The organism is Streptomyces sp. CA-146814 (genome assembly GCF_050942385.1).
Lineage (GTDB): Bacteria > Actinomycetota > Actinomycetes > Streptomycetales > Streptomycetaceae > Streptomyces.
In genome coordinates this window covers 2,503,415-2,558,320 of record NZ_CP192068.1, presented here as the reverse complement: position 1 = coordinate 2,558,320, position 54,906 = coordinate 2,503,415, and the positions used below count along the sequence as shown (strand labels likewise).

Here is a 54,906-nt window from a genome sequence, read left to right as displayed (position 1 = left end):
TACGTGCAGGGCGCCTACGTGGGCATGGACGGTCCGTTCACCGTGTACTCGTATCCGGATCCGATGGAGCTGGACGTGGTCGGCCTCGACAACCTCGATGGTGGCCTGTACCTCGAAGAGACTGGTGCTGTAGAGAACTACCGCAGCGCCTTTGACCAGCTGCGTGCAGCCGCTCTATCTTCGCGACAGTCCATGGATGTGATCTCACGCGTTGCGCGGGATCTTGAGAATGAGTAAGAGGCTCACGATGATGCGGCACGATCTCCCGACCGAAGCATGGATCAAGTCGTCCTACAGTGGCGACACCCAGGGCCAGTGCGTCGAGTTCCAGGCGGTATCGGACGGAGGTGTCGCAGTTGGTGACTCCAAGGACCGCAACCGTGGAGCCTTCGTTTTCCCGCCTGCTGCGTGGGGGGCGTTTGTGGCCGGAGTGAAGAGCGACAGCGGCATCTAACGCCGTTTCCCTGGCGGTCGCCGCGAGTGTTCGGATACGACCTCCCACCGGACACTCTCGGCCCCGCTGATTCCGACTGCTCTCTCCACCTTCGCGAGAGTGGCTCCGCTTGTGTCGGCGGAGCTGCTGCTTCTTGCCGCTTCCATCCCACACATCCCCGCGCATGGCCGCTTTTGATCGCAGTCTGTGCAGGGGCGGCTGCGTGCCGTGCCCAGCCCCGGTACCGTTGGGCGAGCTCTACAGCGGACACCGGAAGGGCTGACATGAACCCCTCGCGACGCGGAGTTCTCGTAGCAGGCCTGCACTCGGCGGCCTTGGCCGCTCCGCTCTTCGCAAGCGAGGCCTACGCCGAGGAACGGGAGCGCTCGGTCCGGCCGACCGGTCACATCGGAGCGGCCGAGGTCGCGACCGTTCGTACGATGACGGACCGCATCGCGGACATTCTCGACGAGCTCGGTGCCGGACATGCCCGTCCGATGGCAGCCGCGTTCCTGGTCAACACGGTCGCACCGTACTTGCGCGCCTCCGCCGCAGGGCCGGTCCGGCGCGACATGCTCTCCGCCGCTTCGGGCCTGACGTACCTCACGGGCTGGATGGCGATGTACGAGCGTGCTCATGGCCTCGGGCAGCAGTACTACGTGAAGGCCTTGCGCCTCGCCCAGGAGGCGGCCGACCACGTCACGTACTGCCGCACGCTACGCGGCATGAGCCTCCAGGCGTCCAACCTTCGCTACGGCCAAAAGGCCCTGGAACTGGCGGACTCGGCAGCCGAGGCCGCACCGGACGCCGGCCCGCGCCTGGTGGCCTTCCTCCGTGGGCAGCAGGCCCACGCCTCCTCCATGGTCGGCGACCGCCGCCAGGCGTTCGGGAGGCCGCGCGAGGCGGAGGCGGCGCTCTCGAAGGCCGATTCGCGGCGGGAGTCGATCGGCGGGTACGACCAGTCCGCCTACCAGTTCCACGTCGCCCACGTCCTGTACGAGACACGCGACCTTCCGGGCTCCATCGCGGCATTGAAGACATCGCTCCGCGCTCAGCCGAGGCAGGAGCGGCAGGGCCGTCTTCACGCCAACGCGGTCATGGCCCAGAGGCAGTTCGAGTTCGGCCATATCGAGGAGGCCTGCACCACCTGGGGAACGTTCCTCGACGACTACGTAGGGCTCTCCTCGGCACGCGGCGACGAGCACTTCGAGACGATGCACAAGCGCATCGCGCCGTACGACAAGCTCCGGGCGGCGCGTGAGCTCCAGGAGCGGTCGCGGCAGGTGGCGGGGATGAAGGGGTAGCCGCTGGGGCCTGCCCACCGCGCACCAGGTCGTTGGTTCACGGTTGGATGACCGGGACGATGATCACGGGCGGTATCGGCGAACATCCTCGCGAGGGAAGCGATCGTCTCTCGAGGCCATCGCGGGGTGGCGGACCACGTTGGAGCGCTGAAGGAACCTACTTCAGGGAGAGGCCGCGAGCGATGGCACGTCAATTCGGTTCAACGCTTCGGACCGCGGGGGTACGGAATCTCCCTCCGTCCATGCGGACAGAGGGAGATTGGAGAGGCCATCGTCCACGGAATGCAGGGTGCTGTCATCGGCGACATGGCCCAGCTGCAACACCTGTCCGAGGGGGGCATCGACCTGGACGAGTTCGAGGACCTGTTCCGTACATTCGAGCATTCGGCCTGGAGACTGGAAACCCGACAGCGCTTCGCCAGTGAGGAAGCCACTGACACCTACCGGCAGTTCGTCGAGACCGGCACCGTCGACTGGGACACGGATGATCCGTACTGCGAGCTGATTCGGTCCCAGACCGCGCAGGGCAAACGCGTCGAACGGGTGAGGATCGTCGACCGGCCGCCGACCACGGGCCAGCTGTACCTCCTGAACAACGTCAAGCGGAACAGCGCTCTGGGAGAAGGCATCCGGAACCTCTGGCGGGCAGATGCCCAGAGGCTCCGGCTTCCCTCCGAGGACTTCTGGTTGTTCGACAGCCGGCTTGCCGCGAAACTGCGCTTCGATGACGAGGACAATCTCGTGGACGTCGAGTTGATCACCGAGCCGGTCGAAATCGTCCGATACTCCGTCATCCGTGACGCGGCATGGCATCACGCCGTGCCGTACGAGGAGTTCGCGGTGAGGCTGAGCGACATCGAGTAGGAGCAGAAGGAACAGACGACTGCCTCCTGGCATCTCAATGACGTGGCGATGGCATCCTCCGCGGGTGTTCCCGGCGCCGAGGTCCGGGGCATTTCCCGTGGCCCCCCGGGCCCGTTCCGCACGACTTCACAGCCGCTTGAGCCCGACGTACTGGAGAGCGGCGAAGCCGCCGACGGTCAGGCTCTGCAGCACGATCCAGACCGTGCCGACGCCGGTCGGAGACAGCACGCCGGAGATCAGCACCACCAGGCTGAGCCCCACCCATAGCACGTTCGCCACGATGACCGCCGTCAGGCCCGTGTGGTTGATCTCCTTCCGCGTCCCGATGGCGAGCACTCCCAGCGCGTAGAGGAGCAGGAACGCCCCGACCGGGTACTGGACTGCCGTTGCGACGCCGAAGAAGGAGTCGAGGACCGTGGCGAGTGCCAGGTACGCGATGCCGTTGAGGCCGGTGGCCACCGCGTCCAGCTTGAGCGCCATCCTCGCGAAATCGTCGGATCCCGTCGCTCTCGCGTCTGAGGTAACCCGGTCGTACTGTGTCGAAGCCATGGTCGTCTTCCTCTCGTGCACCAGGGAGTTGCCTGAATACGAAGGCGGCCCCTCCGCCGGGCCGCCGAACAGTGCTGAAGGTAGGCGGCTCCCACTGAGGGCATCAATTACCTCCGAGGTAATCAGCCCATCGCATCCAGCGGCCTGCGCGCACAGTTGACGATTCCCGCCCTGTCGCTGCCCTCCGTAGGCGGGGGTCCCTCGCAGCTCGATAGGGAATGACGCTCTCCCGCACGGGAATCCATAGCGTTCTCGGATCCTTGGTGTGCAAGAGCTCGTTACGCGTGATCCTCCACCGATGCAACAAAACCGGCCCAGGCGGCACGGCCGACGGATATGTGCGGGCCGTGCGGCCTTGTCGAGTCGCGTACTCCCACAGTCGCGGCCAGGTCGGCGACTTCCACGCACTCCGTGCCGCTGCCCCCGCTGTACGAGGACTTGAACCAGTGACCGATCCCGTGATCCATCAAAGCTCCCTGCTCACTTGTCTCAGGAGCGCGGCAGACCGCTCGATGTCCAGGGCCTGCGCACGCAGGTACTCGAACGCCAACTTATAACGTGCCAGTTCTGCGGGCTTCTCCATGAAAAGTCCGCCACCGATGATGTCCACGTAGACCACGTCGAGTTCGGGGGCCGGGCCGCCGAGGATGACGAAGCTCCCGACCGCGGCCGCGTGGGCGCCCGCTGCGAACGGGAGCACCTGCACGGTGACGTGCGGCCGATCCGCCTGTTCGAGGAGGTGGCTCAGCTGGTCACGCATGACGTGACGGCCACCGACGGCCCGCCGCACGACCGCCTCGTCGATCACGGCCCAGAGGTGGGGTGGCTGCGCCCGCTCCAGGAGTTCTTGGCGCTTCATACGGATGTCCACCATGTGCCCGATCTCCTGCTCCGAGCACCGCATCTCCGAGGCGCGATGTACGGCTTCGGCGTAGGCGCGGGTCTGCAACAGGCCCGGCACGTACATGCAGGCGTAGTGATCCTCGCTGACCGCCTCGTCCTCCAGCGTCAGCATGAGGTTCATCGACTCGGGGACGGAGTCTGCGAGGTAGCGCCACCAGCCCTGGATCCGGGCGCCCTTGGCCAGGGCGACGAGTGCGCTGCGTTCCGCGTCCGTTGCCCCGTACTCGCGGCAGAGCGCGTCCACCGCAGGCCACTTGACCCCGCCCTCCTTCCGCTCGTAGCGACTCAAGGTCGCCTTCGAGATGCCGACCAAGGCGCCTGCCTCCTCCAACGTGAGGCCCGTGCGCTCACGGAGGCGGCGTAGATCGGCGCCGAGTTGGCGCCTACGGGTGGTGGGTCCGACTGCCATGACGGTGATTCCTCACGTTGATCCTTCAGAGGGTGCACGGCGATGTCTTGTCCGAGCAAGGCGGCGTACGCCGGGGGCGCGTGGTGTCCGGGCGTGCTCCCGAAGCTTGATGGTGAGAGTTCCAAAATGAGAGTTCCAGTGTCAGTCTTCTCCGTAGAGTGGTTGCGATAGGTGACTGCGCGTGTGGCGAGAGTGGTGATCGGCGTGGGTGGCTGCCGCTTCGGTGTGGTGCGCCGAGCCTGGGACATCTCGTTCCCGGCGGAGCCCAAGGAGCTCGCCGGTCTCAGACGAGTGATCAGGTCGCACCTTGCCCTGTGGGGCCTGGCGGACACCGTGCGGGACGCCCAGCTCTGCGCGACGGAGCTCGTGACGAACGTGATGGAGCACGTCGGCGTGGGGACGCCGACTCGTCTGGCCGTCTCGATGAGCGGCAGCCGGCTTCGCCTAGAAGTCTGCGACCCGGAGATCCGGGCGCTGCCTACTCCCGGCCCGGTGGCGGAGGGGCACGAGCGAGGACGGGGCCTGATGCTCGTCGACGGTGTTGCCGAGCGGTGGGGCATTGTCCTCCGACGCGATTCCAAGGTCACCTGGTGCGAGCTTGCCACCGGGCTGCGATCGTCGATCGACCACGCCGAAGGACCACAAGTCGCCAAGGCCGAGGCGTTGCTGGGCCTGGTGGGGCTCGCTTCCCGGACCGAAGGGGCCCCGCAGGGGCCGCTGAGTCTCGCCCAGGCGGAGGAGGCCGCCATCGACGTGATCGCGGACCTCCTCCACTGGCTCCGGGCCCACGGGTGCGATCCGGACAGTGCCCTGGACCGTGCGCAGATGAGCTTCGAGCAGGGGAGGCGCGAGAAGTTATGACCTGGTCATCAACCCAGCGGGCTGCCCTGACTGCTTCTCTGGCCCTACGCGGGTGGCACTTCCCAGCCGCACGCTGGTCACGGGGAAGGTTTGACCATTTCCGCCCGCAAGGCCCTGGGAGTGCGCCACGATTCTCCGGCGCGGCTCTTGTGGCACATTCGGTGGCAGTTGGCGCACAGGAAGGCCAGGTCGTCGAGCTCGGTCTCGCGGACCCCGGACACGTGGAGGGGCAGGCGATGGTGCACCTCGATGTATCCCGTGCCGAGATCCCCGTAGAAGCTGCCGAAATCGAAATCGCACACCTCGCACTGCAGGGGCTGCCCCAGCTTCGCGGCTTGTGCAATCTTGCGAGCCCGGAGCCTTCTGTCACGTTCGCGATACAGTGCCCAGCGAGCGAGAAGGCGCCCCTCGACCGCCGAATTTCCCTCTTCATCCAGCTCATCTGGGTCCTGAGGAATGGCGTAAAGCTCTCCTGTGCCGATGCCCCGCCGCAGTGCGGCTGCGGCGAGGAGCATCTCAGTCGGCCGGGTGATGAAGGCGCTGATCATCTCCCTGTCCAGCCGGCCGCCCTTGGTCGGCGTGCCGACGTAGGCAGGATGGTTAGAGGCCAGGTCGGAGGTCTTGCGGCTGACGCTTCCGATGGACCGGAACTTGGGGATGCTGCGTGCAGCGCCCTCGTGGATGGGCAGGGACCGGAGCAGGTCGGACAGCTCCAGCACGCGTGGGTCGCCCTCGCGGAGTTCGTTCCAGCAGTTCTCGACCACGAGAGCGCAGGCAAGCATCAACTCGTCATGGGTCCATGCAGGGCTTCTCGGCATGGGCCATATCGTATGAGTGTTCGCTGTCACGTGTGGGGCGGTCGGAGTGTTGTGGTGCGTGACGCACACTGGAAGGCGATCGCGTTGTCAGTGGGGTCTGTCACCCTCTGTGATGGCTGGCGGGAACCGGTGCCAGTCGGGCACGTTAGGAAGGAGGGTGCATGACCAGCACTGAGAGGGCGTTCACCTCAGTTGAGATCTGCGCTGGGGCGGGTGGACAGGCGCTAGGGCTCCACGAAGCGCTGTTCAGGCACTTGGCGCTCATCGAGATCGATCCCCATGCAGTGGAAACGCTTCGGGCGAACGTGGAAGGAAATGAGGCCTGGGAAGGCTGCATGGTCAAGCAGGCTGACCTGACGAAGCTTGACCCGAAGGGCCTTCGCCTGGAGCTGGGTCTGGAGCCGGGGGAGCTTGATCTCCTGGCAGGTGGCGTGCCCTGCCCGCCGTTCTCGGTCGCCGGCAAGCAACTGGGCCGAGACGATGAGCGTGACCTGTTTCCGATCATGCTCAACCTTGTGGAAGAACTTGAGCCCAAGGCTGTGATGATCGAAAATGTCCGCGGGCTTCTGGAGCCGAGGGAGAAGTTCCAAGACTACCGTGAGGAGCTTCTGGAGCGCCTTGAGTCCATGGGGTACGGAAAGTGCTACTGGGAAGTGCTGGAAGCCAAGAACTACGGCGTTCCTCAACTTCGGCCGCGGGCCATCCTGGTTGCGCTGAAAACGGCGTACTTGCCCTTCTTCGCTCAGGCTAAGCCGAAGAAGCTTCCCGTGCGTACGGTGGGGGCGGCCCTCGAGGTGACGATGGCCAAGCGATTCGCGGAGGTAGATGATCCGCGTGCAGAGGACACGCTAAAGAAATGGCGTGATAAGGCATTCAAGGGCGTAGCTCCCACGCTCGTTGGTGGTTCCAAGAAGCACGGAGGGGCTGACCTCGGCCCGACCCGGGCTAAAAAGGCCTGGGCAGCCCTCGGCGTCTGCGGTCTTGGGGTCGCAAATGACTCCGAAGAAATGAAGAAGCAGGAAAGCTACGACCGTGATCTATTCGCTGCAGCAGGGCCGAAGCTAACGGTCGAGCAGGCGGCGATTATCCAGGGTTTCCCGCCGACCTGGAAGTTCAAGGGTAGGAAGACCGCTGCCTACCGGCAGGTGGGAAACGCGTTCCCGCCGCCGGTCGCTCAGGCGGTAGGTGAACAGATCATCGCAGCGTTGAAGGCGGGCAAGGAGGCCGGTGTCGTTGCTGCGGTACGTCAGGCGTGTTCCGAGACGGGCGACCAGGACAGCGAGCTTCTGTTCAGGCTGACCGAGCTCTCAGTCCCGGCTGTCCCGAAGACGGATAACCGTAGAAGCGATCGCGAGCGCGCAATCGTCGGCTGACTCGTGCTCCCAAAACCTCAGCACTGTCCAGCCAGCAGCCTGGAGATGAAGGTCTGTATCCCTGTCACGGCTCACGTTTCGAAGTACCTTCTCCGACCAGTAGCCGGAGTTGGTCTTCGGCGGAACGTAATGTGTCGGACAGCCGTGCCAATAACAGCCGTCAATAAAGACAGCCAACTTCGCCGGACGGAAGACAATGTCCGCCGTCCGGCGGAGGCCGGGCAGTGGCTTGGCCGCAACTCGGTACCGCAGCCCTTGAGCGTGCAGGAGCCTGCGCACTAGCAGTTCCGGCCTGGTGTCACGGCTCCGGATCGCCTGCATGTTCCGGCGTCGAGCGGCAGATGAAGCCCACGAGCCGACGGGAGGTTCCCAGGCGTCGTCGCTCATCATTTCTCGGGGATTCCAGCGTTCCTGAGGATGAGCTGCTTCTGTTCTTTGGTCATGGACTTGTTCTTCCGTGCATTGTTTCTGATAATGGCAGGAATCATTTCGAAGTCAATGTCGAGCGAGCGAAGCTCATAGACACTGATCTCCTCGATATCATACCAATGTACGTCAAGTCCGAGTTCCCGCAGTTCGCGAGCTCTGCGTTCGGTATGCACATTGTCTGCGGTCACGATACGTAGCATGGCTGCTTGAACGGGTTGAGCCAGGTTCTTCTGAAGCAGAGAGAACAGGTACTCGTGGGTCTTTCCGCTGTATGGGATTCTGAGGAGATTTGGCGGAATCATGTCCTTGTATTGTGAGTCCATTTCCTGCTTAATTTCTGCGCGAAGCAGTTTGAACTGATTGTTCTCGGGAGGGAGATCGCCGAGCATCCGCGACTGCATAGCCCGCGCAGCGATGTCCTTGGCGTAGGTGTATGCCTCGAAAAGTGACTGGGGAGTTGCGTGGTCCGGGATCTCGGAAAGCAGCATTCGCAATGCATGCTCGGCATCCGGTTTTAGTCTCTTCCACTCGCCCTCTGGGGAACGTCGATTCTTCATAGGGTGGATCCCTCCTTAGGTGTAAGCATAGGCAAAGGTGACATCAGTCGGGCTGTCTGTCCCTCGGGCTGAATGCCAACTGCTGCGCGGCGAGACCCTGCAGAATTTTTCTGTCGCGGACAGACGATGCGTTGATGATTTCGGCGAACCATGGGGCGATCCATGAAGAGCTGCGATAGGGCCATTCGCCGAGATGTAGACGGACGCCTGGAACCCAGTTGGGATCGGGCTGCGCCGTCGCCCGAGTTGCAGGCATGAACAGAACGTCTGGCTCTTCATCGACGACGGGTCGGCGCTCAAGCTGTGCGGTAGCGCCGATCACCCACCAGAGGAACAGCAAGCGGTGTGCGGTGTCAGGGATGGTGTACACCAGCACCTCCTCCAGGCCGGCCGCGTCGAGCGCGGCAGTCACAAGTTCTGGCGGAGGCGGGGTCCGGATTGCGGCAGCCTCGGTGATAGAGGCTGGTGTGGCGCCTACGGCAGCCCGGTCGATCTCCGCATAGGTCGTCTCTGCGATCTCTGCATGAAGGAAGCGGTTGATGCCGCGGTAGAAGGTCCCCGGAGTCTCCATTCGGAGCTCAGCTCCCGCTCGCATCCTCATCTCGCTCTTCAAGTAAGGCCAGGGGCGGGGCTCATTGCGGCCTTCACCTGCCGACTGGTACCAGTCCTCCTTGGTGTCGTTCGAAACGAAAAGCAGGTGGCAGCGGTTCTCTGAAGCGGCCATGTGTGAAATGGTCTCCTCCCAGAGGAGGAAATCTCCGGAAGACGCCAGGGCTGTTCCCTTTCCTGCATCCTTAAATCCGGGCGGAATAAGATTGGGGAATCTGTACAGCGACGCATCCTCAACGCGCCGCCGCGTAATCTCCGGATCGGGCGGACTGGCGATCTGGTCCCTGAACAATGTGGCAATCTGTGACAGTACCGTGTCGCTATAACCGGTTGGTGACACAGAGATGTCGTATTCCCGTAGCCTGGATGCCTGACCCTCAAGTGTGCTGCTCAGATCGCTCAGCAGGTCGCTGATCACCTTATCGGAAATCTGTTTCTCAAGTCTGCTGCTTGCCTCAGTGTCCTGTGCGTACCTGATCAGCATTTTCTGAGTATGTGATCGGGCCTCCTTGAGAGCCTTCTTGGCGTCACTGATTTTATTGCGGAGAGCTCGCTGGGACTCTTCAAGTGCCTTCTTCCTCCCTGTGATTACCCGATGGCGGTTCTGGAAGAACTCCAGACCTACCTGATGCGGTAGCCAGAGGAGTGGCTGCACGTTCAGAAGGGCGTCGAGGACCTGCTGCCGGGCGACGGGCGTGTATTCGTACAAACTGAGCAGGATGTTCGTATCGAGCACAATTGTGCCGTCAGTAAAAAATCGAGATCTTTCCGGGTCGCTCTCGGACGGACTCTTCTGAATCCAATCCCGGAACTGACTGATCATTGGAAGTTCGCCCTCAGGCCCAGTCACTGCCCAACTCCTCTTGTTGTGATGTGGCCAGGATGACGCCGTGGCCTCCCGGAGTGAGGCGGCGCCGCTGAGCTGCTTTTGTGCTGCCCTCCTGGGCTTCGGGCAACTGCGGGGCAGCCTCCACGTCATCGCCTGTCTGCGCGACGACCCAGAGCTCTCCGTCGATTTCGGCCTGCGGGCGGCCGCTATGTTCCGGACGTGCGCGCACGACACGATGCGCGACGAATTCTCCTTCTGCTGGGACCGGACCGCCCAGGTCCCTCGCTACGGCCTGGTGGGACTGGTAATCGCCCAGGATGATGATCCCCTCAGGGCGTAGTGCGGGGCGTGCGCGGCCCTTGCTTCCCTCGCGCACGCGCGCCATGTAATCGAGCTGCTGAGCGGCAGTTCGCACCACACCTCGGCCGATAGGCTTGCCGTGTACCGAACGGAAAAGTTCGCGTACACGAGCCTGCCCCTTATTCTTTCCGGGAATCAGAATGCGTGCTCGTGTTGCAGGGGGAAGGTGAAGCAACACGTTTTCTGGCAGCTCGGAGTCTTTCCAGAGCCATGTGATCTTGTTGCGATGTTCCGCTTTGACTGTGAATTTCATATCCCGATTGGTTCCGCCGTTGAGCCATTCGCGCTTGATGCGCAGCAAGCCCGCACTCCACCGGCTTTGGTAGTCATCTGCCCAGACGAGCAGGCATAGGTGATCCTCGGCTTCCGGGGGAATCATCCACGATCCGAAGTTCTGTGAGTACTTGCAGTCGACGTCGATTCCCTCTATGCGGTAGTCCATGTCGACGCCATCAGCGAACTCAAATTCGCGCTGCAGATTGATTTCAACAAGTGTTCCGGCGTGGGTCTTTTCTGTCTTGAGGAGGGTGGCCCAGTCGTATCGTCCAGTGGCCTCGCCGTTGAGAAGCTGGTCGATCGTGTCCCGTAGCACTCTGGCGAATCGGGTTCCGTGAGGGTCGAGCCTCATCAAATGATGGTGCACCACCATCAGTTCCGGGTCATCACAGACGCCTGATACAGGGCCGGGGGGTTCAAAAAGAGTCACGCTGGCACGCTTTCGTGAAAGAGATCGCCTGAGGGTGCGCACCTGATCAGACTCCTGACACCCGTGTGCAGTTCCCAGGGGGCGAGTGTGATCGCTCCTGCAGTCTGGTTGTGATGGTCGCCCGGATCCTGGAAGCGGCGGCCTGTCGGCGGCGCGTACCGTGCGAACGGAGGGATCACCTTGCAGGCCGCGGCAGCTGCGGAGGCCGTCTGACCACTGCGCGGCGCACCTGCCGATGCGGAGGCCCGGTGAGCGATGGCGAAGTGAGCCAGGGGTAGGCGCGGCCTGGGGCGAGAGCGGTCGGTCTCCCCCCAGGCTCGGGCTGAGGCGTCACCCGCCGCCGTGGCACCCCCCATAAGCCTCCCCCGACCCGCACCAGCAAGCCGCCGTCCGCGAAGGCGGCCAAGGGGTGGCGCGGCCTCGGGCGGCGAGGGTGGTTGCGTATTGGGGGAGGAGGGACGGGGTGGCGGGGGAGGTGGCTTCGGAGGCGGCGAAGGCCTCGTACGAGGGGACCGTGGCTGTGACGATGCCCAGGTTCGGGGTGCCCGCCGCGTGGAGGTCGCGCAGGGACTCCTCCAGGCGGGACAGGTGGGTCGCGTGGTCCACGTACTCCTCGGTCAACTCCGGGTACGTGGTGAGGAGTTCCCGGAGTTCCCCGTCGGGCCAGTGCAGCACCGCCACCGGGAACGGGCGGGACAGGGCCGTGCGGTACGAGCCCAGCTCCGCGCGCAGGCGGGTGATCTCGGCTTTCAGCTCCGCCGGGTCCGAGGAGCCCAGCGACCACAGGCGCTTCGGGTCGTGGAGTTCGTCCAGCGGGACCGGGGCCGTGTGCAGTGCGCCGGCCAGCTCGTCCCAGGCGTCATGGGGGAGAGCCAGCAGTCGGCGCACCCGGTGGCGGCCCGTGAGCAGGGACTGCACGGCGTACGGGACCTCCTCGCCCGGGGCCAGCAGCAGCGTCAGCGCCGTCGAGAAGAAGTCGTGCGCCGACTCCAGCTCGTCGTGCGCCTCCAGCGTCTCCGCGGCGACCTGCCAGGGCGCCGCGTCCAGCGGGCCCGCCGCGCGGATGCCCTCGATGATCGCGCGGGCCTCGGCCTCGTGTCCGTACTCCCAGAGGTTGGACGCCTTCAGGGCCTTGATCAGGTGCGGGTTCTCGACGGTGGACTCGGGGGCGGCCAGCAGGTCGTCGTAGAGCGTGCTCGCGCGGGCGCGGTCACCGGCGAGTTCCAGATGGGCCGCGGCCTGGAGGACCAGCGGCTCCTGGTCCTCGGGGTACTGCGCCGCGGTGCGGAGCAGGCGCTCGGCTTCGGTGGTGTGGTCAGCAGGCGTATCGGGGCGCATGGATCACACGGTACTGCCGGACCGCGGCCGTCGGGAGGAGAGGTCGGAAGCCGGGCCGGGAGCGGGGTCGGCGGTGCGGCGGTCGGAGGGGGTGGTCGGTGAGGGCGGTCGATGGGGGCGGTCGGTGGGGGCGGTCGGTGGGGGCGCAAAATCTGCCGACGGGTATGGAGAGTTCCGCGGGTTGCTTCTATCGTGCCCGCCGTGTGGGGACACGAGCGTGATCGAGGACGGGAGCCCTCGCATGGCGTGGTGGCGAAGAGGCTGGGCTCGCGGGGGCGGTCGCGGTCGCCGGGGGCGACATCTTCTTGTGCGCGGGCTCTGGGGTTCCGCCGAACTCTTCGTCACCCTCGGTGTCGTTCTGCTTCTCCTTGTCGTCCATCAGCTGTGGTGGACCAATCGGGAGGCGCGTGAGGAGGCCGGGCGTACCGTTCAGGCCCTTAAGCGGGAGTGGAGCCTGCCCCCTGCTGACCCGTTCCCGCCGGCCGTCCAGAGCGACGATCCCGTTGCGCCTGAGCCCGCGCCGCCCTCCATCGAGCCCGCGCCTCCCGCCGACAAGCCCGCCCCCGCCCCCCGCCGTGACCAGGACCAGGACCAGGCCTACGCCGTCCTCCGCATCCCCCGTATCGGCCTCACCGCCCCCGTAGCCGAAGGCACCAGCAAAGGCGGGGTCCTCGACCGCGGGTACGTCGGGCACTACACCCGTACCGCGCAGGCCGGGCGGGCCGGGAACTTCGCGCTCGCCGGGCACCGCAACACCCACGGCGAGCCCTTCCGGCGCATCGACCGGCTCCGGCCCGGTGACCGGATCACCGTCGAGACCCGGGACGCCGTGTACACGTACACCATCGACCAGACCCTCGCCCGGACCGCGCCCTCCGACAGCGGGGTCATCGCGCCCGTGCCCCGGAGCAACGTCACCACCTCCGCCGGGTACAGCGAGCCCGGCTACTACCTGACCCTCACCACCTGCACCCCCGAGTTCAGCTCCCGCTACCGGCTCGTCGTCTGGGGGAAGCTCACCGCCATGCGGCCCCGGTGACCGGGAGGCCGGCGAAGCAACCGGACACGGTCCGATCATCGTGTATAACGAAAGGAACGGATGCCGTACGGAGAGGAGACGCCCATGCCCGGCACCAACCGGCTGCGCGGCGCCTTCGCCCGGTTCCTCCGGCCCGTCGGTCTCCTCGTCCTCCTCCTCGCCGAGGTCGTCCTCGCCGAGGGCGGCGGCCTCTCCGCCGCCGTCGCGCTCGCCGCCACCGCCGCGGCCGGCTCCGCGCTCCTCGCCTGCTCCGTCATCAGCGCCCGCTGCGCGCCCCCGGTGCCCCGCACCCGGGTCCGTACGGCGATCAGGGACCGGGAGAAGCGCACCGCCTTCCTGCCGCAACGCGACCCCGACGCCCGTGGCCGGACCAGGCCCCGAGCGCCCGGGCACGCCCTCCTGACGGCCGCCGCCGCCGCGTAGAGCAGCAGGGCGCTCCCGCACGTTCCGCATGTTCCGCACGTCGAACCCGTAGCGCCCCGCCCCGCGTCGGCCGTCGTCATGCCGCGTACCGAACACCACGTTCGTACGTCCTTCTCCCGGCACGACGAGACCCCCGGAGGGCTCACCATGTCCGCCTTCATGTCCGCTTTCGCGAGCCTGGTCGGCTCGCTCGCCGATCTGCTCCAGCCGCTGTTCCACGGCGCGTCCACCGCCGCCGCGATCGTCCTGTTCACCGCGCTCGTCCGCCTCGCCGTCCACCCGCTCTCGCGGGCCGCCGCGCGGGGACAGAAGGCCCGTACGCGGCTCCAGCCGCAGATCGCCGAGCTCCGCAAGAAGCACGGGAAGAACCCCGAGCGGATGCAGAAGGCGATCATGGAGCTGCACGCCGCCGAGAAGGTGTCGCCGCTCTCCGGCTGCCTGCCGAGCCTGCTCCAGATGCCCGCGTTCTTCCTCCTCTACCACCTGTTCTCCAGCGGTTCCATCGGCGGCGAGCCCAACGCGCTGCTCGGCCACGACCTCCTCGGTGCCCCGCTCGGCGGGCGCTGGCACGACGCCCTCGCGGCCGGCGGCGTCTTCGGACCGCACGGGCTCGTCTACCTCGGGCTCTTCGCGCTCGTCCTCGCCGTGGCCACCTTCAGCTACCGGCTGACCAAGCGGCAGATGGCCGCCAACCCGATGGCGCCCGCCACCGGACCCGACGGGCAGCCCGTGCCCGGCATGGGGGCGATGGTGAAGATGATGCCGCTGCTCTCGTTCGCCACCCTGATCACCGTCGCCGTCGTCCCGCTCGCCGCCGCTCTGTACGTCGTCACCACGACCGCCTGGAGTGCCCTGGAACGGGCCTGGCTCTACCGGGACGTCTACGCGTCCGGCGGCGCCATGGCCAAAGCGGCGTAAGGCGCCATGGCCGAAGTGGAGTGATCGGGGCAGCCGACCACTCCGGTCCAGTGTGTGAACGAGGTCTTGCGGAGTGTTCACGACTCTTGGAGGATCAGCCAAGTCCTTCGTCGGCCGCAACCCGCCGGAGGGCCCCACCTCGAACAAGAGGAGTTGGACCGTTGAAGCTGCTTCGAGTCGGTACGGCGGGCGCCGAGCGTCCCGCGCTTCTCGACCGCGACGGGACTCTGCGTGATCTGTCCGGGATCGTTCCCGACATCGACGGCGATCTGCTCGCCGACGCCTCCGCTCTCGCCCGGGTACGGGCGGCCGCCGACGCCCCCGGCGGGCTGCCCGCCCTCGACCCGGCGGGGCTGCGGGTCGGGCCGCCGCTGGGGCGGATCGGCAAGATCGTGTGCATCGGGCTGAACTACCACGACCACGCCGCCGAGACCGGGGCGGCCATTCCGGACGAGCCGATCCTGTTCTTCAAGGCGCCCGACACCGTCGTCGGGCCGGAGGACACCGTGCTCGTGCCGCGCGGCAGCCGGAAGACGGACTGGGAGGTCGAGCTCGCCGTCGTCATCGGGCGCACCGCCCGCTATCTGTCCTCCGCCGAGGAGGGGCTCGCGCATGTCGCCGGGTACGCGACGGCGCACGACGTCTCCGAGCGCGAGTTCCAGATCGAGCGCGGCGGCACCTGGGACAAGGGCAAGAACTGCGAGACGTTCAACCCGCTGGGCCCGTGGCTCGTCACCGCCGACGAGGTGGAGGACCCGCAGGCCCTGGCGCTGCGGCTCTGGGTCAACGGCGAGCTGAAGCAGAACGGCACCACCGCCGACCAGATCTTCCCGGTCGGCGAGGTCGTCCGCTACCTCAGCCACTTTATGACGCTCTACCCGGGCGACGTGATCAACACCGGTACGCCCGCCGGGGTCGCGATGGGGCAGCCCGAGCCGAAGCCGTACCTCAAGGCGGGGGATGTCGTGGAGCTGGAGGTGGAAGGACTCGGCCGGCAGCGGCAGGAGCTGAAGGGGGCGTAGGCCGGAGCCGTACGGGGTTGGGGCGCCCCCCCCTGGAGCCGTACGAGGTCGGGAGCGCCGCCCCTGGAGCCGTACGAGGCCGGGAGCGCCACCCCGGGAGCCGTACGGGGTCGGGAGCGGCCCCCCGACCCCGTACGCGCGTATGCCTCTACGCCCCCAGCGTCGCCGCGAACTGCTCCAGCGCCTCGACCACCATCGCGTGGTCCTCCGCCTGCGGCAGCCCCGAGACGGTCACCGTGCCGATCACGCCCGCGCCCTCCACCGCGATCGGGAACGAACCGCCGTGCGCGGCGTACGCGTCCGGGTCCAGTCGGGACGACTCCTCGAACGTCGTGCCCTTCGCGCGGAACCGGCTGCCGACCAGGTACGAGCTCTCGCCGTACCGCTCGACCACCGCGCGCTTGCGGTCGATCCACGCGTCGTTGTCCGCGCTCGAACCCGGCAGCGCCGCGTGGAACAGCTGCTGCGGCCCGCGCCGGATGTCGATCGCCACCGGCGCGTGCCGCTCCCGGGCCAACGCGACCAGCAGACTGCCGAGCGCGAACGCGTCGTCGTAGGAGAAGTGCGGGAGAGTGAGCCGGCGTTCCTGGGCGATCAGCTCGGAGATCGTGGGAGAGGTGGTGGTCATGCGCGGTGCTCCTTGCCCGAAGCGTGCTGGGCCTCGTCGGGGTGCGGGAGAAGGGTTACGGAGACGCCTTCGCGGGCCGAGCGGCGCGCGGCTTCCAGTACGTCCAGCGCGGCGGCGGCCTGGAGCGCGGTGACCGGGTTCTCGCCGGTGCCCCGCACGGCGGCGGTGACGGCGGCGTAGTAGGCGGGGTAGTCGCCGGGCAGCGTGCGGACCGGGGTGCCGCCGCCGGTCAGCGGGGACTCGCCGGAGCCGAGCCGGCCCCACAGCTCCTCGACCTCCTCGCCCCACGGCTCACCGCCGGACCCCGGGCGCCTGCCCTCGCGCAGGGCCGCCTCCTGCGGGTCCAGGCCGTACTTCACATAGCCGGCCGCCGAGCCGAGCACGCGAAAGCGCGGGCCGAGCTGGGCCGCGGTGGCGCTGACGTACAGGTGCGAGCGGACCCCGTTCGCGTGCGTGATCGCGATGAACGTGTCGTCGTCCGCCGCCGCGCCCGGACGCCGTACGTCGGACTCGGCGTACACCTGCACGGCCGGCCCGAACAGCACCAGCGCCTGGTCGACGACGTGGCTGCCCAGGTCGTACAGCAGACCGCCGATCTCCTCCGGGTCGCCCGACTCGCGCCAGCCACCCTTCGGCTGCGGGCGCCAGCGCTCGAACCGGGACTCGAAGCGCTGCACCTCGCCCAGCTCACCGCCGGAGATCAGCGCGGAGAGCGTACGGAAGTCGTTGTCCCAGCGGCGGTTCTGGAAGACCGAGAGCAGCAGCCCGCGCTCCTCGGCCAGCGCCGCCAGCTCGCGCGCCTCGGCGGCGGTCCCGGCGATCGGCTTGTCCACGACGACGGGGAGCCCGGCCTTGAGCGCGGCCGTCGCGAGGGAGACGTGCGTCTTGTTCGGGGAGGCGATGACGACCAGGTCCAGCTCGTCCGCGCGCTCCCACAGCTCGTCCGGCGAGGCGGCGAACCGGATCTCCGGGTAGGCGGCACGGGCCTCGGCCCGGCGCTCCTCGTTCGCCGTGACGACCGTGTCGAGGAGCAGGCCCTCGGTCGCGGTGATCAACGGGGCGTGGAAGACGGAACCTGCCAGGCCGTAGCCGACGAGGGCGACGCGGAGGGGAGCGTTGGCAACCATGGTTTCCACTTAAGCAACGCTGTTGCCAAAGTGCAAGCGACCGGCACAATGGGCGGGTGAAGGGGAGTGAACCGTTGAACGGGAGCCGGACGAAGGACCAGGTCGGGTCGGCCCTACCGGGCCGGACGAAAGCCCAGACCGGGGTCAACCTGCCGGCGCTGCGCCACCACAACGCGGCGCTGGTCCTGGACCTGCTGCGGGCGGCCGGGGCGGAGGGCATCAGCCGGCTGGAGCTCGCCGAGCGCACCGGCCTCACCCCGCAGGCCGTCAGCAAGATCACCGCCCGGCTGCGGGCGGAGGGCCTGGCCGTCGGCGCGGGCCTGCGGCCTTCCACCGGCGGCAAGCCGCGTACGGTGCTCCGGCTCGTCCCGGACGCGCAGTTCGCCGTCGGCCTCCACCTGGACCGCGACGGGCTCACCGCCGTCCTGGTCGACCTCGCCGGCCGCCCGGTCGCCGTCACCACCGCCCCGCTCGACTTCGGCGCCCCGGCGGAACAGGTGCTGGCCGACGCGGCCGACGCCGTACGCGACCTGAGCGCGGCCGAGCCGCACCGGCCGGTGCTGGGGCTCGGCGTCGCCGTCCCCGGTCCGCTCGACCACCGGGACGGCGTACTCCACCGGGTCACCGGCTTCCCGCAGTGGGACGGCTTCCCGCTGCGCGACGCCCTCGCCGAACGCACCGGCCTCCCGGTCACCGTCGACAAGGACACCAACGCCGCGGCCCTGACCCTCTCCCTGAGTGAGCCGCCGGGCGACTTCGCCTACCTCCACCTCGGTACGGGGCTCGGCGCCGGCCTCGTCCTCGGCGGCGAGGTGCACCGGGGCGCGCGGACGGGGGCGGGCGAGTTCGGCCACCAGACCCTCCAGCTGGACGGGCCCCTGTGCGGCTGCGGCGGACGCGGCTGCATCGAGGCGCTCTGTCTGGCCGCCGAGGCCCGCGGCGACCGGGCGGAGGCGGCCCGGGTCCTCGGCGCGGGCGCGGCGAACCTCGTCGGGCTGCTCGACATCGACCGGGTCGTGCTGGGCGGCCGGACGGTGGCGGCCGACGAGGACGCGTACGTACGAGGCGTCCGCGCCGTGATCGAGGAGCGGGCCGCGCGGGGCGGCGGCGGAGACACGGTGACCGTGACCGTGGCGGGAGGCGGCGACCGGCCCGTGGCGGAGGGCGCGGCGCAGCTGGTGCTCGCGCCGGTGTTCGGGCGGGTGGGGGAGCGGGGGTAGGGGTTCGGGTCCGGGTCCGATCAGGCTGCGGGCGTGTCCGAACCCGACGGCCGTACGGATGTGGCTGCGGGCGTGTCCGGGATCGACTGCCGTACGAAGGTGGTGGCGGGCGCGCGTATCAGCAGGGCGGCCATCACCAGGGGAGCCGCCGTCAGGTACGCGATCCACAGCTCGCCGCCGGCCGTGCCGCCCTGCCGCGCCACCACCAGGGCGGCGGCGCTCATCACCACCCAGCCGATGTCGTAGGCGATCATCAGCCGTAGGCAGGTGGCCATCTGGCGGCGGCGGACGTACCTGACCTCGATGGCGCCGCCGATCAGCAGCGCGAGACCCGAGACGGCCATCAGCGGGACGGGCACACCGAGCAGATCACCGAAGGGCGCGCTGCCGATGACGAAGGCGGCGCCGAGCACCACCTTGAAGACGCCGTCACCGATGGCCCCTGCGAGCATGCCTGTCATGAGCGTTCCTCCCTGAAGCTGAAGCTGTGTGCCGAACCCGCTTTCCGTAATCCAGTTACTAGAATAACGGAATTATGAGAATGACGAGAGCTGAAACCAAGGAGCGCAACCGCCGTGCGTTGCTGGATGCCGCGTTCCACGTCGTCTCCCGGGACGGCCACCGCGCCAAGCTCGACGAGATCACCGAGCGGGCCGGGCTCACCACGGGCGCCGTCTACTCGCTGTTCGGCAGCAAGAGCGGGCTGCTCGGCGCCCTGGTCACCGACTACCTCCAGCCGCACTACGAGGAGATCGAGCGCGCGGTTCCGGCCGACGCGGATCTGGTGGGTGCGGTGGAGGCCTTCGCCCGGTACTACCGGCGGAGCTGTGACGCCGCCGACGCGGTGGCCGACCAGTCACTGCAGTTCACGCTGCTGGACATGGCGCTGCACGATGCCGAGGTGGGCCCCCGGTTCGCCGCGTCGGTCCGGGCGGAGGAGGAGCGGCTGGTCGCCCTGTTCACCGGCCGGACGCACGATGGGGCCACCGTGACGCGGCACCAGGCCCAGCGCCTGACCACCGCACTGCGGGCCGTGCTCATCGGTCTCAGCCAGGGCGTCCTCCTCGGCCTCGCTCCGGACGCCGACGAGCGGTACTTCGCCGATACCGCCCGCGCGTTGGTGTCGGGGGCGACGGTCCTCCAGAGGTGAAGCCGGTCGGGTGATCGTATGAATGAGTGTCGGCATGTCGACACTCTGGGCCCGCGCGCGCGTGGTTGCGTCGGAGGACACCGCCGGTGGCCGCCGCCCCGGTCGTCCGCGAGCAGCGAAGGGCCCCGCCATGTCCCCCACCTCCCGCGCGCGGCTGCGTGACGCCCGGGCGCTCGCCGCCGTCGGGCTGGCCGCCGGGATCGCGGTGCCTGCCGCGCTCCTGGGCGGTCCGCAGGCCGCAGCCCACCCGGCGGCGGCCGCCTCCGCCTCCTTAACGGCCGACGAGCAGCCCGCCTGCGGTGATCGGGGTGCCAAGGAGTTCCCGATCGAGACCCGGATCCAGGACGCTCCGAGGACGTACGCCTCCGGAGGCGGCCACCGCACCTGGTTCCTCGACCTCACCAACACCACCGACACCGCCTGCCACGCCCTGCACCCGGTGCTCGTGCTCAACGACGTGGACCGCGAGCTGACCGCCGACCAGATCCGGCTGACGTTCTCCGAGGACGGCCGCCCCGGCGCCGAACACCGCGTGACCTGGGAGACCACCGACCGCCACGAGCAGATCGGTGTCTTCGACGGCGCCCCCGGGTCCACCGCCGGCGACGACTTCCCCGGGTTCACCGTCCCCGCCGGCGCCACCGTCAGCGTCCGGGTCCGGATGGCCTTCACCTCCGCCGCCGGCCCCGGCCGGATCACCGCCCACGCCGCCGTCGTCCAGCGCCACCACCAGGACAAGGCCAAGGGCGGCGGCCGCGAGGACGGGGACTGGGTGGGGGAGTCGGGGACGTACCGGTTCGTGATCGTCGACGGGGTCACCGGCGAGTACCCGCGGCCGGAGGCCACCGAGGAGGACCGCGGCGGCCGTACGGAGGTGCCCGCCGAGCCCCGCCCCCGTACGGACACGACCTCAGCCGCGCCCACGCCTTCCGCCACGCCCGTACCCACCTACACCGGCCCCGGCAAGGAGCCCGCACCGGACCCCAGCTCCCTTCCCCGTACGGAACCCGGTACGGAGCCTCGTACGGAATCGTCGGCGCCGCCCCGAGCCGGCGACGCGGAGCAGCCCCCGCGCCCGCCCCACTACACGGACGGCCGGCCGCTCCCCGAACTCGCCCGCACCGGACCCGAGCTGCTGCCGTGGGCCGGAGCGGCCGCCGCCGCGCTCGTCCTCTGCGGCGGCGCGCTCATGGCGAAGGGCCGCCGGATGCGCCGGACCCTGGACTGACCACCACCGCGGCCTGACCACCGACCACGGCGGCCTGACCACCACCGCGGCCTGACCACCGACCACGGCGGCCTGACCACCACCGCGGCCTGACCACCGACCACGGCGGCCTGACCACCACCGCAGCCTGACCACCGACCACGGCGGCCTGACCACCACCGCAGCCTGACCGCCACCACCGCGACCAGGCCGTTCACCTCCGTCTGCCACCATCGGGCGGTGGACTACCCGAACGACCAGGCACCTGGCGCACCGATCCGCTCCGGCATCCCGGAGCACGGCCGCATCCCCAAGTACTACGCGGTCAAGGCCCGGATCTCGCTGCTCATCGACGAGTTGGGCGAGGGCGGGCTGCTGCCCACCGAGCGGGATCTCGCGCTGCGCCACGAGGTGTCGCGCGAGACCGTACGGCAGGCGCTGCGCGAACTGCTGCTGGAGGGGCGGCTGCGGCGGCAGGGGCGCGGGACCGTCGTCGCCGGGCCCAAGCTGGAGCAGCCGCTCTCGCTCGCCAGCTACACCGAAGGCGTCCGACGCCAGGGCCGACGCCCCGGCCGCCACCTCATCGGCCTGGAACGCTTCCCCTGCCCCGACGCGCTGGCCGCCGAGATCGCGGTGGCGCCGGGCGAACCGGTCTGGCACCTGGAGCGCGTGCTGCTCGCCGACGACGAGCGGGTCGGCCTGGAGAGCACGTACGTCGGTGTCGCCCGACTCCCGCGCCTGGACGTCGAGTTCGACCCGGACTCCTCCTTCTACGCCTACCTCCGCGACCGGCTCGGCATCGCCTTCGGAGACGCCGACGAACGCATCGAGACCGTCCTCGCCACGCCTCGCGAAGCTCTCCTCATCGGGACTCCGCCGGCTCTGCCGATGCTCCTCCTCCACCGGCTCTCGCGGGACACGGAGGGGCGGCCGCTGGAGCGGGTGCGGACGCTGTTCCGAGGAGACCGGTTCTCCTTCACCACGCATCTGAGCGGCGGCGGTAGCGGTAGCAGTGGCGGTAGCAGCGAGCGCTGACGGGCGTCTGAAAATCGACCCTCCGTGAGCCTTGTTGCATAACGGGAAGGTAACGGGTCTAGTCCAAGCTTGGGGGTCGTTCACCATCCCGTTGTCGACCGGATGTGTCCGGGACATTCGCCCCGAGGAGCGTGGCCGCCGTGAGAGTCATCGTCGTAGGAGCCGGCGTGGTGGGAACCATGCACGCCTGGCACGCAGTCAGCCGCGGCCACGAGGTCGTACAGATCGAGCGCGAGAGCGAGGCGCGCGGGGCATCGCTCCGCAATTTCGGACAGATTTGGGTCAGCGGCCGGGCCGGTGGCGAGGAGCTGGAGACCGCGCTGCGGGCCCGGGAGCTGTGGGAGGGGATCGGGCGGCGGGTGCCGGGGCTCGGCTTCCGGGCCTGTGGTTCGCTCACCCCGTTGCGGACCGCCGCCGAGATCGCCGTGGCCGAGGCCGCCGTCGCCCGGCCCGACGCGGCGGCGCGCGGCTACAAGCTGCTCACCGCCGAGGAGGCCCGCGCCCTCAACCCCGCCCTGCGCGGCACCTTCACCGCCGCCCTGTGGTGCGAGCGGGACGCGGCGGTCGAGCCGCGCACCGCCCAACTTGCCCTCAAGACAGAGCTGCGGGCCTCCGGGCGGTACACCTACCTCGGTGGCCGTGAGGTCCGCGAGGTCGTCGGTGCCGCCTCCGTGCGCGACGACCACGGTGACGTCCACGCCGGGGACGCCGTGATCCTCGCGACCGGTGCCTGGCTCGGCGGGCTGGTGCGCGAACTGGCCGGGCCCGCGCTGCCCGTGCGCCGCGTCCGCCTCCAGATGATGCAGACCGACCCGCTCGGCGAACCCCTCACCACCTCGGTCGCCGACGCCGACAGCTTCCGCTACTACCCCGCCTACCGCAGCCCGGCGCTCGACGCCCTCAACGTCCACCAGCCCCAGGACCCCGTCGCCGCCGAACACCGCATGCAGCTCCTCATGGTCCAGCGGAACGACGGCGGGCTGACCATCGGGGACACCCACGAGTACGAGCACCCCTTCGCCTTCGACACCGTCGAGGAGCCGTACGAGCACCTCACCCGGGTCGTCGAGGCCTTCCTCGGCCGGCCGCTGCCGCGCATCAGGCACCGCTGGGCGGGCGTCTACGCCCAGTGCACCGACACCTCACGCGTCGTCCACCGCCAACAAGTGGCCGACGGGGTCTGGCTGGTGACCGGACCCGGCGGGCGCGGCATGACGTGCTCACCCGCCATCGCCGAAACAACCGCTGACCAACTGGGCTGGTGAACAAGATGACTTCAGCGACACCTGCGACCGACAACCGCTTCGACCTCGTCGTCCTCGACATGGCCGGCACCACCGTCGCCGACGGCGGCCTCGTCGAGCAGGCCTTCTCCGCCGCCGCCGAACGCCTCGGCGTACGGCCCGGATCCGGCGAACACGAGCGTCAACTCGCCTATGTGCGCGCCACCATGGGCGAGTCCAAGATCTCCGTCTTCCGGCACCTCTTCGGGGACGAGGAGAAGGCCCGGTACGCCAACACCGCCTTCGAGGAGGCGTACGGAGATCTCGTCGACGGCGGCCGCATCGCCCCGATACCCGGTGCGCGCGAAGCCATCGAGCGGCTCACCGCCGAAGGCCGCACCACCGTCCTGACCACCGGGTTCGCCCGCACCACCCAGGACGCCATCCTCGCCGCCCTCGGCTGGCAGGACCTCGTCCCGCTCACCCTCTGCCCCGCCGACGCGGGCGGCCGGGGCCGGCCCTTCCCGGACATGGTGCTGGCCGCCTTCCTGCGCACGGGGGCGGTGGACGACGTGCGGCGGATCGTGGTGGCCGGGGACACCTCGTACGACATGCTCAGCGGCGTACGCTCCGGCGCCGGGCTCGTCGCGGGCGTCCTCACCGGCGCCCACGACGCCGGCCAGCTCGACCGGCACGGCGCCACGCACGTCCTCGGGTCCATCGCCGAGCTGCCGGACCTCATCGCGCGGGCCGAGGCATGAACGCCCACAACACGGCCACCGCCCCCAGCGGCATCCGGTTCGACGGCGTCAGCGTCGCGTACGGGGAGAACACCGTCCTGGACCGGCTCGACCTCACCGTCGAACCCGGTGAGGTCATGGCCCTCCTCGGGCCCTCAGGCTCCGGCAAGACCACCGCCCTGCGCGCCGTCGCGGGATTCGTCCGGCCCGTCTCCGGGCGGGTGCTCATCGGCGACCGCGACGTCACCCAACTGCCCCCGAACCAGCGCGGCATCGGCATGGTGGTCCAGCAGTACGCGCTCTTCCCGCACCTCAAGGTCAAGGACAACGTCGCCTTCGGCCTGAAGGCCCACCGCACGCCGAAGGCCGAGATCGCCGGGCGGGTGGCGGAGGCCCTCGAACTCGTCGGCATGGTCGCGTACGCCACCCGCTACCCCCGCGAGCTCTCCGGCGGCCAGCAGCAACGCGTCGCCATCGCCCGCGCGCTGGCCATCCGCCCCGGCGTCCTCCTCCTGGACGAGCCGCTCTCCGCGCTCGACGCCCGGCTCCGCTCCGGCATGCTCGCCGAACTCGCTCGGCTGCACCGTGAGTTGCCGGACGTCTCCATCCTCTACGTCACCCACGACCAGGTCGAGGCGCTCACCCTCGCCGACCGCATCGCCGTCATGGACCGCGCCCGCCTCCAGGACTGCGGCACCCCCGAGGAGCTCTACCGCCGACCCCGTACGGAGTTCACCGCCTCGTTCGTCGGCAACGCCAACCTCCTCCCGGTCACCGTCACCGGCCCGGGACGCGTCGAGCTGGCGGGCGCCCCGCTCGACGCCCGTACCGACACCGCCGCCTCCGGCGCCACCGCCACCCTCTGCGTCCGGCCGCACCTCGTCGGCCTCGGCGCCGGGCCCAACGCGCTCACCGGCAACGTCACCGAGGTCCAGTGGCGCGGCTCCACCCACCGCGTCCACGCCGACGTCGGCGGCCACCCGCTGATGGCCGACCTCCGTGAGCTGCGCGATCCTCCGGCGCTCGGCGACCCGGTCACCCTGCACTTCGCACCGGAGGACGCGGTGCTGCTCCCGGCCGGCGCGGCACGTGAGCGGGAGGTGGCCAGTGGCTAGCACCCCCGCGGCCCTCCGCCGGAAACCCGCAGGCCTCGCGAGAACACCCGCCTGGGCCTGGGCCCTCCCGCCCGTCCTGGTCCTCGCGCTCGGCTTCCTCTACCCGCTGGCCCTCGTCGTCCGGCAGTCCTTCACCCCGGAATCGCTGGACGAGACGGCCACCGGCGCCTCCCTCTCTCCGTACACCGAGGTCTTCGCCTCCACCGCCTTCCGTGAGGCGCTCACCACCACCGTCTGGCTCGCGGTCGGCGCCACCGTCGGCTGTCTGGTCCTCGGGTTCGTCCTCGCGCTGGTCATCGCCTTCGTCCCCTTCCCCGGCGGCAAGGCCGTCGCCCGGTTCATCGACGTCTTCCTCTCCTTCCCGTCCTTCCTCATCACGCTGGCCCTGCTCTTCATCTACGGGTCGGTCGGCATGGCCAACGGCGCCTGGACCGGCGTCACCGGAGCGGCCGAAGGGCCCTTCCACTTCCTGACCACCCCGTGGGGCGTCCTGCTCGCGGAGATCACGTACTTCACCCCGTTCGTGATGCGCCCGCTGCTCGCCGCCTTCTCCCAACTCGACACCGCCCAGCTGGAGGTGGCCTCCTCACTCGGCGCCGGGCCGCTGCGGATCGTGCGGCAGGTGATCCTGCCCGAGGCGCTCCCGGCGCTCGCGGCCGGCGGCAGCCTGGTCCTGGTGCTCTGCCTGAACGAGTTCGGGATCGTCCTCTTCACCGGGGCGAAAGGGGTCACCACACTCCCGATGCTCGTCTACAGCAAGGCGATCCTGGAGTCGGACTACCCGGCCGCCTGTGTCGTCGCCGTCGTCAACGTCGTTCTCTCCGTGGGGCTTTACAGCCTGTACCGGGTGGTGAGCCGTCGTGCTGGTGCATAGCCGTACGGGAAAGTGGGCCACCTGGTCCGCGTTCGCGCTCCTCTTCGTGCCGCTCTTCGCGGTGCCCCTCCTCGTCATCCTCGCCGCCTCGTTCGCCACCAACTGGTCCGGCGCCCTCCCCTCCGGCCCGACCACCACCCGCTACACCGCCGCTACCAGCGGCGACTCCCTCCAGGCGCTCACCACCAGCCTGGTCACCGCGCTCTGCGCCAGTGTGCTCGCCCTGGTCCTCGGCGGCTGGGCCGCGCTCGCCGCCGACTCGCTCGGCCGGCGCGGAAAACGGTTCCTGGACGCGCTGTTCATGCTGCCGGTCGCCGTGCCGTCCGTGGTCGTCGGCCTCGCGGTGCTCGTCGCCTTCAGCCGGCCGCCGGTCCTCCTCAACGGCACCCGCTGGATCGTGATCATCGCCCACACCGTCCTGGTCACCGCCTTCGCCTACCAGTCCGTCTCGGCCGCCGCCCGGCGCCTGGACCCGATGTACGAGCAGGCCGCGGCCAGCCTCGGCGCGAGCCCGGCCCGCGTCCTGTGGCGGGTCAGACTGCCGCTCCTGCTGCCCTCGCTGACAGCAGCCGCCGGGCTCTGCTTCGCCCTGTCCATGGGGGAGTTGAGCGCCACGATGATGCTCTACCCGCCGGACTGGACCCCGCTCCCGGTGCAGATCTTCGCCGCCACCGACCGCGGCTCGCTCTTCACCGGCGCGGCCCTCGCCGTGGTCCTGATGGGGACGACGCTGCTCGTCCTGAGCGCCGTCTCCCGCATCCGGACCCGCGCCTCCTACCGCTGACACCCCCGAACCCCTTCACGTAACCGCTTCAGGAGAAGACATCCCATGCGCACCCCTGCCCTCACCCGGCCCGTCGCCGTCCTCGGCGCCCTCTCCCTCGCCGCTGTCACCCTCACCGCCTGCGGGGGCACCTCCGACGCCTCCGACGAGAAGGTCGTCACCGTCTACAGCGCCGACGGCCTCAAGGGCGAGAACGGCGACGGCTGGTACGACAAGGTCTTCGAGGAGTTCGAGAAGGAGACCGGCATCAAGGTGAAGTACGTCGAGGGCGGCTCCGGCGAGATGGTGCAGCGCACCGTCCGCGAGAAGTCCAACACCCAGGCCGACGTACTCGTGACCCTCCCGCCCTTCATCCAGCAGGCCGACGAGAAGGGACTGCTGGCGGCGTACGAGCCGAAGGGCGCCGACCAGGTCGACGCGGCGGACAAGGCGCCCGACGCCAAGTGGACCTCGGTCGTCAACAACTACTTCGGCTTCATCTACAACAAGCAGCGGCTGAAGACCCCGCCCCGCACCTGGGAGGAGCTGCTGGACGCCTCGTACAAGGAGAAGGTCCAGTACTCCACGCCCGGCGTCGCCGGCGACGGGACCGCCGTGCTCATCAAGGCCATGCACGACTTCGGCGGCAAGGAGCCGGCGATGGCGTACCTGAAGCGGCTCCAGACCAACAACGTCGGCCCGTCCGCCTCCACCGGCAAGCTCGCGCCCAAGGTCGACAAGGGGGAACTCCTCGTCGCCAACGGGGACGTGCAGATGAACTACGCCCAGTCCAAGGACATGCCGAACCTCGCCATCTGGTTCCCGGCGAAGGGCGAGGGGAAGCCCACCAGCTTCGCCCTCCCGTACGCGGCCGGGCTGCTGGCCAAGGCGCCGCACAGCGAGAACGGCAAGAAGCTGCTCGACTTCCTTCTCTCCGAGAAGGCGCAGCGCGATGTCAGCGCGGTCGGCGGAGGGTTCGCCGCGCGTCAGGACATCAAGGCCACTGACGCCAACGCCACTGAGCTGAAAAGCCTGTTGGAAGGCGTGGAGATCTTCGAGCCGGACTGGTCGGACATCGGCGCCAACCTGGACACGTACATCGACGCCTGGAAGACGGCCACCGGCAGCTGACCGGCCACCTCTCGGCCACGGTCTCCTGCGAAGGTCTGTTCCCGCACAGCTCTGGACCCGGCCCCATGGTCTCGTCAACATAACGGGTCTGGTCCAGAAGGCAGTTCGCGAAGTCCCCCCGTCATCCACTCCCGTCATCCACCCCGTGTCACCGTCCCCTCCGGAGGATCACGTGTCCCGAACCCTCTCCCGGCGCTCCGTGCTCGCCACCACCGCTGCCGCCGCCTCCGCCGCGGCCGTCGGCTCCCTCGCCACCGCCACCACCGCCCACGCCGCCCCGCCCACGCTCCCGAACGGCACCAGCAAGGACAAGGTCCTCGTCGTCGGCATCGACGGGCTCCGCCACGACGTCATCGCCGCCGCGAGCGCCCCGCACCTCAAGTCGATGATGGCCAACGGCACGTACGGCACCTCGCTGCTGTACGCCAACCCGATGGCCGCCACCTCCTCCGGCCCCGGCTGGTCGACCATCTCCACCGGTGTCTGGCCCGACAAGCACGGCGTGAAGGACAACTCGTTCGCCGGCAAGAACTACACGCGCTACCCCGGCTTCCTCGCCCGCCTCGCCCAGGTCCGGCCGCAGCTCTCCACGTACGCCGCCGTCGACTGGAAGCCCCTGGACGCCCAGGGCACGGTCACGGCCGGCGCCGACGCCAAGCTCGTCCTGGACGGCGACCGTGACGGCTACACCGGCCACGACGCCACCATCGCCGCCGACACCGAGTCGATCCTGCGCAACCAGAACCCGGACGTCGTCTTCGCCTACCTCGGCCAGGTCGACATCGTCGGCCACAACCTCGGCGCGGCCCACGCCCAGTACCGCCAGGCGGTCGACGTCATCGACGGCTACCTCGGCCGCTTCCTCGCCGCGATCAAGGCCCGTCCGACGTACGCCTCCGAGCGGTGGACGGTCATCGTCGCCACCGACCACGGCCACACCGACGCCGGTGGGCACGGCGGCAGTTCCATCGAGGAGCGTCGCACCTTCGTCCTCGCCCAGGGCCCCGGCATCGCCGCCGGTGCCACGCCCGGCGACACCCGCCTCGTCGATGTCGCCGCCACCGTCTTCAAGCAGCTCTCCATCGCACCGGACCCCGCCTGGGGCCTGGACGGCAAGCCGATCCAGGAGCGCTCCACCGACGCCTTCGAGGCGCTCTACCCGGCGCTCGCCGGACGCGTCGACGAGACCGGCATCCCGGCCGGCGTCCTCGGCTGGACCCGCACCGCGCCCAGCGGCTGGTCGGTGATCAACTCCGCGATGGGCACCGGAGGCGTGGCCGAGTGGCGCGGCTGGTCCTTCGCCACCGACGAGTTCTGGAGCCGCAGCCAGCGCGACCAGTCCCGAGAGCTGAACGTCCGCGCGCGCGGGATCTTCGCGGTGGCCGACTCCGACGAGTGGGACGACAAGGCGTCCTCGGGCCCCTTCGACTCCACGCTCGTCACCCCGGCGTACGCGGTCGGCGGCAAGTCCTCCGTGACGCTCGACTTCACCACCCTCTACCGGCAGGAGGGCAGCCAGAGCGCGCGCGTCCTCGCCTCCTGGAACGGCGGAACCCCGACCGTCGTCCGCTCTTACACCTCGGACGTGATCTCCCAGCCGCAGTCGCTCAGCCTGAGCGTCCCGGCCGGAGCCACCAACGTGAGCTTCCGGTTCCACTACACGGGCGCCAACAACTGGTACTGGGTGATCGACGGGGTCAAGATCAGCGCCGCCTAATTATGCTGGGGGTGCCGGGACGGCGTGGTCCGGGCACCCCCAGCACGCAGTACGTACGGCAGGAGTCCCCGCACATGGCAGACCGCAAGCCGATCACTTCCTGGCTCACCGACATGGACGGCGTCCTCATCCACGAGGGCATCCCGATCCCCGGTGCCGACGCCTTCATCAAGCGGCTGCGGGATTCCGGCCTCCCCTTCCTCGTCCTCACCAACAACTCCATCTACACCGCGCGCGACCTCCACGCCCGCCTCGCCCGCATGGGCCTGGACGTGCCCGTCAAGAACATCTGGACCTCCGCCCTCGCCACCGCCCAGTTCCTGGACGACCAGCGCCCCGGCGGCACGGCGTACGTCATCGGTGAGGCCGGCCTCACCACCGCGCTGCACGACATCGGGTACGTGCTGACCGACCACGCCCCGGACTACGTGGTGCTCGGCGAGACCCGTACGTACAGCTTCGAGGCGCTCACCAAGGCGATCCGGCTGATCAACGCGGGCGCCCGCTTCATCTGCACCAACCCGGACGAGACCGGGCCGTCCGCCGAGGGCCCGCTGCCTGCCACCGGGTCGGTCGCCGCGCTGATCACCAAGGCGACCGGCAAGGAGCCGTACTTCGCGGGCAAGCCCAACCCGCTGATGATGCGGACCGGGCTGAACGCCATCGGCGCCCACTCCGAGACCAGCGCCATGATCGGCGACCGGATGGACACCGACGTGCTGGCCGGTCTGGAGGCGGGGATGCAGACGTTCCTGGTTCTCACCGGTCTGACCGGACTCGCGGACATCGACCGCTACCCGTTCCGGCCCTCCCACATCGTCGACTCCATCGCGGACCTGGTCGACCTCATCGACCTGCCGGACCAGGCGGACCGCAGCTGACCCGCGCCTCACCTGACCTGCGCCTCGCCTGACCTGCGCTGATGGCATCCGCAGTCGCTCGAATGGAGGACTGCGGATGCGGGCCACCGGCCCAGGCCTGAACCTTCCCGTAGGAGGTTCACGATGCGTTCCACGCCCATCACGTTCTGTGCCGCAGCGGCGGCCGCGCTCATAGCCCTGCCCGTGCCCGCCGCACAGGCATCCCCGGCCGCCCGGGCCGGCGACGACGACCGGAGATCCGGCACCGTCTCGGTCACCCCGTCCACGATCGCCCCGGGCGGGCAGGTGGAACTCTGGGTCGACGCCTGCGGCAAGGGCCGGGAGGCGAAGGGCAACTCCGACGCCTTCGCCTCGGTCGCCCGCTTCCGCCCCGCCGACGACAAGGGACTCTTCGCCGAGGCCACCATCCGCTCCGACGCCGAACCCCGCACCTACGACGTCTGGGTGACGTGCGAGAACGGCAGGGGCAAGGCCACCGGCACCCTCACCGTCATCCACCACACCCGCCCCTCTCCCGTCGCCCCGGTCAAGGCGGGCGGCGGAGGCACCGCCACCCTCGCCGAGCGGGGAACCGAGTCCGAGGGCCCCGGCCTCCGGCACGCGGTGACCGGCCTCGTCCTCGCCGCCGTCGCCTCCGTGGCCGTCGCCCTGCGCACCTCGCGCCGCCGCCGCGACGCGGCCACGGACTGACATGTCCGCCCCCGCCCGCCCGGCAGGCACCGGGCGACTGCTCACCGGAGTGGCCTGGGCCGTGCTGCTGCTCGGCCTCTGGCTCTACGGGCGTGACGTGGCCGGCGGGCTGTCGGCCCCGACCACCGGCGACGTCGCCGCGGTCGGCCGCCCGCTCGGAGTCCCGCTGCCGCCGGCCCACCAACCGGACCAGGGCGCCGCGCCGCGCAGCGTCAAGGTGGCCTCGGTCGGGATCGACGCGCCGGTCGTCCCGCGCGGCCTGGACCGGGACGGGGCCATCGACCCACCGCCGTACGACCTGCCGCAGACGGCCGGCTGGTACGGCAAGGGCATCCGGCCCGGCGCCGAAGGAGCGGCCCTGCTCGTCGGCCATGTCGACACCGAGACCAAACCCGCCGTCTTCTACGGGCTCAGCGCGGTGCGGCCGGGCGAGAAGGTCGAGGTGGTCCGGGAGGACGGCAGCGTCGCCGAGTTCACCGTGGACGACGTCCAGGTCGTCACCCGCGAACGCTTCGACGCGGAGAAGGCGTACGGGCCCCGCGTGGCCGGCCGGGCGGAGCTGCGGCTGATCACCTGTGGCGGGAAGTACGACCAGAAGTCCCGCTCGTACACCGCGAACGTGGTCGTCTCGGCCTACCTCACGGGAGTGCGCGACACGTAGCCGAGCGAAGAACATCCGGCCCGGCCGACCGCCCCGCGAGGGGTACGCCGACCGGGCCGGCCTCGACCGCGTGCACCGGGCCGCGGGAGTTGCCCGGCGCGGTACGGGAGGTCCGTGCGGTACGGGGTCGATCTCTGCCGCCACTGTAGGGGAACGGGTACCCCCGGGCGCCGGTTTCGAACAGGATGTCCGGAACCCGGTGCCGCTGGGTGACCGCGGAGAGCGCCGGCGTCCCCGCCGGACGGGCCGGTCCGCTGTGCCAGGATGGCCGGGACCAGGCAGCACACCGGTGCGACCCGTGCGAACGGTACGGGCGGGTGCACCCAAGGGGGAGTGGATGTACGGCAGTTGCACCGGCCGGTCCCGGGCGCGCGGGCGAGCGGCGGCGGGCCTCAGGTCGGCCGGCACGGCGGCGGTCTGCGCCGCCCTCCTCCTGTCCGGCTGCTCCGGCGACGGCAGCGGCGACGTGGACGGCGGCTCGGACGGCGGCACTCCGGTCGTCGGTCAGCAGCCCGAGGCGGACGACCCGTACTGGGTGAACCCGGACGGCACGGCGGCCCGGCAGGTCGCCGCGTACGAGAAGGACGGCGACCGGGAGAAGGCCGACCTGATCCGGAAGATCGCCGAGCAGCCGGCCGGTGAGTGGATCGGCCCGGACGACCCGGAGGGCGAGGCACGGCGGGTCACCGAGGCGGCCGCGCGGGCCGACCGGTACGCGCTGCTGGTCCTGTACAACATCCCGCACCGCGACTGCGGCCAGTTCTCCAAGGGCGGCGCCGCCGACGCGGGCGCCTACCGGACCTGGGTGGACGGGGTTGCCAAGGGCATCGGGGACCGTCAGGCGACCGTGGTCCTGGAGCCGGACGCCCTCCTCCACCTGGTCGACGGCTGCACGCCGCAGGAGCACCACGACGAGCGGTACGCCCTGCTCAAGGGTGCCGTCGAGCGGCTGAAGCGGCAGCCCGCCACCCAGGTCTACATCGACGCGGGCAACGCGGGCTGGCAGTCGCCCGAGGCGCTGCACGAGCCGCTGCGGCGGGCGGGCGTCGAGAAAGCGGACGGCTTCTCGCTCAACGTCTCCAACTTCCTCACGACGGCGGTCAGTACGGAGTTCGGCAAGAAGCTGTCGGCGAAGGTCGGGAACAAGCCGTTCGTCATCGACACCAGCCGCAACGGCAACGGCCCGTACGAGGGCGGCGACCCGGCCGAGACCTGGTGCAACCCGCCCGGCCGCGCGCTGGGCGAGCCGCCGACGACGAGGACCGGCGACGAGAGCGTCGACGCCTACCTGTGGATCAAGCGGCCCGGCGAGTCCGACGGCGACTGCAAGGGCGGCCCGCAGGCGGGCGAGTGGTGGCCGGAGTACGCACTCGGCCTGGCCCGCGCCACGGAGTAGACGGCGAGCGTATGTGTGGGCTTCCGCCCTCACGGTACGTACGAGCTTCCGCCCTCACGTACGTACGCCTACGGCACCTCCACCCACGTCCCCTCGGACGGCGTGCCCTTCTCGTCGGTGACGAACGGCATGTCGATCTGTGCAGCCCTGGTGGCAGGGGCGTGACGAAGTGGCGACGAGCGCCCCGGAGCCGCCCCGGCGTCGATTCGTGACGCTCCGCACCTCTGCCGTCGCGTTGCGTTGGCATCGTTCCGGTGTCGGTGGTCGCGAACCAGGGAATGATCAAGGCCCCCTCACGCTCGGTGAGGGGGCCTTGATGGTGCGTGCGCCGTCAGGGACTCGAACCCCGGACCCGCTGATTAAGAGTCAGCTGCTCTAACCAACTGAGCTAACGGCGCCTGCTGACCTGGAGAACTCTACCCGACTCCGGCGGGTGCTCCGGACCATTTACCTGCCGCCACGCCCTGTCAGATGGTCGTTTTTCTCATTGGTCCGTCAAAATGCCTTATGTCGGGAGAGTTGAGACACTGACACCCGTCGCAGCTGCGCCCAAAGATCTTGACGAGTGACGAGTGCGGAGGGGACATCGCATGACTGTGCCGGTCTTCGAGGAGTACGAGCCCGCCATCGACTGCACCTGTACGGGGTGCGCCCTGCAGCGGCGGACCGCCGCGCGGGCGGTCGCGCTGCGGTACGGCGGCCACCCCGCCGCGCACGGCGCGCGCCGCGCCCTGGTCCTGGCCACCGCCGCCGGGGTGGCCCTCTCCTGCGGGGCCGCCGGAGCCGCGGCCGCCGCCGGCCACCGCACCGGCGCCCCCCGGATCACCGAGGACCCCGACCCCGTACCGGACACCCCGCAGGGCGAGAAGGGTCCGCTGAAGGGGTCCGGCGCCTCCGGGCCGCCGTCGGACAGCGCGGTCCTGCGCAAGACCACCCGGGCCGAGATCATCAACCGGGCCAAGCAGTGGGTCGCCGCGAAGGTCCCGTACAGCATGGAGAAGTACTGGTCGGACGGGTACCGCCAGGACTGCTCCGGCTATGTCTCGATGGCCTGGAACCTCGGCACCAACGAATGGACCGGCAGCCTCGCGAACTACGGGACCCGGATCGCCCGCGCCGACCTCCAGCCCGGCGACATGCTCCTCTTCCACAACCCGGCCGACCCCTCCAAGGGCTCCCACGTCACGATCTTCGGCGGCTGGAGCGACCACACGCGCACCCACTACATCGCCTACGAGCAGGCGCGCCCGAAGACGCGGAAGCAGTCGACGCCCATGGCGTACTGGAACAACTCCGACCGGTACGTCGCCTACCGCTACAAGGGCGTCGGCGCCGGCACACCCGGCTCGGGCTCCTCCACCGCCTTCCCCGGAGCGGGCCGGTTCGGCCCCGGTGCGAACAACGCGGACGTCACCCGGCTCGGCGAGATGCTGGTGGCCCGTGGCGGAAAACGGTTCTACGAGATCGGGCCCGGCCCGGTGTGGAGCGCGGCCGACCGGCGGGCCACGCAGGCGTTCCAGCAGGCCCAGGGGTGGAAGGGCGCGGAGGCGGACGGCCTCCCGGGCCCGGACACCTGGCGCCTGCTGACCACGGGGGCGGGCCGTGACATCCCGGCCGCGACCACGGGCGGCAGCCCGAACACCGCGGTGGTCTTCCCCGGGCGCGGCCATTTCCAGCCGGGTCGGTCCAACAGCCATGTCGAGCGGCTCGGCAGACAGTTGGTGAAGAAGGGATACGGCAAGCACTACGTGTCGGGCCCCGACCCCCGCTGGACCGAGGCGGACCGCCGCAACGTCGAGGCGTTCCAGCGAGCCCAGGGCTGGCGCGGCGCCGAGGCCGACGGCTACCCGGGCCCGGAGACCTGGCGCCGCCTGTTCGCCTGAGGCGTGAAGACCTGACGGACCCGATGGAACCGACGGACTCGACGGACCCGACGGATGACGGAAAGGAACCGGGAACCGGTGACCCCAGACCAGAACCCCCACCCGCTGACCGACCACGACCCCCGCCCCTCCGGCGGCGAGACCCCGATGCCCTTGGTGGACGGCGTGGCCCTGCACCAGCCGTCCCCGGTCACCCCACCGCCGCTGTTCCGCCGGAGGGAGGAGACACCGGCGGGGGAGGGGGGACCGAAGGTTACGGGCGGCCTTGACGACCCGGCCCCGGAGGCGGCGGGTGAGACCGTTACGCCGGCTCCGGAGGCGGCGACGGACGAGCCCGGCGCACCGGCCCCGGAGACGGTGACGGACGAGACGGAAGCCCCGGCCCCGGAGACGGCGACGGACGAGACGGAAGCCCCGGCCCCGGAGGCCGCGACGGACGAGCCCGGCGCACCGCCCCCGCTGAAGCTGGTCAGCCTGGCCCACCCGGGCCGCAGCCTCCACCTGGACCAGTTCACCCCGCCCCCGCAGCCCTCTCAGCCGGTCCGCCCGCACTCCCAGCCCGTCCGGCGTCTGAGGACGGAACCCTCGGCCGAGTGGACCCCGCTCCCGGCGTACGGCGAAGAGGCAGGCCCCCGCCCGGACCCCGCCCCCGCCGCGCAGGCGGACAACGCCGAGCCCAAGGACGCGGCCCCCGCCGCACGCGCGGACAACGCCGAGCCCAAGGACGCGGCCCCCGCCGCACGCGCGGACAACGCCGCGCTCAAGGACCTCGACCTCGTCCTGGACCTGGCCAACGGCGCCCGCGCCACCTCCGCCACGGTCTCCGTCTCCGTACCCGCCCCCCAGCCCCCGCCCTCCCCCCGCCGCCACTCCGTCATCGCGGGCGAGTCCACCGCCGCCATCCCCGTCCACCTCCTCTTCCGGGACGACCCGGAGCAGCCCGAACCCACCGCCCTCCCGACCACCGTCGCCCGCCCCGCCACCGCCAGGACCACCCCCCGCCCCCGCTCCCCGCACCCCCGCGTCGAGCCCCCCACCCGCCCCGCCCCCCTCGCCGACCCGCGCCTCGTCGAGCGTCCCGGCCCCGCCCTCCCCGGTTACGCCGCCCTGCTCGCCGGAGCCGCCGGACTCCTCGGCGTACTGGCCCTCCTGTGGTGGCGCGGCGCCCTCCCCGCCGCCGCGCAGAGCGCCGTCGGCCTCGCCCCCCGCCCGTACGAGGGCATCGGCGTCGGCGTCTGGGCCGGTCTCGCCCTCCTGGTCACCGTGGTCGTCCTGGCCCTCGGCGGCCTCGGCCGCGGCCGCGTCGGGTACGCCTGGGTGCTCACGCTCTTCGGCGACTACCGGGGGAGCGTCCGCCGCACCGGCCTGGTCTGGGTCTCGCCCCTGCTGCTGCGCCGCCGCGTCGACGTACGCCTGCGGCACTGGCGCAGCGAACCGCTCCCCGCCGTCGACGCCAACGGCACCGCGCTGCGGGTCGTGGTCCTGGTGGTCTGGCGGATCAAGGACACCGTGCGCGCGGCCCTCGGCATCGAGGACCACGAGGCGTATCTGAGCGCGCAGGTCGAGTCCGCCATGGCCCGGGTCCTCTCGCAGCTGCCCGCCGACGCGTTCCACGAGGACGCCCCCACCCTCCGTGACGCGGAGGCGGTCGGCGACGCACTGACCCGGATGCTCAAGGCGGACTGCGAGCCGGTCGGCGTGGAGGTGTACTCGGCGCAGCCGACCGGGATCGAGTACGCCCCCGAGGTCGCGGCGGCGATGCAGCGGCGGCGGATCGCCGCCATCGACGCCAAACACCGGGACAGCGTGCTGACTTCGGTGGTGGACGCGGTCGACGACACCGTGAACCGGCTCACCACGCGCGGCATCGTCGACCTCGACGACTACGAACGTAAAGCGCTGGTCAAGGACTTGACGGTTGCCTTCTACACCGGCCGCACCGGCGGAGGCGACAGCGTCTGACGGATGATCAGCGCCGCGTCAACGTCCCCAGGGGCCCGGAGACTTCACTCCGGGCCCCTTCGGCCGCTCCGGAATCCGATGCTCATTGGTCTGGACATGTTCATGCGGCGTCAATAATCTAAGACTTGGTCTAGACCGCAGTACCCACCCACCACGCACCAAGCGCGCAGCATGTCGAGCAATGCTCATGGAACCTCCCCCACGTTCTAGAGGAGCGACAGCAATGCGGAAAAAGGCAAGCGCGGCCGTGATCGGCCTGGCGATAGCGGGCGTCTCCGTCCTCGCGACCACCAGTGCCAGCAGTCACGGCTACACGGACTCCCCCATCAGCCGGCAGAAACTCTGTGCCAACGGCACGGTCACCGGCTGCGGCAACATCCAGTGGGAGCCCCAGAGCGTCGAGGGCCCCAAGGGCTTCCCGGCCTCGGGTCCCGCCGACGGCAAGATCTGCGCCGGCGGCAACGGACAGTTCGCCCAGCTCGACGACCCGCGTGGCGGCAACTGGCCCGCCACCCAGGTCACCGGCGGACAGGGCTACAGCTTCCGCTGGCAGTTCACCGCTCGTCACCGTACGAGCGACTTCCGCTACTACATCACCAAGAACGGCTGGGACTCCACCAAGCCGCTCACCCGGGCCGCGCTCGAATCGCAGCCCTTCATGACCGTGCCGTACGGGAGCCAGCAGCCGCCGGCCACGCTGACCCACCAGGGCACGATCCCCACCCAGAAGACCGGCAAGCACATCATCCTCGCCGTGTGGAACGTCGCGGACACGACCAACGCGTTCTACGCGTGCTCGGACGTGAGGTTCTGATCACCCGCGGGTAGCCCGTAGGGCGCCTGTGGATTTCCGCTGTGGCTCGACACGGCGGCCCTGAGCCGGGGCCGCCGTTGCGGTGGGCGGCTGCTGAACCGGGCCGGGAACAGCACTGTGGGCGGTCTCCGTGAAGGAGACCGCCCACAGGCATGTGTCGTGCGCCGTCAGGGACTCGAACCCCGGACCCGCTGATTAAGAGTCAGCTGCTCTAACCAACTGAGCTAACGGCGCCTGCTGACTCGAAAATAATACCTGGTCCTCAGGGGTGCTGATGACACCCCCGACCAGGGGCTCTACAGCGCCAGCGACAGCAGCACCGGGGCCGCGCGCCGGTTCAGCGTGTCCGCCGCCTCGCGGAGCCGGTGGGCGTCCTCGACCGGCAGCGACAGGGCCAGGCATCCGGCGGTGGCCCCGGCCGTCAGCGGCACCGCAGCGCAGACCGTGCCCACCGCGTACTCCTGGAGGTCGAGCACCGGGACCGTGGCGGGCTGCGCGTCCAGCTTGGCCAGGAGCACCTTCTCGCTGGTGATCGTCCGCGAGGTGAGCCGGGCGATCTTGTGCCGGGAGAGGTGGTCGCGCCGCGCCTCGTGGTCGAGCTGGCCCAGCAGGCACTTGCCGACCGCGCTGGCGTGCGCGGAGGAGCGGAAGTCGACCCATTCGTTGACCGCCGGCGTGAGCGGGCCGTCGGCGACCTGGGTGACGCTGATCTCACCGTCCACGTACCGACTGAGGTAGACGGCGGCGCCGACCGAGTCGCGCAGCTGGTCCAGGGCCTGCTGGAGCCGGCCCTCCAGGGCCTGGCGGCGGGCCGCGCCGGAGCCGAGGAGCAGCAGCGAGGCCCCTATGACGTACGCGCCGTCGCTGATCTGCTCCACGTATCCCTCGCGGCGCAGCGTCAGGAGCAGCGGGGCGAGGTGGCCGGCCGGCAGGCCCGTCTCCCGGGAGATCTGCGCGTCGGTCACACCGTCGCCGTGCCGGGAGACCGCTTCGAGCACGCGCAGGGCGTACTGCACCGAGTGGAACGGTGCGGTCGGCTCGGGCTTCAACGCCACGGTGTCCCCCTACAAGGTTGTGACCGCAAGCTTCGGCCCCACGATAGCGGCCGGGCCGCGCTTTCGGGGTGGCGGTCGACGAGTCAGTAGGGGCGCCCCGGCCCTGTCAGCAGGGGCGCACCCTTCTGGCATATGCCAGAGTCATGACCGGACGAGCAACTCCGAGGTCACAGCACCGCGTTGAGGAACTCGCGCGTACGTTCGTGCGACGGATCGGAGAAGATTTTCTCCGGCGTCCCGGACTCCACGACCCGGCCCGCGTCGAACATCAGGACCTTCTCCGAGACGTCCCGGGCGAAGTTCATCTCGTGGGTCACGCAGACCATGGTGATGTCGGTGTTCCGCGCGATGTCGCCGAGCAGCTCCAGCACGCCGGCCACCAGCTCCGGGTCGAGCGCGGAGGTCACCTCGTCGAGCAGCAGGATCTCCGGCTCCATCGCCAGCGCCCGCGCGATCGCCACGCGCTGCTGCTGGCCGCCGGAGAGCTGGGAGGGGTGGGCGTCGACCTTGTCGGAGAGCCCCACCAGCTCCAGCAGCTCCCGGGCCCGGGCCTCCGCCTCCTCGCGCTCCTTGCCGAGGACGCTGACCGGCGCCTCGGTGATGTTCTGGAGCACCTTCATGTTCGGGAAGAGGTTGAACTGCTGGAAGACCATCCCGATCTTCTTCCGGGACTCCCGCAGCTGCTTCTCGCCGGCCGGCTTCAGTCCGCCGTCCGGGGTGCGGACGTGGGAGAGCGGCGAGCCGTCGACCCAGATCACGCCGTCGCTGACCTTCTCCAGCGTCATCAGCAGCCGCAGGATCGTGGTCTTGCCGGAGCCGCTGGGCCCGATCAGGGTGACGTGCTCGCCGCGGTCCACGGTGAAGTCCAGCTGGTCCAGGACCACATGGTCGCCGTACCGCTTGACCACCTTCTCGAAGCGGACCAGCGGCTCGCCCGTGCTCCCGGCCGCCGGGACGGCGTCCTCAGGTGCCGGGGCCTCCGTCTTCCGCAGGGGCAGGGGTTCAGTGGCCAAGGCGCTTCTCCAGCTTTCTCATCAACAGCGACGTGGGGTAGCTCGCGACCAGGAAGATCAGGCCGGCGAGGGTGAAGACCTCGGTGTACGCGAAGTTGTCGGCGCCGTACTTCCGGGCCTCGAAGACCATCTCCTGCACCGTGATCACGGCGAGGAACGGGGTCTCCTTGAACATCGAGACCGCGTAGTTCCCGAGGGCGGGCAGCACGTTGCGCACCGCCTGCGGCAGGATCACGGCCTGCCAGGTGCGCCGGGGCGGCAGCGACAGCGCGCGGCACGCCTCCCACTGGCCCTTCGGTACGCCGTCGATCCCGGCCCGGTAGACCTCGGAGGTGTACGCCGCGTAGTGGACGCCGAGCACCGCGATGCCGATGTACAGCGGCTCGACCGTGTTGAACAGGGCCGCCGCACCGACCAGTTGGACCAGCAGCGGGGTGGAGCGGACGAACTCCGTGACGGCCCGCACCGGGACCGTCACGAACCTGCTCGGCGCGCGTCCCGCCACCGCGACGGCCAGGCCCAGCACGGCCGCCACCAGCGTGCCGAGCACGGTGGCGAGCAGCGTGACGCGGAACCCTTCCAGCAGCAGCGGCAGGGAATCCTGGACCGCGTTCCAGTCGAAACTGTTCACCGGACACCTCCCGCGGCGGCCGTGGTCGCGCTGCGGCTCTTGAACAGGCTCTTCGCGCCGGTGTCCAGGCCGAGCCGCCGCTTGGCGCTCCGCTCCAGCAGGTTCATCAGCATCGTCAGTGCGTAGGCCAGCACGAAGTAGGCGGCCAGCAGGGTCAGATAGGCGGTGAGGGTCTCACCGGTGCGGTCGCGCAGCGTCTGGACCACCGTCATCAGATCGGCCGCCGAGATCAGCCACAGCAGCGGCGTCGCCTTCAGCAGCTGGATCAGCAGATTGGTGAAGCTCGGGATCATCTGCACCCAGGCCTGCGGCAGGATCACCTTCCACAGCCGCCTGGAAGGCGACAGGTTGAGTGCGATGGCCGCCTCGTACTGCGCGCGCGGTACGGAGTTGATGGCGCCGCGCACCACTTCGGCGCCGTACGCACCGAAGTTGAGGCCGAACGCGACCACTCCGCAGACCACCGGGGTCAGTTCGTAGCCGGTCACGAGCGGCATCGCGTAGTAGAGCCAGAAGAGCTGGATGTAGAGGGAGGTGCCACGGAAGAACTCCACGACCACCCGGGAGAACCCACGGGCCAGGAGCAGCCGGCTGCCCGCCATCAGTCCCAGCGCGAAGGCCAGCACCCCGGCCAGCAGCGCGCCCAGGACCGTGGCCTGGAGCGTCACCCACAGACCCGAGCGGACCTGCGGGAACTCCTCGGCGAGGAGCGAGAAGAAGTCACTCATGCGTGTGCGTCCGCCCCGTCAGCCCTTGCACAGATCCGCGGTCTTCAGATCGACGGGCGGGATCTCCGACTCGCCGAACCCGTACGGCTCCAGCAGCTGCACATAGCGCGAGCGGTCCGACACGATCTTCTTCAGCTCGCGGTTGAAGGAGTCCCGCAGGTCCTCGTTGCCCTTGCGGAACACCGCGCCACCGGGCGAGAACTGCGCGTTGCCGTCGATCTGCGGCACGAACGGCTCGGTCACCTCGGTCTCCGGGTTGGTCTTCGCCAGCCAGCGCAGCGAGATACCGGTGAGCAGGAACGCGTCGACCCGGCCGCCCTTCACCGCGTCGGCCCCGTCCTGCGGCTTCTGCAACGTCTTGATCTTGCCCTCGGGTATGCCCGCACCCTTGGCGTAACCGCCTTCCACCGCACCGGACATGACGCCGATGGTGATCCCGGCCTCCTTGGCGGACTCCAGGTCGGTGACCTTCTTCGGGTTGCCCTTCCGCACCATCAGCGCGGTCGGCGAGATGAACTCCGGCTCGGAGAAGATCGCGTTGCCGCAGCGCTCCGGCGTGATGGCCATACCCGCGCTGACCACGTCGTACTTCCCGGCCTGGAGCCCCGGGATCAGCCCGTCCCACTCGGAGAGCGTCGGCTTCAGCTCCTTGACCCCGAGCGCCTGGAAGATCTCCCGGTGCAGCGTCGGCGCCTCGCCCTTCAGCTCCTTGCCCTCCATGTACCCGTACGGCGCCTCGTTGGCGTACGCCACCCGTACGAAGCCCTGCTCGCGGAGCTTGTCGAGGGCGCCCGCGCCGGTGGCCGCGCCCGCGTCGGTCTTGCTGCAGGCGGTCAGGAGCCCGGGAACGACCAGGAGGCCACCCACGGCCGCCGATCGGTTGAGGAAGCCCCGGCGGGAAAGGTGAGGAAAGTCAGCCATGGTTCGCGATCTCCTGGAGGTCGAACAGTCCGGACAGGGTGAGCGCCTGCCCGATCCCGTACGTCTATGCAGGAAGCCGGTCCATGTAACCGAACGGTGGCCGGAGGGTGACCTTCCCGTGGCCTGGTACGGGCGGAGGGTGACGAGGTCACTCCGGTGAGGAGCCTTCTTCCTCTGCGGAGTTGTCGGTCGACGGCACGTAACCCCGTTCCTTGTCGACCACGTTGGGCAACGGGCCACCATCCGCCCATAGTTCGTACATCGTCACGAACTGCTCACCGAGCCGGTCCCGCCAGCCGACCGTGTCCCCGCTCAGATGCGGCGAGACCAGCAGCCCCGGAACGTCCCACAACGGGCTTTCCTCGCCCAGCGGTTCATCGTCGAATACGTCCAGCGCCGCCCCCGCCAGCCAGCGCCGCTCCAGCGCCGACACCAGGTCCGCCTCCACCACGCTCGCCCCCCGCCCCACGTTGATGAACCGGGCCGAGGGCTGGAGCAGCCCGAAGAAGCGGGTGTCGAACATGCCGTACGTCGACGGCGTCAGCGGCACCGCCGAGATCACCCAGTCCGCCCGCGCCGCCAGCGGGTCCAGGTCCTCGACGCCGTGGATGGTGCGCCGGGCGGTCCGGCCCACCAGCGCCACCTGGACGCCCAGGCCGTGCAGCAGTCGGGTGATCTCGCGGCCGATCGGGCCCGCGCCGACGACCACCGCCCGCGAACCGGCCACCTGCTGCCCCTCCCGGTGGTGCCAGCGCCGCTCCCGCTGGAGGGCGAGGGTGGTGGGCAGGTCCTTGGCGAAGGCCAGCACCAACCCGGCCACGTACTCCGCGATCGGCCGCTCGAAGACGCCCCGCGCGTTGGTCACCACGGTGTCGGAGGCCACCAGCTCCGGGCAGAGCAGCCGGTCCACCCCCGCGCTCGCCGTGTGCACCCAGCGCGGCCGCGCCCCTTCGCCGGGCCAGGCCTCCCGTACCGCGTCGGAGGTGAAGTCCCACACCAGCAGCACATCGGCGTCCGGCAGCCGGGCGGCGAGCCCCGCCGCGTCCGTGCGCACCACACGGGCCCGGCCGGTCAGCCGGCCGAGGCGCGGGGAGGGATCGGCGTCGAGGACGAGAACGACGGGTTCCGGCATCGGTGGCTCATCACTCCGCAACGTCGCAGGCCGGCGTAGGCACAGGCAGGACCATGATCTCCGTACCGACCACGCTCGCAGCCGCTCCCGCGCCCGTCAACACGGCCCGTGGCGCGCCCCGCCGACCCGCCGCGACCGCGCCACCGGGGGAATACTTGACAGGGCCAGGGGCACCAGTGGCTTTCGGCGTCCGACGCGAAGGAAGGGTGAACATGACCACGACCGTAGGACTTCTCTACCCGGGCCACGCCGCCGAGGACGACTTCCCGCGGATCGAGATCACGCTCGACACGGACATCAGGCTGCCGCTGTTCTCCACCGAGGTGGCCGAGGACTCCTACCGGCGCGGCTCGCTGCTGGAGTCCGGTGCGCCGGACCGGCTCGCCGAGGGCACCGAGGAGCTGCGGCTCGCGGGCGCGGAGGCGCTCGTCTGGGCGAGCCCCGGCGGCAGCTTCGTGTACGGCTGGGCCGGCGCCCACAACCAGATCGCCACCCTCGCCCGGAGCGCGGGCCTGCCCGCCTCCAGCACCGGCTTCGGCTTCGTCCACGCCGTACGGGAGCTGGGCGCGTCCCGGGTCGCGGTCGGCGCCGCCTGGCCGGAGGACATCACGGTGCTCGTCGCGGAGTTCCTGGTGGCGGGCGGCGTGGAGGTGGTGGCCTCGCACAGCACGGGTCTCACCACGGACGCCGAGGTCGCGGGGCTGGGGCCGGAGCAGGTCAGGGAGCTGGCCCTCGCCGCGGACCATCCGGACGCCGAGGTGCTGCTGCTCCCGGACGCGGCGCTGCACACGGCCGCGTCCATCCCGGAGCTGGAGGAGGCGGTCGGCAAGCCGGTCCTCACGGCGAGCCAGGTGAGCGTCTGGGAGGGCCTGCGGCTCACCGACCGCCGCGTCTGGGCCCCGACGCTCGGCACGCTCTTCGCCACCCGCCCGCCGGCCCCGGGCACGGTGGAGCCGAAGGGCATCGAGGTACGGGAGTAGCGCGGCCCGCCCCCCTGGCACCCCTCCCGGAATAAACGGAGACCTCCTCCTGTTGTACGCCTTCGGTACGCAGACGTATACGCAGCCGCAGGACGAGCAGCACCGGGAGAGGGCCGACACGTGGACGAGATCCGAGGCGGGAACACGGGCGACGGGACGGGCGGCGACGGAATCCGGGGTACGGCGGCGGGCACCGCCCCCGTACCGCTCTCCGTGCTCGACCTGGTGACCGTGGGGCAGGGCCGCACCGCGACCCAGGCCCTGCGCACCGGCGTCGAGATCGCGAAGCTCACCGAGAGCCGCGGATTCCACCGCTACTGGGTCGCCGAGCACCACTCCATGCCCGGGGTCGCCTCGTCCTCCCCGGCCGTGATCCTCGCGCACATCGCCGCCCACACCGACCGCATCCGGCTCGGCTCGGGCGGCGTCATGCTGCCCAACCACGCCCCGCTGGTGATCGCGGAGCAGTTCGGCACCCTGGAGGCGATGGCCCCCGGCCGGGTCGACCTGGGCCTCGGCCGGGCCCCCGGCACCGACGGCGCGACGGCCGCCGCCCTGCGCCGCAGCGACCGGCTCAACGAGGGCGCCGACGACTTTCCCCAGCAGTTGATGGAACTCATCCGGTTCCTGGACGACGACTTCCCCGACGGCCACCCGTACGCCCGCATCCACGCCGTACCCGGCCCGGTCCAGGCGACCGCCGACGGCGGGGTGCAGTCCGCGCACCGCCCGCCGGTCTGGCTGCTCGGCTCCTCCGGCTTCAGCGCCCGGCTGGCCGGCACGCTCGGGCTGCCGTTCGCCTTCGCGCACCACTTCTCGGCGCAGAACACGATCCCGGCGCTCGACCTGTACCGCAGCTCCTTCCGGCCTTCCGCCGTGCTGGACGCCCCGTACGCGCTGATCGGCGTCTCCGCGCTGGCCGCCGACGACGAGCGCGAGGCCCGCCGCCAGGTGCTGACCGGCGCGCTCTCCATGGTCCGGCTGCGCACCGGCCGGCCCGGGCTGATCCCGAGTCCGGAGGAGGCGGCCGCGTACGACTTCTCGCCGATGGAGCGGGAGTTCGTCGACGGCTGGCTCGCCAACGTCGTCCACGGCACCGCCGACGAGGTCCGCACCGGCCTGGACGACCTGGCCAAGCGCACCGGCGCCGACGAGCTGATGATCACCGCCAACGCGCACGGCGGCGAGGCGCGGCTGCGCAGCTACGAGCTCATCGCGGACGCGTACGGGCTGCCGCGCGGCGCCTGAGCCGTACGGCCGTAGGCCCTCAAGCCTGCTCAGCCGCCGGCCGGGCCGTGATCAGCGCCGCGATCAGCTCCGGCGCCACGGCCCGCGAGTACAGCCACCCCTGCCCGGTGTCGCAGCCGATCCGGCGCAGCCGCTCCGCCTGCCCGGCCGTCTCCACGCACTCCGCGGTGACGGTCAGGCCCAGGCGGTGCGCCAGCTGCACCATCGCCTCCACGATCGTCTCGTCGGCCGGGCTCGGATGCGTACCGTCCTCGTACCGGAAGCCCTTCACGAACGCCCCGTCCAGCTTCAGGACGGAGACGGGCAGCCGGCTCAGGTAGGCGAGGTTGGAGTACCCCGTCCCGAAGTCGTCGATGGCGATCCGTACGCCCATGTCGCTCAGCGCCTGGAGCGCGCGCAGCGGACGGCCGCCGGAGCCCATCACCGCGGACTCGGTCAGCTCCAGCTGGAGCAGGCCGGGCGCGAGGCCCGTCTCGTTGAGGATCTGCGCCACGTCCGCCACCAGGTCGGAGTCCCAGACCTGGCGTACGGCGACATTGACGCTGATGAAGAGCGCGGGCTCGTCCGGGTGGTCCAGCTGCCAGCGGCGCGCCTGGCGGCACGCGGTGCGCAGGATCCACTGTCCGAGCTGGACGATCGAGCCGTCCTCCTCGGCGATCCCGACGAACCGATTCGGCGAGAGCACGCCGAACTGCGGGTGGTTCCAGCGCACCAGCGCCTCCACGCCGCGCACCACGCCGTCCGCCATGCCGACGAGCGGCTGGTACTCCAGCGTGAACTCGCCGCGCTCCACGGCGGGCCGGAGGGTGGAGGAGAGGGCCTGGCGGGTCATGCGGTGGGCGTTGCGCTCGGGGTCGAAGAGGGTCCAGCGGGCCCGGCCGTCGGCCTTGGCCCAGTACAGCGTGGTGTCGGCGGCCTGCATCAGACCGGTCGGCGAGACGCCCGCCACCGGCCGCTCCACCACGCCGATCGAGGCGGAGACGGAGAGCCGGTGCCCGGCCAGGTCGAACGGGTGCTGGAGGGCGGCCAGGACCGAGCGGGCCAGCTCGGTGAGTGCCTCCGTACCGCCGGAGTCCTCCACCAGGATCGCGAACTCGTCGCCGCCCATCCGCGCCACCAGCCGGCTGCCGCCCGGGCTGCGGCTCGCGTCGCTCTCGGCGCAGTCGTTGAGGCGTCCGGCGACGGCGGCCAGCAGCCGGTCGCCGATCCGGTGGCCGAGCGTGTCGTTGATGGCCTTGAAGCCGTCCAGGTCCAGGTAGCAGAGCCCGATCCGGCCGTGGCGCGGGAGCATCGAGTCGTCCTGGTACGGCGGGGTCTCCAGGGCCACCGAGAGCCGCTCGAAGAACAGCGTCCGGTTGGGCAGCCGGGTCACCGGGTCATGCATCTGGAGGTGGCGCAGCCGGTCCTGGAGCTCGCGCCGGTCGCTGATATCGGCCACCGTCAGCAGGACCCGCGCGGGCTCCTCCGCCGACGTTCCCGTCATCGGTACGACGGTGACCTCGGCCCACAGCGTGCGGCCGTCGGGGTGCTTGAGGCGGCGGGTGCAGCGGAAGCGGGAGCGGCGGCCCTGGAGCACCTCGCGGTAGGCGTGCCAGGTGCGGTCGTCGGAGGCCAGATCCACCAGCTCGCACGCCTGCCGGTCGGCCAGCGCCCCCGCCGTCGTACCGAGGAGACCGCCGAGAGCTTCGTTGGCCCGGACGATCCGTCCGCCCCGGCCGTCCACGACGGCCATCGGGAGCGTGGCGGCGTTGAAGGCGGCCCGGTGGTCGCGCAGCTCGGCGGCGGCGGTGTCCGCCGGGTCCCGGAGCGGCTCGGCGGGCGGTGCCGTACGCGCCGGGGCCCGGCGTGCCGTATGACGCTCCGTGACCGGTGGGGCCACGGCGTCCGGGGATGTGCCTGCCGGGGCCCTGGGCCCTTCGGAGGTTCCGCTCACCGCTCGCTCCCGCTGTGAAGGTTGTCGTGAACAGGTGGGGTCGGACAGGGCACCGGGTGGTGAACCCGTGAAGGGGCCCGATCCACGCGGGAAAGCGTGGTGAAGCATAGAGGGTGGCGCGTCGGGCGTTCCAGCTCGCATCCGGCCACTGGTTGTGCGAACGGCCGGTCTGCGCCGTTCCGCTTTGCCCGCTCCTGATGGTTTCTGAGCGGTTCTGTTGCATCCGGGTGTCGATCCGACCGATGGTGACGTTCCGTGAAGGTCAGGGGTTGGGTGGCGTCGAGCGGTCGAACCTGCGACCCGTGGGGCTCCTGTGACCCGTGTGGGGCAGCACAACAGGACGCATCCCCCTGAACCGGCACAGGGTGGACGACACGTACCGCGTTCCCCAGCCGGAGGTCGATGTGCAGCGTGAGCCCGAGCCCGGGGGAGCGGAGCGGTGGAAGCTGCGCAGTCTCGCGGCCGCTCTGACCTCCCTTCTGGCGCTCGCCGCCACCTCGCTCGTCGCCGGACCCGCCGCGGCCGCCGTACGGGACGCGGCCCCGTGCGAGCTCCGCAGGACGGAGGCGCACCACTCGCTGGGCCTGGACAGCTGGAACAGCGCCTACCCGCAGCCCGACCGCCACCTCGACGCGGTCATGATCTTCCTGTCGTTCCCGGACGCCGAACCCGCCCTCACCCCCGAGGTGCTCACCGCCGACCACTTCCCCGCCACCACCCGCTTCTTCGAGCGCGCCAGCTACGGCAGATTCACCTTGCGCCCGCACCCGCAGCGCAGCTGGACCCCGATGCCCCGCCCCTCCACCTGGTACGGCATAGAGCGCGACTGGGACGCCAGGAAGCGCACCGCCTACCTGCGCGACGCGATCGCCGCCGCCGACAAGGACGTCGACTTCTCGGCGTACGACATCGTCTACCTGGTCGCCGACCCGGACGCCCCGGGCGTGGACTCCGATGCCACGAAGGTCGTCAACTTCGACCGGCCGCTGCGCGCCGACGGGACCGACATCCGCCGGGTCGTCACCGTCTTCGAGCAGCACCCGCCGGACCGCAACGTCCTCGCCCACGAGACCGGGCACGTCTTCGACCTGGCCGATCTCTACCACCGGCCCACCGACGGCAAGGGCGACTGGGACACCTACGTCGGCGACTGGGACGTCATGGGCAGCCAGTTCGGCCTGGCGCCCGACCTCTTCGGCTGGCACAAGTGGAAGCTCGGCTGGCTGGGCGGGCCGCAGGTCGTCTGCGTACGCGGCTCCGCCGATCTCACCCTGGAACCGATCGCCGCCGCGCCCGTGCCCGGCGGGTCGATCGGGACACGGCTGGCCGTCGTCCGGACCGGCGAGGACAGCGTCCTGGCCATCGAGGCCCGCGGCGCCACCGGCAACGACCGCTCCACCTGCACCGAAGGCATCCTGATCTACCGGGTCCGCGGCTCCACGGCCTCCGGCGGCGGCCCGGTCGAGGTGATCGACACCCACCCGGAGACCGGCTCCTGCTGGGACCGCTCGGTCTACCCGCCGCTCGCCGACGCGCCGCTCCTGGAGGGCGAGACCTACACCGTGCCGGGCGAGCGCACCCGGGTGGAGGTGGCCGACCGCACCCCGTCCGGCTCCTGGACGGTACGGATCACGGCCGGAGTCTGAGCCGCGTACACCACGGAAACACGAAGAAGCCCCCCGCTTCCGCGAGGGGCTTCTTCTGTCGGTGCGCCGTCAGGGACTCGAACCCCGGACCCGCTGATTAAGAGTCAGCTGCTCTAACCAACTGAGCTAACGGCGCCTGCTGACGTCGTAGACATTAGCACCCTGATCGGCCCGAGGAAAAATCGTATGCCCGGACCCCTGAGCCACCGCCGACCGGCTCACCCGGACACAGGCCCAGAGCAGCACATCGGGCCCGGGCAACCACGGGTTACGGGTGTCCGGAGCCACCAGCCAGCGCGGCCCTGAACCACCGGACGGGCAGGTCAGCGGCGGTACGGTGACGGCGTCGCCGGTGCCGTGACAGAGCAGCGGCGGCACCTCGCCGCGCTGCGCACCGCTCCCCGAACCCCACTCCTCCCAGGCCAGCAGCGAGGGCAGCCGCTGGGCCGTCCCGGGGGCCGCGAAGAGCAGCATCCGGCCCCGGTGCACGGCCACCGGACCGGTGCCGGGGCCCTCGGCCCAGAGCCGCTCCACCATCCGCCGCCCGAACACCGCCGGCACGTTCACGACGTCGAACTGGGAGCCGCACGGCAGCACACCGGGCGCGGCCGGGCGCTCCTCCCACTGCGCGAGCGTGGAGCGGGGGTAGGCGGAGGCGCCCGCCAGCCAGGCGGCACCGGCGGCGGTCACCTGCGCGGCGTGCGCTCCGGTCTGGTCCCGCAGCAGGGCGAAGATGTCGACGGCGTGGGGCGCGGCGGGGCCGGCCTGGAGGGTCGTTTCGTCTTTCAGCCAAGCGCTCATGGAGAAAAGGTCTACCGGGAGTGACCGAGCTGATTCCGAGAGTTGCCGGAAACCGGGACAGGGTGGGAGGGGAGGGAGTATCTTGCCCACCCGGAATATGCCACGGGACCTGACCTCCGGCCTGGGAGCATCCTCCGGCCCGGCCCCGCGGGGATTCAGGTGGAGGACGCGTCCAGCAGGGACCGGCCGAACTCGATCATCTTCTTCGCGTAGTCCTCGGTCCACTCCGCGCGTTCCGCGACATCCGCCGCCGTCAGCCGGTCGAACCGGCGCGGATCGGCGAGCTGCGCCGCCGCCATCGCCTGGAACTCCACCGAGCGGTCCGTCGCCGCCCGGAAGGCCTGCGTCAGCTCGGTCGCGCGGGCCAGCAGCTCGCGCGGGTCGTCCATCGACTCCAGGTCGAAGAAGTGCTCCGGATCGGCCACCGCCTCCGACGGCTCGAAGAGCAGCGGCGCGGGGCGCAGCCGCTGCCGTTCGTTCCGCTCGGACTGTGTCATGTGCTGTTCCTCCTTGAGGGGGCGTCCTCGGGGGCGTCTTTCCCGGACGGCCACCCTCCATTGTCCAACCCGGCGCAAGAGGGCCGGAGGGCTTGTGGGGCCTAGGGCCTCCACCGCACCCGGTGCTCGGCGAGGTGGGCCAGGACCGCGTGGTTGGCCTCCCAGCCGTCCGGGAACTTCACCGTGACGCCGAGCTGCACCGGCTCGGTCGACGGGTGCTCGTCCAGCAGGTCCGCCACGCCTTCCCGGCACACCACGATGCAGGCGTGCCGGTGGCGCGAGGCCAGCACGCAGAGGCGGCCCGTCTCCAGGTGGAAGGCGGTGGCGTCGGGTCGGCCGGAGAGCGGGTGCAGGACCACCGTGACGTCGAACTCGCGGCCCTGGAGGCGGTTGGCCGTGTCCACCGCCACCCCGGTGACGCCCAGCTCCGCGAGGGCCGCCCGCACCGCCGCCGCCTGGTCGCGGTGGGCCGTGCCGACCGCCACCCGGTCCGCCGTCACCGGAACGGGCTGCTCCGCCCGCTCGCTGGTGGCCACGCCGCCCCGGTCCAGCAGCCGCCGGACCACCAGCGCCACCGCCCGTACCGCCTCGGGGTCCGTACGCGGGGTGTGCCGGGCCGGCAGCTCCAGCAGCCCCCACCCGGCCTCGGCCGCCTCGTCCAGCACCCGGTCCGGGCCCGACCCGTCCGAGGCCACCCCGAACGAGAGCTTCCGGTCACCGTGGCCCGTACCGCTGCGGAACGGTGTGTACGGGTAGAACGCGTCCGACACCAGCGGTGCCGCCGACGCCGGGAGCCGCCAGGAGACCGGCAGCCGGTGCTGCGGCAGCTCCGGATTGTGCGCGAGCAGCGTGGAGACCGCGCTCGCCGACGGGTCGTAGCTCAGCCCGGCCCACTGGTCCGCGCCCACGATCGAGAACGGGTCCAGCTGCCCCGGGTCCCCGACGAACAGCGCCCGCTCGAACAGCCCGGCCACGGCCAGCAGCGCGTCGGACCGCATCTGGTACGCCTCGTCGACGATCGCGTGCCCCCACGGCTCCACGTTCTTCACGTGCGCCCACTTGGCGGCCGTCGAGATCACGATGTCCAGCCCGGCCAGATCGGCCGCCTTGGCCGACTTCGTCACGTTGTCGAGGCTGTCGAGCACCTTGTCGTACGGGTCGGAGTCGCTGCTGTGCAGCCGGCCCACCGGCAGCTCCGGGTCCTTCTCGGCCAGCCGCACCACCAGGTCGTCGACCTGCGCGTTCGTCTGCGCGATCACCATCAGCGGGTGCCCGGCGGCGGCCAGCTCCAGGGCCGCCCGGACCACCAGGGTCGACTTCCCGGCGCCGGGCGGTGAGTCCACGACGATGCCCTTGCTGCTTCCGCGCAGGGTGTCGTCGAGGATCGCGCCGGTCGCCCGCGCCGCCTCCGCACCGGGGTCGAAGCCGGTCCTCACAGCGGTGCCTCCGGGATGGCCGGGGGCGGTGCGGGGGTCGAGGTCACAGCAGGTCCTCCGGGGTCACGGGGTCGGGGTGCTCGGCGCGCAGGGCCGCGTCCGCGCCGGGCGGGCCGCCGTGGGTCCACGGGGTCTCCTCCGGGTCCGGCAGCTTCGGCCCGCCGCGCTGGTCGTGCTCGAACAGGGTCCAGGCGATCCGCTCACCCGGCTCCGGCAGCGAACCGGGCGCGGGCTCCTTGCCCCGGCCCATCCGGTCCATGATCCGCAGCACGAGCAGGATCTCGCCGTCCCGGTCCGCGTCCTCCTCGGACCGGACGAACTCCGCCGTCTGCGGCTTGCCGTCCAGCGAGCGGTACACCTTCGTCCGCTCGCCCAGGTGCGGCCGCTCGTCCGTGCGGAGGGTGACCAGCGGGCGCGGCGAGGGCCGCTTGGACTCGGTGTACGCCATCTCGACGTCGGTCACCTCCGCCAGGAACGCCTCGCCCGCCAGCCGCCGCCCGGCCAGCACCAGCGGATCGTCCAGCGCCTCCTGCGCCTCCAGCTGCGCCTGCGCGGTCTCGCGGGAAGCCAGCTTCTGCGCGGCCGTCACCGCGTCGTCGCGGCGCGGCTGCGGCGGCTCGCCGGAGCTGACCCGGTCCCGGTGGGCGGTGAAGGACCAGCGGTCGCGGGTCCAGCGGTCCTCGGCCCGGGACCCTTCGGGCAGCTCGCGCAGCAGGTCGAGCCCCTGCCACACCTTGTCCCAGGTCGGCAGCATGACGTTGGCGAGGAGGGAGCGGATCTCGCGCTCGGCCTTGCTCAGCTCGCCGAGCCGCCCGTCCGCCGCCAGTCCGTCCTCGGCCGCCGCGAACGCCTGACGGGCCCGGTCGTACCGCTCGATCGCGGGGGCGAGGAGGCGGTTGTCGAAGTCCGGGTCGGTGGCGGGCCCGGCGGGCGGGCAGAGCAACTGCCCGTGCTGGTCGCGGTCCAGCTCGGCGGCGAGGGCGGCCTCCGCGCCGCTCACGTCCCCCGGCGGGTCGATCCAGGCGAGCAGCGCCCCCAGGTGCTGGTCCTCCAGGCTGCTCTGGCCGGTCGCCCAGTGCCGGTTCAGCAGGTCCGTGGCGGCGAGCAGCAGCGAGGAGCCGGGCACCCGGGCCCGCTCCCCGTAGTGCGTGAGCCAGCGGCCGAGCAGCGGGACGCGGGCCGGGGCCGGGTACGGCGTGTCCGGGTCGTCCTCGGCGGTCCGGCGGAACCGCATGGACCGGCCGAGGAGGCGCACGAACTCGATGCCCGCCCGGCTCGGCACGATCAGCTGCGGCGCGTCCGTGCAGAGCTCGACCTCGACCTTGGTCTTCTTGCCGGTCGCCGGATCGGTCTCGTTGCGCTCGGCGGGCTCGACCACGTCCGCGTACGCCTCGATGTGCGGAAGCACCGCCTCCGCCAGCTCGGCCAGGAACGCGAACCGCAGGTCGCGGTCGCGCGGCTGGGCGACGGCGAGGAGGCGGGGCTGATCCCGGTCCGTGCCGACCAGCGCGCCGAGCGGAGCTCCGGCCTCCCCGGCGGTGGTCAGCGGCACGATCACCAGCGGGCGGTCGGTGAGGTGGCGGTGGCGGACGGTCGCCAGTGGCTGCGCGCGGCCCGAGTCGACCGCCTCCAGCCGGGCGAGCGTGGTGATCAGCGACATGCGGCACCCGCCTCTGCCGGAGCCTGTCCGCGCACGGCGGCGGCGCTCTCCCTTGCATCGGCGCGCAGGGCCGCCGCACTCTCCAGCGCCTCGGCCCGCAGCGCGGCGGCCCGGCGCAGCGCGGCCACGGTCGGGTCGACCGGGTCGCCCTCCTTGCCCGCGGCGGCGGCCAGCACCCCGGCCACCGTGGTCAACCCGCCCAGCTCGCCGCGCACGCTCCGGCCGAGCGTCTCCACGGCCCCTTCGGCCCGGGACCGCGCCCGGCAGTGGAAGGCCAGCTCGCAGGCGGCCAGGCACTCGGGGGCGTAGGCGGCGGTGACGGCGGAGACGGCGGACTCCAGCTCCTGCGGCGAGCACGCGGGATCGAAGGTCGTCCCCTCGGGAAGGGCCTCGGCGATGTCCTCGATACGCGTCAGCCGGGTCAGCTGGCGGCGGGTGACAGCACGCTGTTTCCGTACGTCGACGACCGAGGCGGTCGGCAGGTTGGAGAAGTCCTTCGGGCAGACCAGCAGCACCTGGTGGCCGACCTCGGCCCCCTCGGTCATCGCCGCGACCCGCTCCAGCGCCAGCACGTACACCGCGGCCTGGCGGGCGGCGGCGCCGACCTTCGCGGCGTCGGCGGAGGCGTCGATCATCGGGAACGACTTGATCTCGACCACGGTCCAGCGGCCGTCTGGATGCACCACCACCGCGTCCGGCTCCAGATAGGCCGGGGAGCCCGCCACCTCCAGGGCCAGCATCGGGTGGTCCAGCAGCGCCCAGCCGCCCGCCGCCGTGGCCTCGCGCAGCGCGAGCGCGGTGCGCGCGGCCCGGCCCTCGGGCCCTGCGGCGCTCAGGTCGGGTGTGGCGGCGTCCGGGCCGGGAGCGGGGGAGGGGCCGCCGAGCCGCTCGTACAGCAGGCGGAGCAGCTCGGCGCCGCCGTCCGCCTTGACCTTCGCCTCGAACGCGTTGCCCCGCATGAAGGCGAACTGCGACTGCCCGAACGGTGCGGGAGAGCCGAGCGCCTCGGCCAGCACGCCCTTGTCGACCCCGGCGCCGTCGAGCAGGGCGCGGCGCTTGCAGCCCGGGTTGGCGGCGAGAGCGGCGAGCGCGCGGGCGTCGAGCGGGTGCGGTGCGACGGAGGGGCCGCGCAGCTCAGCGAGCCGCTGCCGGAGCGTCGTCGTTGGCCGAGGCGCCGGTCGCTGCGCCTGGACCTGCGCCTGGACCTGCGCCGGTCGCTCTGCCTGCGCCCGCGCCGTCGGCTGCCGCGTCGGGGGAATCTGCG

Annotated in this window: 55 protein-coding genes, 3 tRNA genes and 1 pseudogene (2 of these 59 only partly in view); 31 read left to right on the top strand and 28 right to left on the bottom strand. The window is 70.7% G+C overall.

Annotated features, from left to right (window positions below; all coding sequences use genetic code 11):
• The 4 genes and pseudogenes from ACQP09_RS11280 to ACQP09_RS11265 form a co-directional block, all read left to right on the top strand.
• Positions 1 to 237, top strand: partial view of a helix-turn-helix domain-containing protein gene (locus ACQP09_RS11280; RefSeq protein WP_433398092.1) — the 3' end only. It extends 627 nt beyond the left edge of the window; 237 of the gene's 864 nt are visible here — the last part of the coding sequence; the start codon falls outside the window, past its left edge; it ends in the stop codon at positions 235 to 237.
• Positions 230 to 454, top strand: coding sequence for a DUF397 domain-containing protein (locus tag ACQP09_RS11275; protein WP_433398090.1), 225 nt, complete (start codon positions 230 to 232; stop codon positions 452 to 454). The genes ACQP09_RS11280 and ACQP09_RS11275 overlap by 8 nt, the downstream gene beginning before the upstream one ends.
• Positions 455 to 690: 236 nt before the next feature.
• A pseudogene (locus tag ACQP09_RS11270) lies at positions 691 to 1,737 on the top strand (hypothetical protein); the annotation flags it as partial.
• A 306-nt stretch (positions 1,738 to 2,043) separates the two neighbouring features.
• Positions 2,044 to 2,601, top strand: a complete 558-nt coding sequence (locus tag ACQP09_RS11265) for a DUF6879 family protein (protein ID WP_433398088.1) — start codon at positions 2,044 to 2,046, stop codon at positions 2,599 to 2,601.
• A gap of 126 nt (positions 2,602 to 2,727) precedes the next feature.
• Here ACQP09_RS11265 and ACQP09_RS11260 read toward each other — a convergent pair whose 3' ends face one another.
• From ACQP09_RS11260 to ACQP09_RS11250, 3 genes are all read right to left on the bottom strand, one after another.
• Positions 2,728 to 3,081: a hypothetical protein gene (locus ACQP09_RS11260; protein WP_433398086.1), complete on the bottom strand. Its 354-nt coding sequence runs from the start codon at positions 3,079 to 3,081 to the stop codon at positions 2,728 to 2,730.
• A 347-nt stretch (positions 3,082 to 3,428) separates the two neighbouring features.
• A complete protein-coding gene (locus tag ACQP09_RS11255; RefSeq protein WP_151510768.1) occupies positions 3,429 to 3,617 on the bottom strand; it encodes a DUF397 domain-containing protein in 189 nt (62 codons plus the stop codon).
• Positions 3,617 to 4,462, bottom strand: a complete 846-nt coding sequence (locus ACQP09_RS11250) for a helix-turn-helix domain-containing protein (RefSeq protein WP_433398084.1) — start codon at positions 4,460 to 4,462, stop codon at positions 3,617 to 3,619. The genes ACQP09_RS11255 and ACQP09_RS11250 overlap by 1 nt, the downstream gene beginning before the upstream one ends.
• A gap of 183 nt (positions 4,463 to 4,645) precedes the next feature.
• On the opposite strand from ACQP09_RS11250, the gene ACQP09_RS11245 reads away from it, so the two are divergent.
• Entirely contained in the window at positions 4,646 to 5,323 is a 678-nt protein-coding gene (locus tag ACQP09_RS11245; RefSeq protein WP_433398082.1) for an ATP-binding protein, read from the top strand.
• Between the two features lie 77 nt (positions 5,324 to 5,400).
• On the opposite strand, the gene ACQP09_RS11240 is transcribed toward ACQP09_RS11245, so the two are convergent.
• Entirely contained in the window at positions 5,401 to 6,141 is a 741-nt protein-coding gene (locus ACQP09_RS11240; RefSeq protein ID WP_433398080.1) for an HNH endonuclease, read from the bottom strand.
• A gap of 161 nt (positions 6,142 to 6,302) precedes the next feature.
• Here ACQP09_RS11240 and ACQP09_RS11235 point away from each other — a divergent pair, with 161 nt between their 5' ends.
• Complete coding sequence (locus tag ACQP09_RS11235) at positions 6,303 to 7,514, top strand: DNA cytosine methyltransferase (RefSeq protein ID WP_433398078.1); 1,212 nt, start codon at positions 6,303 to 6,305, stop codon at positions 7,512 to 7,514.
• Here the strand turns inward: ACQP09_RS11235 and ACQP09_RS11230 are convergent.
• The 5 genes from ACQP09_RS11230 to ACQP09_RS11210 form a co-directional block, all read right to left on the bottom strand.
• Positions 7,449 to 7,904 carry a very short patch repair endonuclease gene (locus ACQP09_RS11230; RefSeq protein WP_433398076.1) on the bottom strand — a complete coding sequence of 152 codons (456 nt, stop codon included), beginning with the start codon at positions 7,902 to 7,904 and terminating at the stop codon, positions 7,449 to 7,451. The two genes, ACQP09_RS11235 and ACQP09_RS11230, sit on opposite strands and share 66 nt — an antisense overlap.
• On the bottom strand, positions 7,901 to 8,500 hold the full coding sequence (locus tag ACQP09_RS11225) for a hypothetical protein (RefSeq protein ID WP_433398074.1): 600 nt from the start codon (positions 8,498 to 8,500) through the stop codon (positions 7,901 to 7,903). The genes ACQP09_RS11230 and ACQP09_RS11225 overlap by 4 nt, the downstream gene beginning before the upstream one ends.
• A 43-nt stretch (positions 8,501 to 8,543) precedes the next feature.
• Entirely contained in the window at positions 8,544 to 9,932 is a 1,389-nt protein-coding gene (locus ACQP09_RS11220) for a PIN-like domain-containing protein (protein WP_433398072.1), read from the bottom strand.
• A 13-nt stretch (positions 9,933 to 9,945) separates the two neighbouring features.
• Complete coding sequence (locus ACQP09_RS11215; protein ID WP_433406555.1) at positions 9,946 to 10,947, bottom strand: NaeI family type II restriction endonuclease; 1,002 nt, start codon at positions 10,945 to 10,947, stop codon at positions 9,946 to 9,948.
• Positions 10,948 to 11,334: 387 nt separating this feature from the next.
• Entirely contained in the window at positions 11,335 to 12,342 is a 1,008-nt protein-coding gene (locus ACQP09_RS11210) for an SEC-C domain-containing protein (protein ID WP_433398070.1), read from the bottom strand.
• A gap of 241 nt (positions 12,343 to 12,583) precedes the next feature.
• Between ACQP09_RS11210 and ACQP09_RS11205 the strand changes: the two genes are divergently transcribed.
• The 4 genes from ACQP09_RS11205 (at position 12,584) to ACQP09_RS11190 (ending at position 15,744) form a co-directional block, all read left to right on the top strand.
• Complete coding sequence (locus tag ACQP09_RS11205; RefSeq protein ID WP_433398068.1) at positions 12,584 to 13,381, top strand: class E sortase; 798 nt, start codon at positions 12,584 to 12,586, stop codon at positions 13,379 to 13,381.
• Positions 13,382 to 13,465: 84 nt separating this feature from the next.
• Positions 13,466 to 13,804 carry a DUF6412 domain-containing protein gene (locus tag ACQP09_RS11200; RefSeq protein WP_433398066.1) on the top strand — a complete coding sequence of 113 codons (339 nt, stop codon included), beginning with the start codon at positions 13,466 to 13,468 and terminating at the stop codon, positions 13,802 to 13,804.
• Positions 13,805 to 13,951: 147 nt separating this feature from the next.
• Entirely contained in the window at positions 13,952 to 14,722 is a 771-nt protein-coding gene (locus tag ACQP09_RS11195) for a YidC/Oxa1 family membrane protein insertase (protein ID WP_433406553.1), read from the top strand.
• 161 nt (positions 14,723 to 14,883) lie between these two features.
• A complete protein-coding gene (locus ACQP09_RS11190) occupies positions 14,884 to 15,744 on the top strand; it encodes a fumarylacetoacetate hydrolase family protein (RefSeq protein ID WP_433398065.1) in 861 nt (286 codons plus the stop codon).
• Positions 15,745 to 15,892: 148 nt separating this feature from the next.
• On the opposite strand, the gene ACQP09_RS11185 is transcribed toward ACQP09_RS11190, so the two are convergent.
• Together ACQP09_RS11185 and ACQP09_RS11180 are read right to left on the bottom strand one after the other, a co-directional pair.
• A complete protein-coding gene (locus ACQP09_RS11185; RefSeq protein WP_432152080.1) occupies positions 15,893 to 16,372 on the bottom strand; it encodes a heme-degrading domain-containing protein in 480 nt (159 codons plus the stop codon).
• Complete coding sequence (locus ACQP09_RS11180; RefSeq protein WP_433406552.1) at positions 16,369 to 17,499, bottom strand: Gfo/Idh/MocA family oxidoreductase; 1,131 nt, start codon at positions 17,497 to 17,499, stop codon at positions 16,369 to 16,371. The genes ACQP09_RS11185 and ACQP09_RS11180 overlap by 4 nt, the downstream gene beginning before the upstream one ends.
• A gap of 74 nt (positions 17,500 to 17,573) precedes the next feature.
• Between ACQP09_RS11180 and ACQP09_RS11175 the strand changes: the two genes are divergently transcribed.
• Positions 17,574 to 18,719, top strand: a complete 1,146-nt coding sequence (locus ACQP09_RS11175; protein WP_433398063.1) for an ROK family transcriptional regulator — start codon at positions 17,574 to 17,576, stop codon at positions 18,717 to 18,719.
• Positions 18,720 to 18,739: 20 nt separating this feature from the next.
• Here ACQP09_RS11175 and ACQP09_RS11170 read toward each other — a convergent pair whose 3' ends face one another.
• Entirely contained in the window at positions 18,740 to 19,180 is a 441-nt protein-coding gene (locus ACQP09_RS11170; protein ID WP_433398061.1) for a hypothetical protein, read from the bottom strand.
• An 80-nt stretch (positions 19,181 to 19,260) separates the two neighbouring features.
• On the opposite strand from ACQP09_RS11170, the gene ACQP09_RS11165 reads away from it, so the two are divergent.
• From ACQP09_RS11165 to ACQP09_RS11100, 14 genes are all read left to right on the top strand, one after another.
• Positions 19,261 to 19,869 (top strand): TetR/AcrR family transcriptional regulator, encoded by a 609-nt coding sequence (locus ACQP09_RS11165; protein WP_433398059.1) that lies wholly within the window; start codon positions 19,261 to 19,263, stop codon positions 19,867 to 19,869.
• A 130-nt stretch (positions 19,870 to 19,999) separates the two neighbouring features.
• Positions 20,000 to 21,097 (top strand): peptidase, encoded by a 1,098-nt coding sequence (locus tag ACQP09_RS11160; protein WP_433398057.1) that lies wholly within the window; start codon positions 20,000 to 20,002, stop codon positions 21,095 to 21,097.
• A gap of 219 nt (positions 21,098 to 21,316) precedes the next feature.
• Positions 21,317 to 22,111: a GntR family transcriptional regulator gene (locus ACQP09_RS11155; protein WP_433398055.1), complete on the top strand. Its 795-nt coding sequence runs from the start codon at positions 21,317 to 21,319 to the stop codon at positions 22,109 to 22,111.
• A 140-nt stretch (positions 22,112 to 22,251) separates the two neighbouring features.
• Positions 22,252 to 23,376: a TIGR03364 family FAD-dependent oxidoreductase gene (locus ACQP09_RS11150; protein WP_433398053.1), complete on the top strand. Its 1,125-nt coding sequence runs from the start codon at positions 22,252 to 22,254 to the stop codon at positions 23,374 to 23,376.
• 5 nt (positions 23,377 to 23,381) lie between these two features.
• Positions 23,382 to 24,095, top strand: coding sequence for a phosphonatase-like hydrolase (locus tag ACQP09_RS11145; RefSeq protein ID WP_433398051.1), 714 nt, complete (start codon positions 23,382 to 23,384; stop codon positions 24,093 to 24,095).
• On the top strand, positions 24,092 to 25,189 hold the full coding sequence (locus ACQP09_RS11140) for an ABC transporter ATP-binding protein (protein ID WP_433398049.1): 1,098 nt from the start codon (positions 24,092 to 24,094) through the stop codon (positions 25,187 to 25,189). Before ACQP09_RS11145 ends, ACQP09_RS11140 begins: the two co-directional genes overlap by 4 nt.
• Positions 25,182 to 26,063 carry a 2-aminoethylphosphonate ABC transporter permease subunit gene (locus ACQP09_RS11135; protein WP_433398047.1) on the top strand — a complete coding sequence of 294 codons (882 nt, stop codon included), beginning with the start codon at positions 25,182 to 25,184 and terminating at the stop codon, positions 26,061 to 26,063. Before ACQP09_RS11140 ends, ACQP09_RS11135 begins: the two co-directional genes overlap by 8 nt.
• Positions 26,050 to 26,847 carry an ABC transporter permease gene (locus ACQP09_RS11130; protein WP_432152069.1) on the top strand — a complete coding sequence of 266 codons (798 nt, stop codon included), beginning with the start codon at positions 26,050 to 26,052 and terminating at the stop codon, positions 26,845 to 26,847. Before ACQP09_RS11135 ends, ACQP09_RS11130 begins: the two co-directional genes overlap by 14 nt.
• Positions 26,848 to 26,892: 45 nt before the next feature.
• Complete coding sequence (locus tag ACQP09_RS11125) at positions 26,893 to 27,957, top strand: 2-aminoethylphosphonate ABC transporter substrate-binding protein (RefSeq protein WP_433398045.1); 1,065 nt, start codon at positions 26,893 to 26,895, stop codon at positions 27,955 to 27,957.
• Between the two features lie 172 nt (positions 27,958 to 28,129).
• Positions 28,130 to 29,674 (top strand): alkaline phosphatase family protein, encoded by a 1,545-nt coding sequence (locus ACQP09_RS11120; protein ID WP_433398043.1) that lies wholly within the window; start codon positions 28,130 to 28,132, stop codon positions 29,672 to 29,674.
• A 74-nt stretch (positions 29,675 to 29,748) separates the two neighbouring features.
• On the top strand, positions 29,749 to 30,555 hold the full coding sequence (locus ACQP09_RS11115) for an HAD-IIA family hydrolase (protein ID WP_433398041.1): 807 nt from the start codon (positions 29,749 to 29,751) through the stop codon (positions 30,553 to 30,555).
• A gap of 123 nt (positions 30,556 to 30,678) precedes the next feature.
• Positions 30,679 to 31,245 (top strand): hypothetical protein, encoded by a 567-nt coding sequence (locus ACQP09_RS11110; protein ID WP_433398039.1) that lies wholly within the window; start codon positions 30,679 to 30,681, stop codon positions 31,243 to 31,245.
• Between the two features lies 1 nt (position 31,246).
• Positions 31,247 to 31,906, top strand: coding sequence for a class F sortase (locus ACQP09_RS11105; RefSeq protein WP_433398037.1), 660 nt, complete (start codon positions 31,247 to 31,249; stop codon positions 31,904 to 31,906).
• 337 nt (positions 31,907 to 32,243) lie between these two features.
• Positions 32,244 to 33,302: a glycoside hydrolase family 6 protein gene (locus ACQP09_RS11100; RefSeq protein ID WP_433398035.1), complete on the top strand. Its 1,059-nt coding sequence runs from the start codon at positions 32,244 to 32,246 to the stop codon at positions 33,300 to 33,302.
• A 324-nt stretch (positions 33,303 to 33,626) separates the two neighbouring features.
• Here the strand turns inward: ACQP09_RS11100 and ACQP09_RS11095 are convergent.
• Positions 33,627 to 33,700 (bottom strand) — tRNA-Lys (locus ACQP09_RS11095).
• A gap of 192 nt (positions 33,701 to 33,892) precedes the next feature.
• Between ACQP09_RS11095 and ACQP09_RS11090 the strand changes: the two genes are divergently transcribed.
• From ACQP09_RS11090 to ACQP09_RS11080, 3 genes are all read left to right on the top strand, one after another.
• Positions 33,893 to 35,185: a peptidoglycan-binding protein gene (locus ACQP09_RS11090; RefSeq protein WP_433398033.1), complete on the top strand. Its 1,293-nt coding sequence runs from the start codon at positions 33,893 to 33,895 to the stop codon at positions 35,183 to 35,185.
• Between the two features lie 78 nt (positions 35,186 to 35,263).
• Positions 35,264 to 37,147, top strand: a complete 1,884-nt coding sequence (locus tag ACQP09_RS11085) for an SPFH domain-containing protein (RefSeq protein ID WP_433398031.1) — start codon at positions 35,264 to 35,266, stop codon at positions 37,145 to 37,147.
• Positions 37,148 to 37,370: 223 nt separating this feature from the next.
• Positions 37,371 to 37,961 carry a lytic polysaccharide monooxygenase auxiliary activity family 9 protein gene (locus ACQP09_RS11080; protein WP_151510745.1) on the top strand — a complete coding sequence of 197 codons (591 nt, stop codon included), beginning with the start codon at positions 37,371 to 37,373 and terminating at the stop codon, positions 37,959 to 37,961.
• Positions 37,962 to 38,121: 160 nt separating this feature from the next.
• Here the strand turns inward: ACQP09_RS11080 and ACQP09_RS11075 are convergent.
• From ACQP09_RS11075 to ACQP09_RS11045, 7 genes are all read right to left on the bottom strand, one after another.
• Positions 38,122 to 38,195: transfer RNA gene (locus ACQP09_RS11075), tRNA-Lys, on the bottom strand.
• Between the two features lie 62 nt (positions 38,196 to 38,257).
• Entirely contained in the window at positions 38,258 to 39,016 is a 759-nt protein-coding gene (locus tag ACQP09_RS11070; protein WP_404058338.1) for an IclR family transcriptional regulator, read from the bottom strand.
• Positions 39,017 to 39,183: 167 nt separating this feature from the next.
• Positions 39,184 to 40,029, bottom strand: coding sequence for an ectoine/hydroxyectoine ABC transporter ATP-binding protein EhuA (gene ehuA / locus ACQP09_RS11065; protein WP_433398029.1), 846 nt, complete (start codon positions 40,027 to 40,029; stop codon positions 39,184 to 39,186).
• Entirely contained in the window at positions 40,019 to 40,660 is a 642-nt protein-coding gene (gene ehuD, locus ACQP09_RS11060) for an ectoine/hydroxyectoine ABC transporter permease subunit EhuD (protein WP_433398027.1), read from the bottom strand. Before ehuD ends, ehuA begins: the two co-directional genes overlap by 11 nt.
• The gene (gene ehuC, locus ACQP09_RS11055) at positions 40,657 to 41,388 is read right to left on the bottom strand and encodes an ectoine/hydroxyectoine ABC transporter permease subunit EhuC (protein WP_432152056.1); all 732 of its coding nucleotides are present in this window, start codon (positions 41,386 to 41,388) and stop codon (positions 40,657 to 40,659) included. Before ehuC ends, ehuD begins: the two co-directional genes overlap by 4 nt.
• Before the next feature lie 18 nt (positions 41,389 to 41,406).
• On the bottom strand, positions 41,407 to 42,309 hold the full coding sequence (gene ehuB / locus ACQP09_RS11050) for an ectoine/hydroxyectoine ABC transporter substrate-binding protein EhuB (RefSeq protein ID WP_433398024.1): 903 nt from the start codon (positions 42,307 to 42,309) through the stop codon (positions 41,407 to 41,409).
• Positions 42,310 to 42,457: 148 nt separating this feature from the next.
• On the bottom strand, positions 42,458 to 43,441 hold the full coding sequence (locus ACQP09_RS11045; RefSeq protein WP_433398023.1) for a D-2-hydroxyacid dehydrogenase: 984 nt from the start codon (positions 43,439 to 43,441) through the stop codon (positions 42,458 to 42,460).
• Positions 43,442 to 43,653: 212 nt separating this feature from the next.
• On the opposite strand from ACQP09_RS11045, the gene ACQP09_RS11040 reads away from it, so the two are divergent.
• Both ACQP09_RS11040 and ACQP09_RS11035 read left to right on the top strand, forming a co-directional pair.
• Positions 43,654 to 44,421 carry a maleate cis-trans isomerase family protein gene (locus ACQP09_RS11040; RefSeq protein WP_433398021.1) on the top strand — a complete coding sequence of 256 codons (768 nt, stop codon included), beginning with the start codon at positions 43,654 to 43,656 and terminating at the stop codon, positions 44,419 to 44,421.
• 120 nt (positions 44,422 to 44,541) lie between these two features.
• Positions 44,542 to 45,669: an LLM class flavin-dependent oxidoreductase gene (locus tag ACQP09_RS11035; protein WP_433398019.1), complete on the top strand. Its 1,128-nt coding sequence runs from the start codon at positions 44,542 to 44,544 to the stop codon at positions 45,667 to 45,669.
• A 19-nt stretch (positions 45,670 to 45,688) separates the two neighbouring features.
• On the opposite strand, the gene ACQP09_RS11030 is transcribed toward ACQP09_RS11035, so the two are convergent.
• The gene (locus ACQP09_RS11030) at positions 45,689 to 47,602 is read right to left on the bottom strand and encodes a putative bifunctional diguanylate cyclase/phosphodiesterase (RefSeq protein ID WP_433398017.1); all 1,914 of its coding nucleotides are present in this window, start codon (positions 47,600 to 47,602) and stop codon (positions 45,689 to 45,691) included.
• Positions 47,603 to 47,967: 365 nt separating this feature from the next.
• Between ACQP09_RS11030 and ACQP09_RS11025 the strand changes: the two genes are divergently transcribed.
• The gene (locus ACQP09_RS11025; protein WP_433398015.1) at positions 47,968 to 49,248 is read left to right on the top strand and encodes a M6 family metalloprotease domain-containing protein; all 1,281 of its coding nucleotides are present in this window, start codon (positions 47,968 to 47,970) and stop codon (positions 49,246 to 49,248) included.
• A gap of 62 nt (positions 49,249 to 49,310) precedes the next feature.
• Here the strand turns inward: ACQP09_RS11025 and ACQP09_RS11020 are convergent.
• The 7 genes from ACQP09_RS11020 to ACQP09_RS10990 all read right to left on the bottom strand — a co-directional run.
• A tRNA-Lys gene (locus ACQP09_RS11020) sits at positions 49,311 to 49,384 on the bottom strand.
• The gene (locus ACQP09_RS11015; protein ID WP_433398014.1) at positions 49,375 to 50,049 is read right to left on the bottom strand and encodes a bifunctional DNA primase/polymerase; all 675 of its coding nucleotides are present in this window, start codon (positions 50,047 to 50,049) and stop codon (positions 49,375 to 49,377) included. The genes ACQP09_RS11020 and ACQP09_RS11015 overlap by 10 nt, the downstream gene beginning before the upstream one ends.
• Positions 50,050 to 50,204: 155 nt before the next feature.
• Entirely contained in the window at positions 50,205 to 50,546 is a 342-nt protein-coding gene (locus tag ACQP09_RS11010) for a hypothetical protein (RefSeq protein WP_433398012.1), read from the bottom strand.
• 101 nt (positions 50,547 to 50,647) lie between these two features.
• Complete coding sequence (locus tag ACQP09_RS11005) at positions 50,648 to 51,982, bottom strand: AAA domain-containing protein (RefSeq protein WP_433398010.1); 1,335 nt, start codon at positions 51,980 to 51,982, stop codon at positions 50,648 to 50,650.
• 43 nt (positions 51,983 to 52,025) lie between these two features.
• A complete protein-coding gene (locus ACQP09_RS11000; RefSeq protein ID WP_433398008.1) occupies positions 52,026 to 53,642 on the bottom strand; it encodes a hypothetical protein in 1,617 nt (538 codons plus the stop codon).
• Positions 53,633 to 54,775 carry a hypothetical protein gene (locus ACQP09_RS10995; RefSeq protein WP_433406551.1) on the bottom strand — a complete coding sequence of 381 codons (1,143 nt, stop codon included), beginning with the start codon at positions 54,773 to 54,775 and terminating at the stop codon, positions 53,633 to 53,635. The genes ACQP09_RS11000 and ACQP09_RS10995 overlap by 10 nt, the downstream gene beginning before the upstream one ends.
• A 1-nt stretch (position 54,776) precedes the next feature.
• A protein-coding gene (locus ACQP09_RS10990) for a phosphatase PAP2 family protein (RefSeq protein WP_433398006.1) crosses the window boundary here: on the bottom strand, positions 54,777 to 54,906 show its 3' end. Its footprint extends 872 nt past the window's final position; only the last 130 of its 1,002 coding nucleotides appear in the window; its start codon lies off the right edge, out of view — the gene reads right to left on this strand; the stop codon is at positions 54,777 to 54,779.

What these genes read in the sequence shown, in the direction of transcription:
- ACQP09_RS11275 (WP_433398090.1), top strand. Translation starts at nt 230, where the DNA reads ATGAGTAAGAGGCTCACGATGATGCGGCACGATCTCCCGACCGAAGCA.
- ACQP09_RS11265 (WP_433398088.1), top strand. Translation starts at nt 2,044, where the DNA reads ATGGCCCAGCTGCAACACCTGTCCGAGGGGGGCATCGACCTGGACGAG.
- ACQP09_RS11260 (WP_433398086.1), bottom strand. Translation starts at nt 3,081, where the DNA reads ATGGCGCTCAAGCTGGACGCGGTGGCCACCGGCCTCAACGGCATCGCG.
- ACQP09_RS11255 (WP_151510768.1), bottom strand. Translation starts at nt 3,617, where the DNA reads ATGGATCACGGGATCGGTCACTGGTTCAAGTCCTCGTACAGCGGGGGC.
- ACQP09_RS11250 (WP_433398084.1), bottom strand. Translation starts at nt 4,462, where the DNA reads ATGGCAGTCGGACCCACCACCCGTAGGCGCCAACTCGGCGCCGATCTA.
- ACQP09_RS11240 (WP_433398080.1), bottom strand. Translation starts at nt 6,141, where the DNA reads ATGCCGAGAAGCCCTGCATGGACCCATGACGAGTTGATGCTTGCCTGC.
- ACQP09_RS11235 (WP_433398078.1), top strand. Translation starts at nt 6,303, where the DNA reads ATGACCAGCACTGAGAGGGCGTTCACCTCAGTTGAGATCTGCGCTGGG.
- ACQP09_RS11230 (WP_433398076.1), bottom strand. Translation starts at nt 7,904, where the DNA reads ATGATGAGCGACGACGCCTGGGAACCTCCCGTCGGCTCGTGGGCTTCA.
- ACQP09_RS11225 (WP_433398074.1), bottom strand. Translation starts at nt 8,500, where the DNA reads ATGAAGAATCGACGTTCCCCAGAGGGCGAGTGGAAGAGACTAAAACCG.
- ACQP09_RS11220 (WP_433398072.1), bottom strand. Translation starts at nt 9,932, where the DNA reads ATGATCAGTCAGTTCCGGGATTGGATTCAGAAGAGTCCGTCCGAGAGC.
- ACQP09_RS11215 (WP_433406555.1), bottom strand. Translation starts at nt 10,947, where the DNA reads ATGGTGGTGCACCATCATTTGATGAGGCTCGACCCTCACGGAACCCGA.
- ACQP09_RS11210 (WP_433398070.1), bottom strand. Translation starts at nt 12,342, where the DNA reads ATGCGCCCCGATACGCCTGCTGACCACACCACCGAAGCCGAGCGCCTG.
- ACQP09_RS11205 (WP_433398068.1), top strand. Translation starts at nt 12,584, where the DNA reads ATGGCGTGGTGGCGAAGAGGCTGGGCTCGCGGGGGCGGTCGCGGTCGC.
- ACQP09_RS11200 (WP_433398066.1), top strand. Translation starts at nt 13,466, where the DNA reads ATGCCCGGCACCAACCGGCTGCGCGGCGCCTTCGCCCGGTTCCTCCGG.
- ACQP09_RS11195 (WP_433406553.1), top strand. Translation starts at nt 13,952, where the DNA reads ATGTCCGCCTTCATGTCCGCTTTCGCGAGCCTGGTCGGCTCGCTCGCC.
- ACQP09_RS11185 (WP_432152080.1), bottom strand. Translation starts at nt 16,372, where the DNA reads ATGACCACCACCTCTCCCACGATCTCCGAGCTGATCGCCCAGGAACGC.
- ACQP09_RS11180 (WP_433406552.1), bottom strand. Translation starts at nt 17,499, where the DNA reads ATGGTTGCCAACGCTCCCCTCCGCGTCGCCCTCGTCGGCTACGGCCTG.
- ACQP09_RS11170 (WP_433398061.1), bottom strand. Translation starts at nt 19,180, where the DNA reads ATGACAGGCATGCTCGCAGGGGCCATCGGTGACGGCGTCTTCAAGGTG.
- ACQP09_RS11165 (WP_433398059.1), top strand. Translation starts at nt 19,261, where the DNA reads ATGACGAGAGCTGAAACCAAGGAGCGCAACCGCCGTGCGTTGCTGGAT.
- ACQP09_RS11160 (WP_433398057.1), top strand. Translation starts at nt 20,000, where the DNA reads ATGTCCCCCACCTCCCGCGCGCGGCTGCGTGACGCCCGGGCGCTCGCC.
- ACQP09_RS11145 (WP_433398051.1), top strand. Translation starts at nt 23,382, where the DNA reads ATGACTTCAGCGACACCTGCGACCGACAACCGCTTCGACCTCGTCGTC.
- ACQP09_RS11140 (WP_433398049.1), top strand. Translation starts at nt 24,092, where the DNA reads ATGAACGCCCACAACACGGCCACCGCCCCCAGCGGCATCCGGTTCGAC.
- ACQP09_RS11125 (WP_433398045.1), top strand. Translation starts at nt 26,893, where the DNA reads ATGCGCACCCCTGCCCTCACCCGGCCCGTCGCCGTCCTCGGCGCCCTC.
- ACQP09_RS11115 (WP_433398041.1), top strand. Translation starts at nt 29,749, where the DNA reads ATGGCAGACCGCAAGCCGATCACTTCCTGGCTCACCGACATGGACGGC.
- ACQP09_RS11110 (WP_433398039.1), top strand. Translation starts at nt 30,679, where the DNA reads ATGCGTTCCACGCCCATCACGTTCTGTGCCGCAGCGGCGGCCGCGCTC.
- ACQP09_RS11105 (WP_433398037.1), top strand. Translation starts at nt 31,247, where the DNA reads ATGTCCGCCCCCGCCCGCCCGGCAGGCACCGGGCGACTGCTCACCGGA.
- ACQP09_RS11100 (WP_433398035.1), top strand. Translation starts at nt 32,244, where the DNA reads ATGTACGGCAGTTGCACCGGCCGGTCCCGGGCGCGCGGGCGAGCGGCG.
- ACQP09_RS11090 (WP_433398033.1), top strand. Translation starts at nt 33,893, where the DNA reads ATGACTGTGCCGGTCTTCGAGGAGTACGAGCCCGCCATCGACTGCACC.
- ACQP09_RS11080 (WP_151510745.1), top strand. Translation starts at nt 37,371, where the DNA reads ATGCGGAAAAAGGCAAGCGCGGCCGTGATCGGCCTGGCGATAGCGGGC.
- ehuC (WP_432152056.1), bottom strand. Translation starts at nt 41,388, where the DNA reads ATGAGTGACTTCTTCTCGCTCCTCGCCGAGGAGTTCCCGCAGGTCCGC.
- ehuB (WP_433398024.1), bottom strand. Translation starts at nt 42,309, where the DNA reads ATGGCTGACTTTCCTCACCTTTCCCGCCGGGGCTTCCTCAACCGATCG.
- ACQP09_RS11045 (WP_433398023.1), bottom strand. Translation starts at nt 43,441, where the DNA reads ATGCCGGAACCCGTCGTTCTCGTCCTCGACGCCGATCCCTCCCCGCGC.
- ACQP09_RS11040 (WP_433398021.1), top strand. Translation starts at nt 43,654, where the DNA reads ATGACCACGACCGTAGGACTTCTCTACCCGGGCCACGCCGCCGAGGAC.
- ACQP09_RS11015 (WP_433398014.1), bottom strand. Translation starts at nt 50,049, where the DNA reads ATGAGCGCTTGGCTGAAAGACGAAACGACCCTCCAGGCCGGCCCCGCC.
- ACQP09_RS11010 (WP_433398012.1), bottom strand. Translation starts at nt 50,546, where the DNA reads ATGACACAGTCCGAGCGGAACGAACGGCAGCGGCTGCGCCCCGCGCCG.
- ACQP09_RS11000 (WP_433398008.1), bottom strand. Translation starts at nt 53,642, where the DNA reads ATGTCGCTGATCACCACGCTCGCCCGGCTGGAGGCGGTCGACTCGGGC.